Here is a 57671-nt window from a genome sequence, read left to right as displayed (position 1 = left end):
ATGCTGGAAAAATTCTCCCGGCAATGCCTTTTCGGCTTTTCGTTGGGCTTGAATTTTTTCAACCAGTTGCAGCGTGGTGTTCTGCTGTTTGGCGAAATGCGCATAAATGGCATTTCTATCTTTATTTTCAGCGGCAATCACATCTTCCTGAACCCGGGTCTGGGTCACATAACCCAGATACCCGCTGTTATCTTCTCCAATAATGCCTTTTGCCTTCAAATCTGCAATTGCCGGAAGCCGATCCCGCATTCTCTCTTTAATTCCGTCGGCAAGGGCAGCGTGGGCCGTCACCATCAAACAGACGATCAATAAAAGCGTTATTTTGAATAATGTACGAATATTCATGTGTTCTCCTATTATTTTTTTATTTTGTTTTCAGCAGCTTCAAGATCATCAAAAAAGTCATCAAGGGCTTTTTCAACTTTAACATTCACATCAATGGTAATGTGGATGGGCTTTATTTCAACAGGTTTCAGTTCAACTTGATGGCTTGACTGACATCCTGCGACCATAAAAAGGGCAAGGAACACTGCCATGAACAACATATTTTTGACCATACACTCTCCTTTTTTACTTTAAAATTGAATTTAACTTACTACCAAATTTCATCACGTCATTAAAGGGAAGTTTTAAATTTACATCCAGTTTAATCCCCTGAAAACGGGATCCAGGACTTGACGCATCCACCCTGACAAACCCCCCCAGGTCTTTTTTATACGCAAAGGGTAGAAGATTCGACGGTTTCCCATCTAATTCCATATTGACCGACAGCGTGTCTTCAAACGTGTTAAAGACGAGTTTTGCCCAGTTATAATCAAAATCCTTCAATGCCTCCTGGGCCAGATCAAGTTGGGTAAACTGCGGACTGTTCATGGGAATACCTGCCGTTATCCTGTCGGTGTTCTGAATCATGACTTTCCCACCACTGCCCGGCGTTGAAAACAAAAACCCGTTGTCAAAGGAGAGATTCCCATCTGAATAAATAACGGGAATACGACCGTTCAATGTGCCGCTGCCCTGGGCATTGAATGCCCCCATCTGTTTTAAAAGCTGGGTTAATTCCAACCGGTCGCAATAAAGGGTTAACGCATACGCGTTATTCTCCTGGGGTATCCGGATGGACTCTGAAGAAACAAGGCCATTACACCATTTGAACCGTATATTTTCAAGGAGAAGAAACCGGGCATCTTCCAGGCTGAATCGAACATTTATATCCGTGATCTTTATTTTATTCACGTCAATTGAATCAATGGTTAACCGCTGACCTGGGACACTCTCCATCACCAGGAGGTCATTCAGATCCACTAGGGTGTTAATACCGGCGGCAGTGAAATCCATATCCGGCATATGCAGGGTCCCATCATTGATGGTCACCTGCAGGGAGGTGTTTAATTGATGCCGGCGATACGTGGCCGACCCTTTGACAGAAGCCGTCATATCGATTTCTGCGGTTGGGATGATTTGTGGGATCACTTTTTCAATATCTGCATCCGTTAGTTTAACCGGTTTTGTGTAAACCGCCAGGGTGGCCAAAAATCCTTTGTCAAATCCGATGGTGGCATTGATGTGGGCGGTTAAATCCGGCAGCGCCTTCAAGGTAATGCCTCCGGTAACCTGAAATGTATTTGAATCTGTTTGAAGAACCCTGCCCGTTGCACCGAAGTGATGCTGGTTGTTGTAAGAAATGATCGGGATGGAATAGGTGCCATATGTCTTTTTCCCCGTGCTGGGATATTGGATCGGGACTTCAATTTGAATCCCGGAAGCACTGGTCTTAAATTCAGTTGATGTGACAGTCCCGTTGGAAGCCGTTACTAAGATATTGCCGGAAGGCGTATGGGTTTTGTCAAGCGAGACTCCCCCCGATACCCCGACAAAAGGAAAGAAGGATGTCACTGAATCGGATGTGATCTTGACCTTGTTTGCCCTCAGCATCAAATTTGCGGTTACCCCATTGCCATCATCGGAAAAATCCAACCCGATATCCGACGATAGTGTTGTCTCTTCAAAAAAGAATTGCGCTTGTGGGTGTTGAACCTGTCCCGCTTTCAAGCGAACGGTTATTTCTCCTTTCCCCTTGATAGCGGACCCATTGTAATGGGCCGTGAATTGAGACGTTGTGATATTAACAAGGGGGGATGCAGTGGCCATTTGATAGGCATCTATTTTTCTGCTGTTAAGGGTCAGGTCAATCACATGATCATTTTTCAAATCAAGGATCATGTCATACGCCATCGGGGTTGCCGGCAGAACGGAACAGGAGATGTCAAAGGTGCCGGCGGCACTTATTTTCCGGGGATCAATTAAAACAGTGGTCACCACATGTTTAACAACCGCCTCAACCGGTTGAACAAAACCGATTTGAGAGATATACAAGGTCCATTTCTGAAGGGGTGAGGCAGATTCCAAATTAAAATCAACAGGACCTTTTAAGTATAAATTTTTTATTTTTTTCGATACAAATGGCTCAATATGCCCTAAATCAAAGTCTTTGCCGTCAACCTTTAAAAACTCAACCCCTTTATTCATATCATAGGTGAGAACCGTGTTGAGTTTCTCTCCAAATGGATACCATTGGGCCTGAACGTTTATTTTTTCCCCCTTGGGACGAATAAAGCACACCCCATCAAAAGGAATGAAAATGTCTTCATTCTCTGCATGCAAAATTATTTTAGCATTCTGCACGACAATTTTTTCCGGTAAAAACGGTAAAAACGACCGGTCCGTTTGGCTGGTGTGATCTTTTGATGGGGGGGGGAGGGTCACGCCCTGAAGGGCAATGCCATGGGTGGCATCAAGGCTGGCATGCAGGGTTAAGCCGGATACGGTAACCTGGCGGAAATGAACGGTTGACAGGCCTTTTATGTGATAGTCCAGGCGGACTGAATCCATAAAGATGCCCTTGCCCACACCAATGCCGGAAATAAAGGCCGTGGAAACCCCTAACCGCTGTATATCAAACCCAACATCATTGGCACTTAAAACTGGCGGCAGTCTTTTTTTAATCTGTAACGCCACAATCTGGGGAAGATTGATGAACACAAAAAGACAGGCAATGATAAGCCCCAGGCAAATCCAGACACTGATGGGTATGATTCGTTTAAATCGCATTTTTGATATTCACCGCCAGATACATGTCTCCTTTGACACCCCCGGCAATGGATTTCCCCATATTTGAAAGCCGTAACCGGGTTCCCTGTTTCACCCCGGGAGGAATTCTGACCTTGTAAAGGGGCTTATAAAATCCCCAGGGAATGGTCACCATTTTATTGGCACCGGTAATGGCTTCAAGGGAGGTAATGTCAATATTCCCGTAAAGATCCAGGCTATCCGGGCTGCCGGATGTCACAATCATCTGAAGTCTCGGGGTATGCTTTTTCATGGTAAACGGACGGATCTTCTTCCGGATGCCGGTTTCCGGCAATTTTTCGTTCACCTTGACCAATAGGAGGCCGGCCACAAATCCACCGATATGGGCCCACCAGGCAATACCCGATCCCGCACTGCTGCCGGCTGCATTTAAAAACTGGATTAAGAACCAGATGCCCAGAAAAATAAATGCGGGAATTTCAACAAACCAGGGGATGATGATGATGGGGATAACCGTTAAAATCCGCGATTTTGGAAACAGCAGAAAATAAGCCCCCATCACACCGGCAATGGCGCCACTGGCGCCAATGGTGGGGACCATGGATACAGGGTTCAATAAAAAATGACACCCGCCGGAAATAATCCCGCACATCAGATAAAACCCGAGAAATCTTAACGCACCAAAATGTTCTTCAACATTATCCCCGAAAACATACAGGAACCACATATTTCCTAAAAAATGGAAAAACCCGCCATGTAAAAACATATACGACAAAAGGGAAAACACCTGGTTAATGACTGTAAAATGCCTGGATACCTCGGGAACGGTATATTTCGCCGGAACCAATCCGTAAAGATAAAAAAAGACGTTATCCGTTAATCCGACTTGAAGCTGCAGCAAAAACACCAGCAAATGGATGCCCATGAGAGAATACGTCACCACCGGCACAGTATTGGATGGCTGGGTATCTCGAATGGGAATCATTTCATCACCCGCAACAAATGATCTGTTTCAAGATCTTGTTTAAACCGTTTTAAAATTTCCATCACAGCATCTTCAATGTCACAGGTGTCCACCTGCATCCGGTCAGAACACGCGTGTAAAAGTGCTTTGTTTTCAGTATCAAATCCCACGCGATGTCTAACATATTCCATCAGGGTAAAATAAAGCATGGGGATCTGCCGGGGGCTGGATTTTGCAATAAAAATCCGGGTCTTAAGCGGCAGGCTGTCCCTCAGCAGATCAAAAGCCGCTTCCAGTGTTTGAGGAAAATCCGCTTTAACCGGTCCGTCGGGAATGTGGTCACGGATAACCATGTCCTGCCGGGTATCCAAAAAAAGTTGATAAAGTGTGACCTCAAGAACCGTTTTTACATCCGTGTAGATCCAGGGATGGTGGCTCAGCCGGGGGCCTGCCACATTCAAAATTTGAATCCCGTTTTCCAGGATAAACGATTTTAAAATAATGGAGGCCTCAAATTCCTCTGTTTTTAACAGGTCAATAAAACAATTTGGTCTGCCAAGTACTTTTGCAAACGTCTGGGTCAATTTTGATCCACCGGAAAGATTTCCCCGGGAGAGAATGACAGTACCATTAGAATCAATAATATTCTGTTTTGTACGATCCCTGTAATCGGTTGATTCCATTTCCCTTAATTGATATTTCATGGGTAATGGCCCTTCTTCAGTTCTCCGCCCCTTTGAAATCCATCCACCATGATCTAAATTAAATTTAAGGGCAACATCAAGGGCTGCCCTGTCCGCTCCGGTTTGTCCGCCTGAAATAATTTTTTTCAACATCATAAATTGTATCACCACCTTTAAAAAAATCCTTTTCTATCATATCAGTAAGGGGTATAACTTCAATATAATTTTATTATTTTGAACAATTAAGCGATTGATTGATGAATATACCCTCTGAAAAAAAATGTTTTGAGCTGATAGAAAAAATGGGAATGATGGATCATATTATCGACCACTCGATCATGGTTTCCAATGTAGCACGATTTTTATGTCAAAACCTTAAAGACGCAAACGCCGATCTTGATATCCGCCTGGCAAGGTCTTCGGCACTGCTTCATGACATAACAAAAACCAGAAGTTTTGAAACAAAAGAGAACCATGCCGAAACCGGCGGCCAGATACTGACCCAGTTGGGCTATCCTGAAGTCGGGGATATCATCCGCCAGCATGTCATTTTGGATTCTTATGAACTTGATTCTCCAGTTACCATACCGGAAATTGTTAACTATTCCGACAAACGGGTGTTGCACGACAAAGTCGTCTCATTGACCCAAAGACTCGAATATATCAAAATAAAATATGGCACAAAAAAAAAGTTTAGGGACCGGATACAGATCATGTGGGGGAACACCGTGAACCTGGAAAATAAAATTTTTATCCACCTCACTATCGGACCCAGCCAATTATCAGGCTGTGTCACCCAGGACATTCAAAAAAGAACAGGCTTGAACGAATCATTCACAACAAACAGGATAAAAAATAACCCATGCTGCTGAAAATCAATCCGTACAATCCCCAGGAAAGGGCCATCGAAAGGGTGGTGGATATTATTCAAAAAGGCGGAATTATCGCCTATCCCACCGATACCGTCTATGGCATTGGGTGCGATATTATGAACAAACGAGCCATTGAAAAAATTTATTCGATTAAACAACGGGATAAAAACAAACCGTTTAGTTTTATCTGCCCTGATTTAAAGGATATTTCCAAATATGCCAAAGTGTCAAATTTCGCTTACCGAAACATGAAACGGCTATTGCCGGGTCCCTATACCTTTGTTCTAACCGGCTCTAAACTGGTTCCGAAAATGATGCTGACCAAACGGAAAACAGCCGGGATAAGGGTGCCGAACAATGCCATTGCCCTGGCACTGGCCAGTACCCTCGGCCACCCCATCATTTCCACCAGTGCCACCCATCCGGACGGCAAGGTTTTTGAAGACCCGTCCCTGCTGCATGATTATTTTATCAACATCATTGATGTGGTCATTGATGGTGGCCCGGTTCCCGGGGCACCATCCAGTGTCGTTTCTTTAATTGATGATATACCGGAGATTATCCGTCACGGTGCCGGAGATATTGATATATTCGAATAGTACTCGAAAAAAAAATTCCTGACCGTTTTCGGTTGTATAATCATACCCCAATGGGAAGGGGGTGCTTTTTTTTAAAAGCACCCCCTTTTTTTATCTATAGAACGGGTCCGTTTAACATATCGGGTTAAGGTGTTCTTGTGACCGACCAGTTTCCATTATTATCAGACCAGCCAGGCTCATCAAACGCAATGACATAGGTCCCAGAAGCCGTTGTGCCGGAACTGAGACGTCCTTTCACCGTCAATGTGTATGCGGCTGTCCCTGAAACGGTTCCCGACAGGGTGGCTGTTCCTGCTGTTGTGAAATTTATCCGATTGTTGGGATAGGTATAATTACCGCCAACGGCCAGTGAAACAGCCACGCCATTTCCCGGGTTAAACGTCCAGTTCCCGCTCATGGATAGATCCTGTTTGAACTCCCAGTTTTCAATGGTACCGGATCCGCCAATGGAACTGTTTGAAATGGTTCCGTTCCAGATACCGACAGGATTAGACCCCGGCTGCACCATGCCGGCTTTTTGCAAGATATCCGAGGACTCTGCAATTCCAATTTTCCCATCGCCATTAGACTCTGCAATGAGAGACAGGTTGTCCTGGTTTATGCCAGTCATCACTTTTAAGGATATGATAGCATCAGCCAGTGTCACATTCCCATCATAATTAATATCTCCATTAAACGGTTTAATTATAAAAGGTACGGTTATCATAGAAAAATTTTCATCATTGTCTCGAACCTGAAGAAAGTAGGAATAAGATCCGGGCACAAGTGGCTGGCCGGTATATGCAACCGATGTCGCAGTAATGTCATGGATATCAAAGAGCCTTACGCCGTTAGAATCATTGAGTTCAACCCCGTACCTGAAACCGCTGCCAACCCCTGTCCATGAAAAAGACTGGAGGTCTGATATGGCCTGTCCGATTGCTGGATACGACGGCACAGCAAACACATTCACAAAATTATTCACCGTGGCAGTGGCAGTAGTACTCGCCTGGTTTTCCACAATGGTCAGTGTGTACGTCAGCGGCAGCGCCGGCTGACTGGTTCCGAATTCCGGTCCGAAATTGGTATAAGGCGCGGTTGTCGGCCATGAAACCCAGGAATGGTGGGTTTCATCGTAGTTGAGGGTGATGGAACCGGTGATCCCGGGGCCGGTCACACTGACGGATGTAATCGTGCTATCAGGGTCCTCGACAATGATTTCCACCCAGTTGTCGGTCTGGGTATGACCGGAAAATGCCATGATTTCATACTTGTGCTGATTGCCATAAACCATCCAATTTGCGCCTTCTTTTCGGAAATAAAGCGTATCAGACTCCACTCCGTTCCAGACAAGTGTCATCACCGCCTGATCCGGTTGGACTGAAACCGACTGGATGACATAGGCCAGGGTTTCACCGGCCTGGATCATCTGGCTGATCTCTGCCTCAAATTGAGTGCGAGTCATGCCGTCATCCAGATAATCGGTTGAAACAAAAGCCATAAACCCTGAAAGACTATTATTTGCGTAAGCAGCCATGGCAGATTCAAAGGTACTCCGAATGGCGGGTTCATCCACTGATGTACCAAAAAAAGAGGTCTCGCAAAGGGCATCGGATCGAACTTTGACCCAGGATGACGGTTTATCAAAGCCCCACCCTGTTTTGGTCACCGTCAGCTTCACGGTGACGTCGGCCGGGACATTGAGAACAGCAAAGATGCCGTTACCATAGGTTGCCGAGCCGCCAAAAGTACCGGACATATCCTGGTAGGTCGTAGGAAACGTCTGATTGGTATCAGCGGCATTAACAGCGGTCACAATAGCACCGTCCAGGTAATCCGCGGGAGTATTCAATCGGCTTACCCGGCCCCGTATTATGCCGTTACCGGTGGTATTCCCCCAGGTAGAAAGCGTTCCTGCAGGGAAAAGGCTGTATGGCAAAAGGGTCTGAATATTTTCATTAGCGTTGAATATTGCGCTGTAGACCGGTGTAAATCCGCTTTTGGTGATGGTCAATTCAAAATTTTGATCCGCTCTGATCCCGGAAAGCTGAAAATCACCATCCGCAGAAGTTTGTGCATAGACAGTGTAATTTTCAACCACCTGCACGGTGGCATCGCTGATTCCTACTGACGGATAAGTATTGCCCCCGGTTTTTACCGAGCTTGCAAAGGAAATTGAGGGATATCCTGTATTAAAAAAATAAATATTGTCGGTAAGGCCCGGTGTAAGGGTTACCGGTAGCGCATTGGAAAAAGAATCTGCATTGGGATACCACTGGGGCATCAATGCATCCCCTCCATCCAGGAGTCGCAATTTGTATGTCCCCGGTGTAATTCCGCCCACATCAAAATTCTTATCGCCATGCATGAGAAACAGTTGCCGGGTAAAAGCAGGGGTGGTTCCGTTGGACAGGTCGTAAAATTCAAGGGTGAACATCTCAGCAAATGCATCATCCAAAGGTCGGACACCACCCTTGAGTTCTGAAAGAGACGGATCATTCACAAGATAAAGGGGAAGAACCCGCTTGCTTGATCCAGTTGACGTATTGAACAGCACCATACCTAAATCTGATGGCGTATTGATCAAATTAAAGGTTGATGAAGATGATAAATAATCTAATGCATAATTGATTTTATCAAGAAAATCCGCATCAAATCCCATCATGCCGGACGAATCAAAGCCGGTCCAGCTCAACGGTCCATCCGCCTGAGCCTGGAAAACAATAGGGTCTTTTCTGGTGTTGTACACAGACTGGGGACTCAGAGAAATCAATGTTACGGATGGAGAAGGGATTGACACGGTTATGACAAAAGTTTCCTGGTAGCCATCTGTGGTGGTGGCGGTGATGGTAGATGATCCTGACTGCAAGGCATAGAATTCAGGCCCGAATGCCCGGTTATAGACGCCGACCACACCAGGGTTGCCTGACTGTAAGCTTAAGGGGCCGTTTCCCCACGTGCTCCAGATCGTTCCATCCGTGTCGACAGCTTCGACGGTCAAAGTAATCTGGCCTTGGGTTGAGATTGTTTTGTCGGTCAGATACGTGATAATGTTTGTTCCGCTGCCAGAGTCCCAGGTGGTTTCAGAAAACCGGATGTCCTTAATGGCTGCCACTTTAAGACTGCAGGATGCCTGACGGGTTGCGACAACGCCATCCGTGGCCTGGATGGTAAATGGATACTCACCAGCCGAAAGCGATGCGGTATTGATTTTCAGCACTACACCGCCCGTGTTCTTTACGGGAATCGGCAGAAAGGTTGCACCCGTTCCCGGGGGAAGGCCCTGTATGGTAAAATTGACACCCGTCTGGGTGGTGAATCCGTTGAGAAAATCAAGACGGTAAACAAACTCGGCGATCTGGCCCTTGACAACCACGAGCTTTTTTTGCAACCCATTCACCGTGTAGTTGGGTGAAGTGACATCAAACAAATGGTTGATGTTACTCTCCACAAAATCTGCAGTGACACTGACCGAGCCGCTCCGGGCAGGGTCCTGGATCATCACCACAATACTGGTGTCAGACGCAGATGTCACGGTTATACCGGCGGCACTTCCGCTGATCTTGACCACGGGAGAGGTTGCGCCAAAGCCGGTCCCCATTATGGTCAGGCTGGACTGGTAATCACCCGTGGAAGAAGACAGGCTTAAAATATGGGGTAAATCGCCAATGGTCACGGCAGCCGCTGTTATAAGCGAGATATCGTCCACAACGAAAGGTCCGTAATTTTCCTTGTCCACTTCAATTTTGACAAGTTTCCGGACATTGGCTGGGACCGTGTAAGATGCTGTAAAAACAGACCCGGGATCACTGGGATCCATGGGGATGGCACTATTATCAGGGGAAAGGATTTTAACCCGGGAAACAGCATTGCCCGTGTCCACAAAGGTCAGGTAAAAAACAATGGTATTGCCGGAAGGAAGGGTGGGTGTTGTGGTGATCAGCCGGGCCTGGAAATTAAGGGTTGCCCCTCCCACCCCCGTGACATTAAGATTCTGGTAAATAACCGTTCCATTGTAACCATAGGTTGGGGGATGAAGGTCAATGGCACCACTGGTCAGGGGTGTCCAGCCGGGTCCGGTTTCAGGGTTAACAATCCACTCGGACAGGTCACTTGAAAAATTTCCGTTTCGGATCAAATCTGTGTCTTGCGCCTGGGCAGGTAAAGAACCCAGAAAAATGGGGATGATCAAAACCAGTAGAAACTTCGCCATCATTTTAACCTGTTTTATTTTTCCCATAAAAAAAATCTCCTTAAAAAAAAGGGTGTAATTTTGCCGTTCAAAACCTGGAATTCATTGCTATCAAAACCCTTAAAGTTTAGCAACTATATTAAAACTTAACTGAACCCATCTTTTCAAAAAAATAGCCGCACCCTGCTATTTTTAACCATATTTTATGGCCCAACAATAAATATATTCTGTTTGGGAGATATGCTTTCGTCCCGGAAAGACGATTAAAGGACCTTTATCGACAATATTCTTGAAAGAATGAAAATAAAGCTGCGATGTTCTTTGGCCTTAACATCAATTGATGATATACCGGAGATTATCCGTCACAGTGCCGGAGATATTGATATCTTTGAATAAGGTGTCCGCCAGTTTTTTAATAAATGTAATCTTGTCTTCCTTGGGATACACCGGCGTTAATTTCCCCTGGATATTGGCCATTTCCCCTGCCAACTGAACGGCATCATCAAGATTCCCCAGGCGGTCAATTAATTTTAAGGTGAGGGCATTCTGACCGGAATACACCCTTCCATCCGCCAGCACTGCCATTGCTTCAACGTCCATACCCCTTGCAGTGGCAGCGTCTGTCACAAATTGGAGATGGAGCTCATCCACAAGGGCTTGAAGCAGTTTTTTTTCAGACTCTTTAAGATCCCTTAAAGGCGACCCGATATCCTTGAACTGACCGCTTTTAATCACAACAGGAGATATGCCGATCTTTTTAGCGATTTCCATGATATTGGCATATTCCATGATCACACCGATGCTGCCGGTAATGGTGCCGGGGTTGGCAACGATCTTGTCACATGCCGATGCAATATAGTATCCACCCGAGGCAGCCACCGATCCCATGGACGTAATGATTTTTTTATCCTTTCGGGTTTTCATGATTTCCCGGTAGATTTCCTGGGAGGGTCCGATTCCCCCCCCCGGAGAATCAATTCGTAAAATAATGGCTTTGATCGCATCATCCTCACGAAAGGTTTTGATGTCCTGAATTGTTTTTTTTGAAGACAGAATCATTCCATTGATTTCCACAACACCAATATTACCGTTGGCAGATGTATAGTGTTGTGAAAATTGGGTGGTCAACAGTTTTGAACTGAAGGACACGAGAACGACAACGCCAATAAACATGATCGTTAAACAAGCTGTCACAATCATTAAAAAAAAGAGGAAGGGATGTCTTCGGGCAAACATATAAACGTCCTAATAATGAGTTTAAAAAAAAGGCCGGATCAACGCTATGGTTATCCGGCCCTTTATACACTATTTATCACTCAAAAACGATGAGTTTTAAAATTTTTCCGTTATTCTTCAGGTTTATCTGTTTCTTCACTGTCCTGTTTTTGCGCTTCCTGAATTTTGTTGGCTTCGATCTGCTCCTGGATATTGCTTCTCAGCATTTCCCCAAAAGAAGAGGTTGCCGGTTTCAAATTTTTAGCAAGATCTTCAAGGTATTTATCATCATCGTCTTCTTTAAGGCGCTTGATGGATAGACCGATCCGTCTTTCATCGCTGTTGATGTTCATTACTTTCGCCGTAATGGTTTCACCAATCTGATAATGTTCTTTCGGGCTTTTCACATTCTCTTTGCTGATTTCAGACACATGGACAAGGCCTTCAATGCCTTCTTCAAGTTCAACAAATACACCAAAGTCTGTCAGGTTTGTGATAACGCCGGAAATTTCCTTACCGACTTTATACCGTTCTCCAACCGATTCCCATGGATCTGCCTGGGTCTGCTTGATCCCCAGAGAAAATCGTTCATTGGATTTGTCAATATCGAGAACAACCGCCTGGATGGTATCATTTTTCTTGTAAATCTCGGACGGATGCTTGATTCGTTTTGTCCATGAAATATCTGAAATATGAACAAGCCCATCAATATCATCATCAATTCCGATAAAAAGACCGAATTCCGTAATATTTTTTATTTTACCCTCAATGATGGTGCCCACGGGATATTTCTGAGAAATCACTTCCCATGGATTATCCACGGTCTGTTTGATGCCCAGGGAAATTCTACGGTTATCCGGTTTCAGGTCAAGAACAACGGCCTCAACGATTTCCCCCACGGTTACCATCTGGGATGGATGACGGATCTTTCGTGTCCAGGACATTTCAGACACATGAATGAGTCCTTCAACCCCTTCTTCAAGTTCAATGAACGCGCCGTAATCTGTCAGGCTGACCACTTTGCCGGATATTTTTGAGCCAACGGGGAATTTATCCACCGCTGTTGTCCATGGATCAGGTGTCAATTGTTTCATACCAAGGGAGACTCTCTCTTTTTCAAGATCAAAAGAAAGAATCTTAACATTGATTTTGTCACCAATGGTAAAGAGTTCCGAGGGATGCTTGACCCTGCCCCATGAAATATCTGTAATATGCAGAAGGCCGTCCACGCCGCCAAGATCGACAAACACACCGTATTCGGTGATATTTTTAACGATGCCTTCCATGACCTTGCCATCTTCAATCGCCTCAAGCGTCGTACTTCTCAGTTCATCCCTTACCGCTTCAAGGAGAACACGCCTTGAAAGAACGATATTGTTTCTCTTTTTGTTATATTTGAGAATTTTGAATGTATAGGTCTGGTTCACCATCTCATCCATATTGCGGATGGGTCTGAGATCCGCCTGTGATCCGGGAAGGAATGCCAGAAGGCCGATATCAACAGAGAACCCGCCTTTAACCCGACTGGTAATTACCCCTTCAATGGTTCCATCGTCATCGTAAATGTCTTTAATTGCGTCCCAAATTTTAACTTTTTTGGCTTTTTCATGGGACAGCAGAACAGTTTCTTCTTCTTCATCCCAGACTTCAATCATTACCTCAAATTCATCATTGACATTGACATTGACATTGCCTTCCTCATCAATGAATTCATGAATAGAGATCTGCCCTTCGGATTTATATCCGACGTCTACAAGAACCGTATCCCTGCCAACAGATATGACCGTTCCGGTTACGACCTGCCCTTCTTCAAATTTTTTAAGGCTGGACTCGTAGATGTCCAAAAGTTCTTCCATTGTTTCGTCACCGGTTATTTCGGGCATGGATGCAGATTCATCCTCTTCAGGCATGGGTGCATCCTCTTCTTCAGACATGGGTGCATCTTGTTCCTCTTCAGGTTCAGTCACCGCTTGTTCTTCTTCAGACACCAGATCATCTTTTTTCTCTAAGGTTTCAGTATTCATTTTTTGATTTTCGTTTTCTTCAGCAATGTTATTCATTAATATTAATCTCCCTAAACGTATTTTGCACTTCTCTAAAAAGAACGAAATATAGACAAGTACAATTCTTTTTTATACCAAATGAAAATAAAAAAATCAATAAAATTATTGCGTCTTACCTGCTTTTTCAATAATCCCAAGCATTTTTTCAACCACCTGGTCAGCGGTCATAAAAGAGGCATCAATTTCTATGGCATCTGCTGCCGGTTTGAGAGGTGCCGTTTCCCGGTGAATATCATTGTTATCCCTCAGCGCCATTTCCTGTTGAACCTGGTGAATATCTTTTGCTTCATCCGGCATTTCATCATAACGCCGTTTCGCGCGAACGCTTAAATCCGCAACAAGAAAAAATTTACAGGCCGCTTCCGGGAAAACCACCGTTCCCATATCTCTGCCTTCAAATACCGCATCGGTTGTCCGGGCAATGTGTCTTTGAATATCCAAAAGCGCTGCCCGAACCTGTGGTTTTCCAGAACAAGCAGATGCCAGAAGGGCGATGTCAGATGTCCGGATAAACGGAGAAATATTTTTTCCTGAGGACATTAAAACAAACGCCTGGTTTTCCATCACAAAATATAGATCCAGTGTCTTTAAAAAATTTTCCAAAACCGCATCATTTTCCCATTCAACTTTCTGTTGTTGAATTTCAAAGGCAACCCCCCTGTAAAGGGCACCGGTGTCAACATAGACACACCCAAGCTTTTGGGACAACAAATGGCTGACAGTGGTTTTACCCGCACCGGCAGGGCCGTCAATGGTGATAATTCTGGTTCCCATGTGTCGTTTTTACCTTTTTAAAACGCGTTTCAATGCCTGAATAAAAATAAGGTTCTCCTGTTTTGTTCCCGTATTCACCCGGATGAACGTATCATACCCATAGGAAGTCATTGATCTTACAATCACCCCCTGTTTCAGCAGTTCTTCAAACACCTGTGTGGCATCTGTTTCAAGATCCAGCATCAAAAAATTAGACTGCGTCGGCAAACAGCGAATCCCCATGGTTTCAAGCGCATCAAACAGGAAATCAAGGCCCTCATGGGTGGCCTGGATACTTTTAGTAAAAAACACCTCATCATCAAGGGCAGCCGCCGCCGCAACCTGGGCAAGACTGTTCACATTAAACGGCTGCCGGATCCGGTTTAAAACTTCAGCAATTTCAGCATCCATTATGCCGTACCCGACCCTGAATCCTGCAAGTCCATAGGCCTTGGAAAATGTTCTAAGGGTCACGATCCTTGGATCCTGTAAGGGGTGTGTTAAAGAATTATAAACCGCATCATCTCTTACAAACTCGATATAGGCTTCATCCACAACCATAATGACATCATCCGGTACGGTTTGTGAAAATTCATTGAATTCATCCCAGGTTATCGTGCTGCCGGTGGGATTAAACGGGTTGGTAATAAAAATCAATCTTGTTTTAGGGGAAATGGCATCAACAAGACCCTCCAGATTTGTGGCATAATCCGCTAAAGGAACCATAACCGGCACCCCTTTGGCGGTCTTAACACTGATTTCGTACATCAAAAAAGACGGCAGGGGCATAACAGCCTCATCCCCGGGATTTAAAAAGCCATGAGCCAAAAGTGAAATAATATCGTCAGACCCATTTCCCAAAACCATATTCTGTGGTTGAACGTGAAATTTTCCGGCAAGTTTATTGCTTAAAATATAGGCGGAAGATTCAGGGTACCGGTTCATATCCTTCATCTGTTGGTTGACGGCATCATGCACCCGGGGGGAGAATCCCAGGGGATTTTCATTGGAAGCAAGCTTGACGGGATTTGAAATATGGTATTCTCTTTCAACTTCCTTGAGCGGTTTGCCCGGCACATACGGTTTAATGGTGGCGATCTGATCGCTGGTTTTAAATTTCATGACCTGATTCTCCTAAAACATAAAAAGAATTATATTTAGTTAGGATTTGAAATTTTGTCAACGATTATGATAGGAAAGACCCTGAACAATTAATGAACTCAACTTTCGACCTTTAGCTTTAATCGACGGGGTCAGGCTTTCTTTATGGTACTTTTTATCACTATTTTATGACCAGACGGGTAAAAAGTGCCATAAAGAAAGCCTGACCCCAGGCATAAATGGCCAACCCTGAAATTTGAGTTAATGAACATAAGGAATTTATGAAAAAACGTATCTTCACCGGCCTTGAAAACCTCATCACAAATCCACCGGATTATTTAAAGGGAAAACGGCTTGGCCTGCTATGCAATCCCGCTTCGGTTGACCATCATTTCACCCATGCATCCAGACTGATTGACCACATTTTTCCGGGGCAGTTAAAAATCCTATTTTCTCCCCAGCATGGATTTCATGGGGAAAAACAGGACAACATGGTTGAATCCGGCCACTTTATGGAACCCGACTTGAATATCCCGGTATTCAGTTTGTATAAGGATACCAGAATCCCCAGCAAAGACATGTTTGACCCAATTGATGTGCTGCTGATTGATATTCAGGATGTTGGCACCCGGGTCTATACCTTTATTTATACCGTATCCTTTTGTCTTGAGATGGCAGCAAAGTTGCATAAGCGGGTAGTCATACTGGACCGACCCAATCCCATTGGCGGCACTCAGGTAGAGGGCAATGTTTTATCCGAAGCGTTTGCCTCTTTTGTGGGTAGATTTCCGATTCCCATGCGGCATGGATTGACCATCGGGGAAATATCCCAGTTGTTCAACCGGGAATTTCATCTGGGATGTGACCTGACCATTATTCCCATGAACGGCTGGAAAAGACAAATGTATTGGCAGGATACCGGTCTTGTCTGGATTCCCCCCTCCCCCAATCTGCCGACACCGCAATCCTGCATGGTTTATCCCGGACAGGTCATCTTTGAAGGCACCAATATCTCAGAGGGACGCGGTACCACACTGCCTTTCGAACAATTCGGGGCCCCTTTTCTGGATCCAAAAAAGATAAAGGCCCAGGCAGATAAGGTGATAAAAGGGGCCTGGCTTCGTCCGGTTCATTTTGAACCCACCTCGGGAAAATGGCAGGGTCGTGTCTGCAAAGGGTTTCACCTTCATGTCACCTCACCCATTGATTTCAAACCATATATTTCCGCTTTGATCTTACTGCAGCTGATGTTCAAATTTCATCCGGATGACGTTAAATTTAAATCCCCCCCGTATGAATATGAATTTGAAAAACTACCCATAGATCTGATTCTTGGCAGTAAAACACTTCGCAAAAACCTGGTGGATTTTAAAAATTTAGCGCTGGTATCAGATCAATGGAAAAAAGAACTGGAACAATTTAACGATTGTTCAAAAAAGTACCGTTTGTATGAATGATTTACAGCAGGAAGATATATGGCACCGGGGGTTAATTACATCCCATCTTATCCCACCCGCTGAAACCCTCATGGGATCACGGGGATGGTCGTGGGCCTTTGCCATCAAAAAAAAGCCCGCGATAAAGCGGGCTTTTTTTTGATGGGTCTATCTGAATGGCTTATTTTGCTTTTTTCAGGTCGTTCAGTTCTTTTTCAAGTTTTTCGATTTTAGCCTTATCATCCTGGGGTGAAGGAGCGTCAACACCCTCATCTTTTTTCCAGGAATCTTTCAGCTCGTCAAACCCCAGATAAAGTGCAAGGCCACCACCCAGGAGAAGAACGATGGGGATACACCCTGCCAGAAGCGCTAAGAATTCACCGAACCAGACAGCCAAACCCACAACACCCAGAAGAACTGCAATCGCTCCACCAATTAACGTTTTCATAAAGAGGTCCTCCTAACATTTTAATTAAAGTACAAAATCATTCATTTACAAAAAAAACAAATGTGGAAATTGTCACCATAGGATGCAGAAAAATAGCACAGGCCTTTGTTTTTTTCAAGGCTATTTTAAGGCTATTTTAAGATTGCCATTCCCATGAACCTTTGGTAATTAACGGGAGGGCATATCATTTATCGAAAAATCCTTTAAAGGAAAAATAATGGCATTATTTCAAAAGCTTAAAGGCCTTCCAGCACTATTGTGGCTTAAGCTTCGCAAGTTGATTGATTACCTGCTGGGCAACACCTATGATTATTTTCTATGTTTTTACCCCGGCAATTCCGGATATTTTATTCAAAAGCTGATGAAACGATGGATCAACAAGCTGAATTTTGATGATCACAACATAGAAAAAATAAAAACCCTGGACAAGGACAATATTGTTGTTTATGCCAGTAAAAATAAGCGGGTCCTGGATTTTTTGTATTATCACACTAAATTAAAATCCCTGGATCTGCCCTATCCCCAGATCGGGTTTGATTTCCGGTTCTTTTTTCTCTTGCCGGTAAAGCGATTGTTTCAAATCTTTCTGTGCCATATGGATTATTTTTTTCACCACTTCCACTTCAAAGATCCCTATACAACAGGATATGCCACAAAAGAGTTATTAAACGGCAAATCCGGCTTTGTCTGCCTGATTGAAGAAGAAGATTTCTATAAACGATTTATCAAATCGACCCCTGATCCCCTTCTTCTTTTGATCGAGCTTCAAAAAACCATTGATAAAACCATCATGATTATCCCGGAAGGCATCATTTATATCACAAAGCCCATGAGAAAAGATCCAACCCTGGCTGATATTTTTTTTGGCACCCATGAGAAACCCGGGCTGATAAAACTCTTTTTTACCATGTTAAAAAAGCCGGAAAAAATAAGGGTTGAACTGGCAAATCCGGTCAATTTAAATCAATTTATCCGCCAGCCTGAAATTGAACAGCTGGATTCGGAATTTCAGGCCCACAGATTAAGAAACCTTCTAGTGGACATCCTGAACCGACAGAGAAAAAGTATTACCGGCCCGGTTTTAAAATCACGGCAGGAAATCACTGAAGATATTTTAACCCGGAAATCTTTACGGGAAGACCTGGCGCAATATGCCTTGGAAAATAACCTTACCTTGAGTAAAACCCATAAAAAAGCGGCCGGATATATCAAAGAAATTGCTGCGAACTACAATCTTCAGGTCATCAATTTCGGCAACTGGCTGTTAACCTGGGTGTTTAAAAATATTTTTGAAGATCTGGTGCTCAACCAGGATGAAATCAGCCGGATGAGAGAAAAATCAACCGAGGCCCCCCTCATCCTGGTGCCTTGCCATAAAAGCCATCTGGACTACCTTTTATTGCCCTATGTCATGCTGAGAAACAATATGCCCTGCCCCCACATTGCCGCCGGCAAAAACCTGTCGTTCTGGCCGTTAGGACCGTTATTCAGGGGAGGGGGGGCTTTTTTTCTCCGACGGACATTTAAAGGCGCCCCGCTGTATGCAAAAATTTTCGCTGCCTACCTGGAAAAACTGCTGTACGAAGGCTTTAATATCAAAATTTTCATCGAAGGCGGCAGAAGCCGGACGGGAAAACTATTAAGTCCGAGACCCGGTGGTCTTGCCATGCTCATTAATGCGTATCTCAATGGTGCCTGTGACAATCTGTATTTTGTACCCGTTTTTATCGGCTATGACCGTGTGCTTGAAGAAGATGTGTATCTAAAGGAGATCGAGGGGGGTAAAAAAACACCGGAAACATTAAAGGGTCTTATCAATGCCCGCAAATTTTTAAAGAAAAAATACGGCAAGGTCTATATGAGATTTGATGACCCCATCTCCATCAAAGAGTATATCCGGGAAAAAAATATTGATCTTTCCAAAACTTCCAGGGAAGACTATATAAAATTTATAAAAAGTTTTGGCTATAAACTGATCAATGCCATCAATGCTAATGCGGTTGTCACCCCCCATGGTATCATTGCCAGTGCGGTCCTGAACTGCTCCAAAAACACGTTTGCAAAAAAACAATTGATGGCCGGGGTCACCACGTATATGAATATATTGACCTTCATGAATGCCGAGCTTTCCGATACACTGTTAATGGATGCGGATAATTCACTGAACTCTGTCATCAACGACTTTATTTCCAGAAATTTTATCGAACTTGCCGATGAAGATGATGATGACATCACAGAAAATACCGTTTTTATTGTAAAAAATAACAAACGGGCAATTCTCGACTATTATAAAAATTCCGTGATCTCCTTTTTTATCAATTATGCGTACACGGCTGTTGCCATACTTGAAGCGGACAGGTTTCAATTTTCCTCTTCAGACCTTGTGCTCAGGTATACCTTCCTGGAAAAAATATTTACAGATGAATTTTTCTTTGACGAAGAGACCACCTATGAAGAAAATATCTCCATGTGCATAAAGGGATTTATAAATGACGGGATCCTTGTGCCGGATTCGCGTTTACCGGATGTGTTTCGCATCACTTCCAAAGGATTAAGGAAGCTCAAATGGTTTGCCGCCTTTCTCCAGCCTTTTTTCGAATCGTACAAAACCACCCTGCTTTACTTTGAAAAATATGCCGTCGATAAACATGGGGAAAAAGAACGCATCAAAAAAATCCATGCCAAGGGAACAAAACTGTATAAAGGCAAACTCATCACGTTCAAAGAATCCTTATCCCTGGTCAATTACCGCAATGCCGTCAATTATTTTACTAAAAACGGGGTTAACGGGTCTGAGGATCATATAAAGATTGACTATTATAAAAACATTCTTGACCGGTTACTTCTTTTGATTGCGTCCTAATCCCATGAAAGCACTTATTCTTTCGGCAGGGTTCGGCACCCGGCTCTTACCCTACACCCAGAAAATCCCAAAGCCCTTGTTTACGGTGATGTCCAAACCCATACTGGAACATGTCATCAACCAACTGGTGGACAATGGCTGTGACCAGATCCTGATCAACACCCATCATTTACATGACCAGATAGACCGCTTTGTCACTGAACTCAACGCGCCTGTACCGATCCGGATACTCCATGAACCGGTTCTCCTTGACACGGGCGGCGCCATTGCCAATGCCAGGCCTTTTTTAAACGATGCGCCTTTTTTTGTAATCAATTCCGATATCATTTCAAATCTTGATCTGAACCGGGTCTATGCGTTTCATACCCAGTCAAAAAGTCTTGCAACCCTTGTCCTTCATGACCATAAGGACTTCAATAAAGTCAGTATTGATGATCAGGGGTATGTCCGCAATTTTCATTCAAAAACAGACGGGCTTGCCTTTACCGGTATTCAGGTGTTGTCGCCCCGGATTTTTGATTATTTTCCCCCTCAAAAATCATTTTCAAGCATCGCGGTATATCAGGGTCTCAGCCATCAACGCCAGGTGACCGCATTTGTAGAAAAAAATCTTTTCTGGTCGGATATCGGGACACCTGCATCCTATTCAATGACCTCCCTTCTCCAATTGGCGGCATCCCAATTCGGGATCAAACAGGACGACATTAAAAATATAGACATTCATCCCCTTGCCGGTGACGGATCAGACCGGCGATGGTACCGGGCAACCTATCACAAGCAGTCAAACATTATCGGTGACCATGGCATCTGCATGCCGGACAGTGACAGACTCCGCCAATTGAACGCTTTTCTTCACATTGGCAATCATCTTTTTTCAAAGGACATCCCCGTACCCCGCATTCTCGGTTATGATGCGCTTTCCGGCATGGTCATTCTTGATGACCTGGGTGATATCCACCTGGAAACCTGGGTCAAACAGCAACCGAGTGCCCCTGCCACGTTAACGATGTACAAACGCGTGATTGACCTTGCCCTAGAGTTTTCCATCAAGGGTCTTCAAGGGTTTAAACCGGAATGGACCTGTCAGACCGAAACATATTCCAGACAAGTGATCATCGAAAAGGAATGCCGGTATTTCATGGAGGCGTTCATTCAGGGGTATTTAAAATTAGACATTTGCTTTCATGAATTTTTAACTGAATTTTATCATGTCTCAGACCATGCCCTGAAACATGGATTTATGGGGCTGATGCACCGGGATATGCAGTCCAGAAATATTATGATCCACAATAATCACCCGTTTTTTATTGATTTTCAATCTGCCAGGCAGGGACCGCTGCAATATGATCTTGCATCTTTATTGATGGACCCGTATGTTAAGTTGAACGATCAAATGCAAACAGATCTGTTACACTATACCATGGAAAAATTACGGTTGACCCCGGGGGAAAGTCACCATTTTTCAGAGGGGTATCATTATTGCTGTTTGACCAGAAACTTACAATTTCTGGGGGCTTTCAGTTTTTTGAGCCAGGTAAAAATGAAACCGCAGTTTGAAGCATATATCCCTGATGCGGTAACCTCTTTAAAAAAAATCATCACAGGGTTGAATACCGATAAACTCCCCAAACTTTCAACCCTGGTTCAAACCCTTTAAAGGAGTCGTTATAAATGGAAAAAACACCGATCATGATCAATGGCCTGCCGGGAAATGTTGCCAGGACCATGGCCCAGTCTGCCATCACCGACAGCAGGTTTAATGTCATCCCCTTTTCCCTTACCGGCCAGGAAATTGAAGATACCACCACTGTCATTGAGTCCCTTGTTTTTGAACTTGTCAAGCCCGATATCAGGGATAAAAAAATCCAGCAGATAAAAACCCGATTTCCCTCTTTTATCACCATTGATTATACCCATCCCAGTGCCGTGAACTCGAATGCACTTTTTTATACCCAGAACCAGATCCCTTTTGTCATGGGCACCACAGGAGGGGACAGGGAACAATTGGAACAGGTGGTAAAAAAGGCTTCAACTCCGGCGGTTATTGCACCGAACATGGCCAAACAAATTGTGGGCTTCCAGGCCATGATGGCATATGCAGCCAGCACATTTCCCGGTCTGTTTAAAGGGTACACCCTGGCGGTGGCGGAAAGCCATCAAAAGGGGAAAGCTGACACGTCAGGGACTGCCAAGGCAATGGTGGGATATTTTAACACCCTGGGAGTCGACTTTGACACAAAGGACATTCAAATGGTCAGGGACCCGGATGTACAGGAAAAGGAGTGGCATATTCCCAAAGAACACCTGGCCGGTCACGGGTGGCATACCTATACCTTAACGGCAACAGATGGTTCCGCCCTGTTTGAATTCAAACACAATATCAACGGCAGGGAGATTTATGTCAATGGTACCTTTGATGCGGTTCTGTTTCTCAAGGAAAAACTGACTGAACCGGATACCCCCCGGAAACTGTATACGATGATTGATGTATTAAACAGGAAATAACCGGTTGAATCTTTACCTCAAAATAGGATTAATCATCTTCGGCGTGGCGTATTTGATCAGCCCCGTGGACATCCTTCCGGATCTATTACTGCCCTATATCGGCTGGTTGGATGATGGCGTGGTTCTGGGCACCCTCGTCTATCTGATCCGGTATGGAAGACTGCCCAATTTCTTTTTTAAAAAACAGTCCCCCTTCAAGCAGACCTCTGATTGGAAAACCACCGATTTTGCATCCAACAAAAAAAGCCGCCGGACAAACCGCACGAACCGCGAAAGCGATGGGAAACGACAAGCGTCTCAAAAGGTGCCAAAAACCCCTTACGACATTCTGGGTATTCACCCCAATGCCTCCAAAAAAGACATTCAGGCCGCCTATAAGGAAGCCATAAAAAAATACCATCCGGATAAACTTTCCCATCTGGGTGAAGAATTTTCTGATCTTGCCAACAAAAAATTCATTGAAATTCAAAAAGCCTATGACACATTAATGGGAAAATAGAGAGGAATGCTGCCTTGACCCCTTCCCAAAAAAACAGGACGACCTTTTTAACCCTGGGTTCCAGAAAGATTGAAATACAATGGCACGGAACTATTGAAAAAAATCTGCCAACCTTGATTTTTTTGCATGAGGGCCTTGGATGTATACGGATGTGGAAAGATTTCCCTGCAAGGGTATCCCAGGCTACGGGCTGCCCTGCCCTGGTTTATTCACGGTTCGGATATGGCAATTCCGATCCCAGCCCCCTGCCATGGAAAATCAATTTCATGCACAAACAAGCCCGGCATATATTACCGGCCATTATAAACCAAGCACACATTAAAGACTATATTCTGATCGGTCATTCCGATGGCGGCTCCATTGCCATTATCTTTGCCGGCAGCCCTGATGCAAAAGGATTAAAGGGATTGATCACTCAATCCGCCCACGTATTCTGCGAACAGATCACCGTGGATTGCATCCTTCAAGCAAAAATAAATTATGAACAGCATCAATTGAGGCAAGGCCTTGAAAAATACCATGGCAAAAATACCGAAAATGCTTTCCGGGGATGGAATGATATCTGGCTGCACCCCAATTTTATCCACTGGAACATTAAAAAATATTTAAGTAGAATCCATGTTCCCATACTCGCCATCCAGGGAACGGACGATCAGTATGGTACCATCAGACAAATTCAATCCATCAAAGACCATGCCCCCTTTGCTGAAACGCGCCTGATTGCAAATTGCAGGCACTCACCCCACATTGAACACCCCGAACACGTGTTAACGATCATGACACAATTTATTCAGGGGATTCTCACACACAAAAAATTATAATGGCCCCTGTGACATTTATTTTATAAAAACTGATTATCAACATTGCACGAAATAATGAAGTAATCATACGATTCATAAAATAATTTAATTTTTACTTAAAAAAACATCAAATTTTCATTTTATTTTAATAAAAAAAGTAAATTTTTTATTAAAATCTGTCTTGTTTAAATATATTTAACATAGTTTAAAGACATTTATCCCTAAAATTTTAGCAAGTTAGCTTAAAAGTTTTCCCAAACCATTTCATCTATTATAAAATTTTATTTTTTTTCAGCGACAAAAAGCAACTTTTTTGTTGACTTACTCTTTAGTTCTTAATAATGCTTAAGTACGACATGATTCGGATTCACTAAATAATTACGATTTTCCCCATCTCCTTTGGTACGTTGCCTGGACTCAATCTGAAGCGTTAAAAAAAACTGCTTTTAGCTATAACTTAATTGTTAAATTTAAAAATATTTTTAAACCTTTTTCATACCATTTTTATTCTAAAAAAAAAGGGAGGTGGTGCCGTCTTTATTGTTTCCTTAAGCCTTTATTAAAATAGCAATTTAACCCGTATAAACCCAAAGGAGATAATCAATGAGCAAAAAAGATGTCGTTGAAACTACAGAGGCCCAGATAGCAGTCCATTGGAAAGAAGAAGAATATTATTATCCATCCACAAAATTCATTGCTCAGGCCAACCTTACAGATCCAGCGGTTTTTGATCGATTCAGCCTGGATAACTTTCCGGATTACTACACAGAATATGCTGAACTGCTGACATGGTACAAGTATTGGGATGAAGTTCTGGATGCCAGCGATGCACCCTGTTACAAATGGTTTAGAGGTGGAAAGATCAATGCCAGTTATAATTGCATAGACCGTCATCTAAAGGACAGTAAAAACAAAACAGCCATCCATTTTGTCCCGGAGCTTGAACAAGAAAAGATCGAGCATATCACCTACCAGGAACTGTATGTCAGGGTAAATGAATTTGCTGCGTTGTTACGGGATCATGCAAAACTTAAAAGAGGGGACAGGGTAACCATCCATATGCCCATGTCGGCAGAGCTTCCCATCACCATGCTTGCCTGTGCAAGACTGGGTGTGATTCATTCCGTTGTTTTTGGTGGATTCTCACCCAGTGCCAGTGCCGACAGAATCGTCGATTCCCAATCCAGGGTGTTGATCGTCTCGGATGCGTATTACAGGGCAGGCAAGCTGCTGAATCATAAAGTCAATGCCGACGAAGCCGTTAAAATTGCAGCAGAGCAGGGACAGACCGTCGATACAGTGCTCGTGTGGCAGAGATACCCGGGCAAATATTCCTCAGACACACCCATGGTCGAAGGAAGAGACGTCTTTGTCAATGAGAAATTGAAAGATTATTATGGCGCCAGGATTGAACCCGAGCAGATGTTGTCTGAAGACCCTCTGTTTTTAATGTACACCAGTGGCACCACGGGTAAACCCAAAGGGTGCCAGCACGGAACGGGCGGTTACCTTGCCTATGTTACCGCCATGTCAAAATATATCCAGGACATCCATCCTGAAGACGTTTACTGGTGCATGGCAGATATTGGATGGATTACCGGCCACTCGTTTATTGTTTATGGCCCCCTGGCCCTGTGTGCGTCTACCGTTATTTATGAAGGCGTCCCAACCTATCCGGATGCCGGTCGCTCCTGGAGAATTGCCCAGGAACTGGACGTCAATATTTTTCATACCGCCCCAACAGCCATAAGGGCCTTAAGAAAACTGGGACCGGATGAACCCGCCAAATACACTTACCATTTCAAACACATGACAACCGTTGGTGAACCCATCGAGCCGGAAGTCTGGAAATGGTATGAATCTGCTGTGGGCAAAGGAGAAGCCATTATTGTGGATACCTACTGGCAGACAGAGACCGGTGGATTCCTTTGCAGTACCGTCCCGGGCATCAAGCCCATGAAACCCGGAAGCGCAGGCCCCGGAGTTCCCGGTATCCACCCGATTATCTTTGATGAGGATGGCCATGAAGTGTCACAGGCCGGTGTTGCCGGAAATATCTGTATCCAGAACCCCTGGCCGGGAATGTTCCAGACCATCTGGGGAGACAGGGACAGATTTGTTGAAACCTATTTTGGAAAATATAATACGAAACCCGACAGTAAAGACTGGAGAGACTGGCCCTACCTGACCGGTGATGCGGCCACCATGTCCGAAGACGGCTATTACAGGGTCCTGGGCAGGATTGATGACGTTATCAATGTGTCGGGTCACCGCCTGGGCACCAAGGAAATCGAATCTGCCGCCCTGGTCGTCGAAGAGGTGGCCGAAGCTGCCGTTGTTCCGGTTGCCCACGACATCAAAGGCAAGGAACCGGATCTGTATGTTGCCCTGAAAACCGGTGTTGTGCCCTCTGAGGAACTGGCCCAGAAAATTTCCAATGCCATTTGTGACCAGATCGGCAAGATTGCCAAACCCAGAAAAGTATGGCTGGTACCGGATATGCCCAAGACCCGGTCCGGAAAAATCATGAGACGGGTTCTGGGCGCCATCTCCAACAGGGGGGATGTGGGCAATGTCATGACACTGGCAAATCCTGAAGTTGTAGAAGAAATCAGGATTATGGTTCAAAAATAATGTATCCGATGTAAGTTCAGGAGGTTATTGTATGGTCAATTTGTATGCCGAAGCGTATGCACAATCTATAAATGACCCGGATAAATTCTGGGGATCGGTTGCGGAAGACTGTCATTGGTATAAACGCTGGGATAAAGTTCTGGATGATTCAAACAAGCCGTTCTATCGATGGTTTACCGGTGGAGAAACCAACACCTGTTACAATGCCGTTGATCTTCATGTGGATAACGGCAGGGGGGATCAGGATGCCATTATCTATGACAGCCCGGTAACCGATACCATTATAAAATACACCTATGCCGAACTTAAGGACCAGGTGGCAACCTTTGCCGGCGTATTAACCGCTAAAGGGGTAGGCAAGGGGGACCGGGTGATTATTTATATGCCCATGATCCCGGAAGCCGTTTTTGCCATGCTGGCCTGCGCCAGGATCGGTGCTGTCCATTCGGTGGTGTTTGGCGGATTTGCTGCCAATGAGCTGGCCACCCGGATCAATGATGCCAAACCCAAAGTCATTGTGTCGACATCCTGCGGTATTGAGGTAAAAAAGGTCATTGAATACAAACCGCTTTTAGATGAGGCAATTGATTTGTCCGATACCAAACCCGAAGCGTGTATCATTTTCCAGAGACCCCAGGCCACTGCGAAAATGACCGTTGGCAGGGATTTTGACTGGAAGGCGGAAATGGCTGTGGCCGTGGCCCAGGCGTGTGTCCCTGTAAAAGCCACAGACCCGCTCTACATCCTTTACACTTCCGGTACCACCGGACAACCCAAAGGGGTGGTAAGGGATAATGGCGGCCATATGGTGGCGTTAAAATGGACCATGAGTGCTATTTATGGCGTTAATACGGGGGATGTCTACTGGGCCGCCTCTGATATCGGATGGGTCGTCGGTCATTCGTATATTGTCTACGGCCCCCTCTTTAAGGGATGTACGACCATCCTTTTTGAAGGAAAACCCGTGGGAACACCGGATGCTGCCGTCTTCTGGAGAGTGATCTCCCAGCATAAGGTCAAAACCCTTTTTACGGCGCCCACAGCCTTCCGGGCCATCAAACGGGAAGATCCAAGCGCCCTGTTGATAAAAAACTTTGACTTGTCGTGTTTCAATTACCTGTTCCTGGCAGGAGAGCGGCTGGACCCGGATACCTTGTCATGGGCGGAAAATGCCCTCAAGGTACCGGTGATTGATCACTGGTGGCAAACAGAGACCGGTTGGGCCATTGCAGCCAATTGCGTCGGGCTTCACCAATTTGATGTCAAACCGGGATCTCCCACAAAAGCCGCTCCGGGATGGAACATGGCGGTATTGGACCCTGACGGAAACCCCATCGGTGCAGGAGATATCGGTGCCATTGTCGCCAAACTACCCCTGCCGCCGGGTACATTGCCCACCCTGTGGCAGAATGATCAACGATACATCGATTCCTACCTGAGCACGTTCCCAGGATATTATGAAACGGCTGACGCAGGATTTATTGATCAAGATGGATATATCTATGTCATGGCCAGAACAGACGACATTATCAATGTTGCCGGCCACAGGCTGTCCACCGGTGCCATGGAAGAAGTCATTGCCGGGCACCCCGATGTGGCAGAGTGTGCGGTCATGGGTGTTGAAGACAAACTCAAAGGCCAGATCCCTTTGGGGATGATGGTCTTAAATGCCGGTGTGGAACGGGCGTATGATGAGGTGGTCAACGAAGTCATTGCCCTGGTCAGGAACAAAATTGGTCCGGTTGCTGCGTTTAAAACGGCAACCATTGTCAAACGGCTGCCCAAAACACGATCCGGCAAAATTCTTCGGGGCACCATGCGGGCCATTGCAGACAAAAAAGATTATAAGGTCCCTGCGACCATAGATGATTACACGACCCTGGATGAAATTGAAGACTCTTTAGGAAAAATCGGATATGGCAACAGGGCCTGACGGATTTAAAAGTGAAGCAGTATACATATAACAGATTAAGGGATTCACGGGAAAGGAGGTGGTGTGGTATGCCCTGATTATCCTTGTTAAATCGATAATCATGTGAGTGGTCCGATCAACTCAAAAGAACTAAGACATAGGAGGAAAATTACTATGGAATCGAAAGTAATGTGGGTTTGGGGGTTATTGATACTATACATTATTTATTGTTTTTGGTGGGGGTTAAAAGGCTTTTTTAGTGAGAAAACAACGTCAGGTTATGGCATTGCGGGACGTTCCATCCCCTTTATCGCATTTTTGATGGCAGCCACAGCAGCATCTTTTTCCGGGTGGACATTTGTCGGTCATCCCGGTTTGATCTGGAAGGTCGGACTGGTCTATGCATTTGCATCGTTCTATGTCCTGACCATTCCCATTACCGGCGCCTTTTTTGCCAAAAGAAACTGGCTCATGGGGAAACGCTACGGATTTATCACCCCGGGTGATATGTTTGCCTACTACTATAACAATGAACTGGTTCGCTGGTTGACGGTTCTGGCAGCATTGTTATATTCCATTTTTTATTCCGGCATCCAGTTGATTGCCGCATCAAAACTATTCTACTGGGTGGCCGGGGTACCCCCTACCATCGGTCTGATTTTCATGGCCTTTATTGTCTGGTTCTACGTGGTCACCGGTGGACTTAAGGCAAGTACCTGGGTCGGGGTTCTGCAATTCTGCCTTCTGGTGGGCGGTATCGCATTGCTGGGATTTTATGTTGTCACCTCTGACACCATCGGCGGATGGTCCGGCATGTCGGCGTCCCTGAAGACCCTGGACCCGGAATTTACTACGGTCACCAAAGGACTGATCCACTTTGGTATCGGTGGCGGCTGGACAGCGGTGATGGTCTTAACCTATATGTTTGCCCTCATGGGCATTCAGTCCTCACCGGCATTTATCCTGTGGAACTTTGGCATTAAATCCCCGAAACCATTGGCATGGCAGCAGGTTTTCATGTCCACCTTTGTGGTTGGCGTTTGTTTGTTTTTCTTTTCCGCTTTCCAGGGAATGGGCGCGAAAATACTCGAACTGTCTGGTGTAATAACCCTTGCCAGCGATGGTGATGTGGTGCCGAAACTGATGACGCAGTTCTTACCCGGACCTGTCCTGGGGCTTGTTTTCCTGGGCGCTATTGCCGCCATTCACTCTACTGCCGCGCCCTATATCGGCACCGGGGGTACCATCATCCAGAGGGATGTCTGGTGGCGGTATGTCAGAAGACAGGGGGGTTCCCATAGTGAACAGATCTGGACCAACCGGGTGATGGCCACACTTTTAACGGTTGCGGCGGTTATCGTCAGCCTGACATCATCGGATGCCATTGTTATGATTGGCGGGTTTGCCACCACCTTTGGCACCGTTATGTACCTCATGCTCATTGGGGTTCACTGGGGATTTAAATTTCCCAGCACTGGGGCAGCCCTTGGGCTTCTTGCCGGGATTATTGTCAACATGCTGACCTATTTTGTCTGGAAATACCCCTTATCCATGCACACGGCATTCTGGGGAATTTTTACCGGATTAGTTGTGGCATACGGCTGCCGCGCCCTGGGATTTAAAAATACCGAAGAAACCGATGCCCGGCAAAAAGAAGTCAGGCAATGGCTTGACAGCATTGACGGACCGTCTGAAAGTGGCAAGGTATGGCGTGCCAGGATGAAAGTGGTTGTCCCGTTATGGTATTTCTTTGCGCTGGGTCCTGGTATTCTCCTGGGCAATACCGCCTTTACGTTCTGTGGGTTCCCGGCCATCTGGGCATGGCAGATTGTCTGGTGGATCGTGGGGATTGTGATGATGTGGGCGCTTTGCTTTAAGGCTGAAATGTCTACCACGTCTGAAGAACAGATCAGGCGCGCCGATGTTGAGCTCATGGATGTAACAAAAGAAGCGGATGATATGGCGTAAGTTTTTTTCAAACAATTCAAGGAGGACATGTTATGGCCTTAGAAGACAAATATCTAATTGTAACCATTGCCTTTTGCATCATTCTGGTTGCCAGTTTTGGCTGGGGATGGTGGGGATAATCTTAACGAATAACCGATAACCTTTAATAAAAGAAGAATTCCAAATGAACCGTTTCATTTGGAATTCTTCTTGTCTTTTGATGGCATGATACAAACCAACCGATTCTGGAAATTCGTCTTTTTTACCTTGATTGCAGCACTGATTGTGAGTTGTGGTGTTTTATTCTTTTTCTGGCAGACATTGAGTGAACAGGAAAAAGTGACGGTTATTATGATTGCCAAAGATCATTCTTTGATCCTTATCAGTTTTGTTTTCATATGCATTGCCGTGGCATTTACCGGACTTGAAATCATCTTTCTTACGTATATCAAACCGTTGAAAAAGATATCTGCTGAAGCCGCCATGATTTATTCATCCAATCCTTCCCATAGATTAGCCATTACCGGAAATAAGGATATTAAAAATTTATCTTCTGTTATCAATGACTTTGCGGAAATGTTTGAAAACTTGAACAAAAATATTACCGAGCAGATATTGATTGCCAGAAAAGAGACGGAAAAAGAAAGAAATCTATTGGCCTCAATTATGACGGAACTTCCCCAGGGGGTTATTATCTGCAATCGGAGCGGGCGGATTTTATTGTTTAATTCCCTTGCAAAAGAGTTATTTACACAAAAAGCCCATTCCAAAAGAGCTGAATATTTTATCGGGCTGGGCAGATCCATTTTTCACATCATTGACAAAGATCTCATCGTCCATGCCGTAAAAGAAATCGAAGAGCGATTAAGCCATGACAAACAGACAATGGCCTCTTATTTTATCACCCCGATTTACACCGGGCGACTCATCAGTATTGAAACCATACCCGTTCTGGATCATCATCATCTGATGACGGGTTTTATCCTTACATTTCAGGATGTTTCAGACGATATTGACCGGTATGAGAATATTGATCAAACCCTGTTGTCCTATAAAAAAAGTCTGGACACCCTTCTTTTACAGAAAGAAACGGTTATCCACGATCTGATCAACCACACCAATAATAATGACAGTTGCACCCATCAGTTATGCACAGAAATACTGTCTGAAGAGTCGAAACGCATAAACGAAAAATACCTTCAGATGTCCCGATTTATTCTGGATTCAACACTGAACAAACTGCCGTTAACAACACTGACGTTAGACCACTTTCTCACGACCATACAAAACCGCGTAAAGGTTGAAAATGGCTTAGATATAAAGGTGTTGAATGACGACACAGACATACAAATCCTGGCAGACACCTACTCTTTCACCATAGCCTTTGTTTTCCTCATCGTCAATTTATCAGAACTCACGGCCCAAAAAAAATTTGACCTGGAAATTTCACAATCAAATGGTGAAATCCTGTTTGATATCAAATGGGATAACATTTCCATAAGCAAACACCAGATTGAAAACATGATAACAAAGAAAATAAGGGCGCTGCCATCCTTTGGATATGTTCTAAAGCAAAACCGGTCTGAATTTGAGATTATTTCCGACAACCATCAAACCTGCTCCCAGGTCAGGATTAAGGCAAAAGCCCAATTAAAATCTGCCTTTATCAAGAAAAAGCGACCCGCTGTCATCACTGCCAGCAGACCTGAATTTTATGATTTTAATCTTTTTGATATTAAAGATGAAAACCTTGATTTGCTGGAAGTAAATTTAAAAGACCTTATCTATACGGCATTTGATACGGAAACCACCGGGCTTAACCCTGAGGGCGGTGATGAAATCATTTCCATCGGAGCGGTTCGAATCGTTCATAACCGGATCGTATACCAGGATATTTTTGAAGAACTCATTGATCCTAAACGGGATATTCCCATTGAATCCTATAGAATTCACGGCATAAACTATGAAATGCTCCGGGGTAAGCCGGACATCAACAATATGCTGCCGATATTTAAAAATTATACCTATGACACGGTATTGCTAGGGCATAATATTGCCTTTGATATGAAGATGTTGAAAGTCAAGGAACGGACCACGCATATTAAATTTTCAAATCCTGTCCTTGATACCCTTTTGTTATCCGCAATCCTGCATCCCATTCATGAGCAGCATGATATGGAAAACATTGCCAAACGGCTGGGCGTTAACATTATCGGCAGGCATACCGCCCTTGGAGATGCCATTGCCACGGCGGAAATCTTTATGAAACTGCTCCCCATTTTAAACAGCAATGGCATTTTGACCCTTAACGATGCCATTAAAGCATCCAAAAAAACCTATTATGCCCGGCTGAAATATTAGTTTGGATTGTCGTAAGAATAGTATTGAACACCTTGCCATATAAGTGATACTTGATTGAATATCAACCTTTAACCCTGAAAAGGAGTTCCTTATGCCGCCTCAATTGTCTTTGTGGAAATTTTTTGGATTCTGTGCCGTTTTTATGGGAATTGTTTTGTTTTGTGTTGCTGCCGGTGGGTACACCAGTTTTTACAGATCCCAAAATCGAATTGACGGGACAAAAGCATATTTGACAGATACCTGCAAAGAGCGATTGGATCTGATACCCGGGCTTATCGAGATAACAAAAAAAAGTCTGCCGCAATACCCTACCCAGGAGATAAGCCAAACCACTGAACGGGCCACCCATATTTTGCAATATGTCATTTCCGAAGGAAAACTCGTTGACAAAGATCTGGTCAAAGACTTTGAAGATTCTCAAATGAAATTGACGGCCCAGTTAAAAAATCTGCTTACTCAATCAGATGTCCACCTTGATAAAACCTATTCCCGACAATTTGCAGACATGAAAAACCAATTGATTACTGCCCAGAACAACCTGTTTGTGACAAAAAAACGCTACAATGATGAAGTGGCCTATTATAATACAAGGAAAACCGCAGTCCTGACCTCATTTTTCGCAAAATTATTTGGATTTGATCAAGTCCATTACATAGAACTTTCCAATGAACCGTTTTTGCCTGCCCATCAGGTCTTTGCACCCAAAACACCCTGAAAGATAGAAAGGAGGACGTCTTTTGAAAAATGAATCACAGATTTATCCGTTTTCATTGCTTTCAAAGTTAGAGCAGGAAGCACTCACCACTGCATTCTCCTTTGAAAAAATCAACAAAGATACCGTACTCCTTGAACAGGAAATCACACAGGTTGAAAAATTGTATATCCTTTCCAAAGGTCATGCACACTATTATTATGAACTGAACAACACAAAAATTCTGACCGGAGGATTACGGGCTGGAGACAATTTTGGCGGCCTTTCCCTTCTATTGAATGATGCCATGTCCATCCGGTCTTTAAAGATTATAGAAGACTCGGTATTTGCAACCCTTAAAGCAGATTTTTTTTTAACCCTGTGCACGGCCAATGTAAAATTTCAAGATTATTTTACCAATGAATTTGGCAGGTGCATGCTCAACAAATCCTTTGCCAAAATCATTTCAAGACAGATAATAGACAAAGAATTTAATCTGCCGTTTTTCAATCGGCCCATCCGGGCCATTTTCAAACCCAATATTTCCACCTGTTCCGGGGAATCCAGCATTGAAACAGCTGCCCTTAAAATGAGCCGGAGCCATACCCCTGCCATTCTGATAAAAAAGGGCAAGCAAACCATTCAAGGCATTGTCACCGATGCTGATTTAAAAACAAAAGCCATTGCAAACCATATGGATCTGTCTCAACCCGTGTCACGGATCATGTCATCCCCCGTTATTTCCATTTCAGCTGACTGCCAGGTGTTTGAAGCGTTTTTGGCCATGGTAAAAAATGATACACAGCATCTGGCCGTTTATAGCCAATCCGGTGATATTACCGGGATTATCAGTGGGAAGGACCTTATCCTTGCCCAGGCTGAATCAACCTATCTCCTGATAAAAACCGTAAAATCCGCCCAAACCATTCAAGAAATTGAAGGGATTCATTCAAAACTTGAAAAAATGCTTCTCGACCCCATAAAAAATGGGAGTAATCCTGAGTACATCACGCGTCTGATTGCCACTTTTTCAGATGCCATCATTGAAAAAATCATTGGTTTCTCCCTTGATAAAATGGCACCTCCCCCGTGCAAATTTGTCTTTTTAACCATGGGATCAGAAGGCCGTGAAGAACAGACCCTGATTTCAGACCAGGATAATGCCATTGTCTATGCGGACACCCCACATCCAAAAGTGGCAAAAAAATATTTTGATACGCTGGCAACCCTCATCTGCGACCAGCTCGATCTGGCAGGATACCGGTTTTGTGACGGGAATAATATGGCCAAAAATCCCCAGTGGTGCCAACCCTTATCCCAATGGAAAGCCTATTTCAATGCCTGGATTCGAACCTCAAACCCCGAGAATCTGCTTCATTCCAGTATTTTTTTTGATTTCAGGGGGACATGGGGGGATATGGGTCTGGCAGATGAATTGAAACAGTATCTGTTGAGTTCCATTAAAGGCTGGTCGGGTTTCTTACGGCACCTCACGGAGAATACCCTGTATTTCCGCCCCCCCATCAGTCGTTTCGGCAAACTATTAGTGGAAACTGACGGCAGACAAAAAGGGTCTTTAGATATAAAACTGGCCATGTTGCCACTCATTGATTTTACCCGGGTGTATGCCCTTAATAACGGCATTTCACAAACCAATACCCTGACACGGCTCTTCAGGCTATATACCCGGAATGCCTTAACCAACAAGGAGTACACGGATATTGTCAGGGCCTATAATTATATGATGCGATTACGATTTACAAGACAGATCACCACCATTATGGATGAAGAACAACAACCGGATAATTATATCAACCCCCACAATCTATCTGCCCTTGATCAGAAAATGCTAAAAGAAATTTTCAAAATGACGGAAAACCTTCAGCAGAAACTGAGTGTTGAATTTACCGGGGTGGGTTAGGGACTCGGAAATATCTTACGCCATATTTTGTGTAATTATTTATTTCCGAGTCCCTTAGAGCCGGAACTCAGCCTTGCAATGGTCACAAAAAGAAGTGGCCAGCATTTGTTTACAATGGACACACTTATCCGACAGATAGCGTTCCTTGCCCTGCATCTGGTTACAATGCGGACAATGCCAGTTTTTTCGGGTCGAAACAATTCGATGGCAACTGGGGCATTTGAATGGAAATTTCCTAAAAATCAGGTAAAAAATGCCTGACCCAATAAAAAAAGGCCCCAGCAATTTAAATTGAACGGTTGTTGAGAATTGATCAAATGACATTGAACTGGAAAGAATGACCCATAGCAGAAAAAAGATAGCTGTGATTGCCAGAAATTTAAACCGAAAATGAAAATAAACACTCTGTAATGGTTTTTCCTCCATACCTTGTAAGCTCCTTTGTTTTATTGTTTTAACACCCTCATTTTGTTCTTTCCGGCACTGGGGTGTCAATTTGGGCCGACGTCAGCAGATAACTGCACTCTTTTTTCAAAAAAGTTTCCCCCGACTAAATAGTGCCTGACCGAAAACTCGTGTTTGGGTGCAAACACTAAATGATGCCAAAAAGCGGCCCGCCTTTTTTCCCCAACGCCTTAACCTTTTCCATGACCTTTGGATCAGACACCAATGGATCTGCATGAAAGGGTTTTATCCTGGCATCGATAATTAAGGGGGGCACACATTCCCAATGTTTAAAACGAATCTTTTCACTCACTCCGTAAATATCATGGGAAGGATTTGACCTTAAAAACGTCACCCATAAAAAATTTGAAAAAGATCTTGCAGCAAAGTCGGCGTCATCCACCACCACAAACAAGGGAAGGGACTCCAGACCGGGTTGCGTCTGCAAATGCTTTTTCAACCGGTTGATGTGTGTTTTTGCTCCAGGATATGTTTTAAATGCAGGTCCTTGCACCACAACCATCCCCGGTGCAACAATTTTTGGATGGAAAAAGGTTTCCGGCAACGAAAAAGTCTGGGGAAAATCCTGTGTCAAGACCCGTTTTCGTTCGCCGGCTGCCGCCATCACCACTTTTGACCCCTGATGGATATCCTGTGTGGAATAATCAAGGGTGTCCATGGTGGTTCGTGCAAAAAAATGGACATCCGCTGCAAAATCGATCCGTTCCAAAAGGTGGATGAAAAAAGCGCGTTCATCGGTCACATCCAATCCCGGATTGTCCTCATGGGCACAGATCAACAGGTATTTTGCCAGGGACAACTGACCCGTCCCCAGCACTCTGGCGGCATGGGTTAACAATTCCCTTGGCATCCTTTTGTCGCAGGGAAGGTACCGCTCATGGGCCTTTACCAGCAGCAAGGGGTGCACCCCTGCATCATCCACGGCATTCACGGCCGTAACCCCGGGAATACTTTCCCGAATCGCGGACCGGGTGATCTCATGGATCAACCGGCCGAAATGGGTATCTTCCTGGGGCGGACGTCCCACCACGGTAAACGGAAAAATCGCATCTTTTCTGTGGTAGACAGACTCTACCTTTAAATAGGGATAGGCATGGGCAAGGGAATAATACCCCAGGTGGTCACCAAAGGGTCCTTCCTGTTTTGTTTCGCCCGGTACAAGGATCCCGGTGATACAGAAATCTGCATCACTGGAAATAAAATGGTGATCTTGGGTGGCATATCGAAAATTTCTCCCGGCCAGGGCCCCGGCAAAGGCAATCTCGGGAAGGCCTTCCGGGAGCGGCATAACAGCGGCCAGGGTATGGGCCGGCGGCCCGCCAATAAAGATGCTGACCCGTAAGGCCTGGTGTTTCTCCAGGGCGCGTTTATGATGGTTGCCGATCCCCCGGTGCAATTGGTAATGAAGACCGATCTCTTTGCCGGGATCATAGTCATTTCCTGAAATCTGAATCCGGTACATGCCCAGGTTTGAACTGAAAACAGAGTCGTTTTCAGGATCTTTGGAAAAAACCTGGGGCAGCAGGATAAAGGCACCGCCATCCTTGGGCCAGCATTTAATCATGGGAAGATCCCGGATATCGCATGTGTTTTCCAGGACTTTGGGCCGGGATACAGGTAACGGCAGCGCATGTAACGCTGCCGGCAGGGCCCGGAATATCTTCCCCGGAGATGCCACCAGCCCCCCGGGATCTGATTTCATCTCCACAAGGGCTTTTACCGATGCCAGTTGGGGCTCAAATATTTTTTGGGTTCTTTCCCAGGTGCCGAACAGATTCGAGACAGCAGAAAATTTAGTGTTCTTCACATGGGTAAACCACAGGGCCGGACCTTTGGCATTAAACACCTGTCTGGTAATTTCAGCCATGTCAAGGTTCGGATCAACCGGCTGTGGGATCGTTACAAGTTCCCCCTGTTTTTCCAGGACGTTGATACACTGCCGGAGGCTTGAAAATTTCATACGTTATCGTCTTCCCGAGATTGATTGGCTATTTGGCATAGCCCCATACTTTCAGTCGATTATAAGCATGCTTGGAATATGGGTTGGGTTGATAATCGATCATTTTTAAATAGGTCATATAATGATTGGCTGCCACGGCCTTATCCCCTTTTTTATCAAGGCAATATCCCTTATAGAAATTTATTTGCGGGTTACCCGGCAAGACCTGATCACACGTGTTAAAATTTTGATAGGCCTCCCCATATTTTTCAAGCTGGACACTGGCCATCCCGGCAAGATAGTAGCCCTGGGCTTCCGAGGGATACAGGGTCTTCGCGGTGTTGGCATAGGGCAAGGCCTGGGATGGTTTTTCCCGTATCATCAGGCATTTGGCCATTAATACATGAGCGGTATAATCCCCTTTTAATTTGTTCAACGATTGTTTAAACGTATTCTCGGCTTCATCGTACTGCTTTTCAGCCAAAAATTTTTCCCCCTGCTGCAGCAATTCTATGCCGTCTTTTTTCTCCCGCAGGGAAGCGGTATGATCCATATATCGTTCTCGTTTCAGCGGATACGATTTTGAAGACTGATACATCCCTTTTTCTCTTTGAACGGCAGCAGTCAGCCGTTCCGAGCTCATGGGATGGGTTGAAAAAAGAATCTGGGCGGAACTGGGTTTTTCCTTGTGCAATGAATCCAACATTTCCATGAGTTCGACAAACCCTTTGGAAGGATAGCCCGCCTTCACCATATACGCATTCCCCAGAAAATCCGCTTCCCTTTCATTATCCCGGCTGTACCTGGATAAGAGCAATCCCTGACCCAGCATACCAAGCTGCTGCGCCAACTCGCCAAGGCCTGAGCCTTGAGTGCCCGCGGCTATGGACACGCCACTCACCAGCAGGGAAGACAACTGCCCTTTGGAAATCTGCTCTGCCGTATGCCTGGCATTGACATGCCCCAGCTCATGGCCGATCAAAGCGGCTAATTGGGCCTCATTGTCAAGTTTCAATAGAATTCCCCTTGTAACGGCAATCGTACCGCCGGGGAAAGCATAGGCATTGATATAGGTGGCATTCACACTATTAAAGGTATAGGGCATCTGGGGCCTGTGAACATTGGGTAACAATGCGTTGCCCACATCAGACACATACTGGTTGATGCCGGTATCCTGGGTAATACCGTAATCGGATGAAAACTGAAAGGGTGACTGCTGCCGGTCAATCCCGATCTCCTGCTGCTGGGACACCATCATCAACTGCTGTTTTCCTGTAACAGGGTCAACAGCACACCCTGTAAACACGCCCATGCCGGCAACAGATGCCGCCATGGCGGTTAAATATTCCAAAAACTGTCTTCTTGAAATGGTACCTCGGCATGGTGACGGATTCATTTGTCGTTTTCCCTTTGTGATCATTTCTTTTGCAGCGGTTAATGGTTCTTCAGAAACAAACCGATCGTTAAAAGAAGAACCCCAAGCCCTAGTAAAAAACAAAAAAATGGTGTCTCATAAATCAAAAAATCCAGCGAATCTTGAACAATGGCAATATTTACCCCCCCGATAATGGATTCGGCGGTATCCTCCCCGATCATTTTTGAGATCGTTAAATCAACCCAGAAATTTTGGGCTGCCATAAACTGAGAGATCCCAGTAAAAACTCCCACAAAAAACCCTGCCAGCAAGGAACAAACGCCCAGTCTAGTTATCATATCTATTTTTCCTTATTCCTGAAGTATACCATCACCATGCCTCACTATATTCTGCAAACTTTGTTCAAGTCAAACTATTTTCCCCCCCAGGACTTTTATTTGCCCATCTGTTATGATAAACCCTGTTCACATGATGAACCAAACCCTTATCCCATGTAAAAATAGCCATGGCTGATGAAACCTTACTAAAAAAAATCGGATGGGCATCTGTTATCATGATGGCATCCGTATTTGCCAGTCGGGTGATCGGTGTCTTCCGGGAAATGGCCATTGCCGGTTTCGGCGGCATAAAAGCCGGGGTTGATGCCTATCAGATTGCGTTTATTCTTCCGGAAATCCTTAATCACATCGTGGCAAGCGGGTTTCTTTCCATCACCTTTATTCCCATATTTGCCCACTATCTTTCCTTGAAAAGAACAGAGGAGGGATACCGGGTTTTTTCAATTATTTTAAATGGGTTCGGGCTTGTCCTGTTATGCTTTATTCTGGTCACCATGATATGGGCCCCCCAATTTGTGCGCCTGTTTGCACCGGGTATCCAGGACCCCGAGACCTTTGGCCTTGCCGTAAAAATGACCCGGATTATCATTCCGGCCCAGTTTTTCTTTTTCGCAGGCGGCCTGCTCATGGCAGTCCAGTTTGCCCATGAAAAATTTTTCATCCCAGCCCTTGCGCCGTTGATATACAATATCTGCATTATTCTGGGCGGACTTCTCCTGGGCCCTTTCATGGGCATGGAAGGCTTTGCCTGGGGCGTACTGGCAGGCGCATTCCTGGGCAATTTTGCCGTCCAGCTGATCGGCACAAAAAAACTGGGGGTCCAATATTTCCCGATTATCAATTTTACCCATCCGGATTTAATCCGGTATATTGGCCTCACGCTTCCGTTAATGATAGGGCTTACCATGACGTTTTCAACGGAAATTCTTTTGAAATTTTTTGGTTCCTATTTAACCCAGGGCAGTATTGCTGCCATGAATTATGCCCTCCGGGTGATGTTTATTCTTGTGGGACTTTTCGGACAGGCCATTGGGATGGCCTCCTATCCGTTTATGGCTAAACTTGCCCAGAAAGGCGATATGGTTGAGTTAAACCGGGTGCTCAACCGAACATTGAAATTTATTTTTCTTGTGATTCCCTTTTCTGTTCTGTTTATTGTTTTAAGTCATGAAATCATACAGATCCTTTTCCAAAGAGGTCAATTTGATGCAGAGGCGACCCGGGTGACAGCAGGGATTTTACCATTTTTCATGGTCGGTGCCTTTGCCTTTTCAGCCCAGAATATCGTCTCAAGAGGATACTATGCCCTTCAAAACACCCTCTTTCCCGCCGTATTTACAAGCCTTTGCGTTGTGCTCACCCTGCCCTTTATTTACCTGTTCATGCGGACAATGGGCCCCAGAGGGGTGGCTTTAGGCTTGTCGTTGTCCGTTACCCTTCAGGCATTTATCCTGTTTGAATGCTGGAATAAAAAAAGTTTAAATACCGAAAAAAAAGAGGTGTATCTCTTTTTTCTTAAAATGATCCTCATCAGCCTGGTTATTGGGAGCATCCTTTTTATTACCGCCATGGCCCTGAGACACCTGATAGATCCCTCAACATTTTTGGGATCCGGGGCCATTGTTGGCCTGATCGGGATTGAATTTTTATCGTTATTTTTCTTCGCCGGGATTCTTTTGAAAATTCAAGAAATTCTTTATCTGTATAAAACCATTTACGAAAGGCTTTTCCCATGGATGAAACCATCGCTCTAGTGGCCCGAAAAATCAAAACATCAAAACGGCTGGTTGTCTTTACCGGCGCCGGTATTTCCACGGAAAGCGGCATCCCTGATTACCGGAGTCAGGGCGGCATATGGGACAAATTCAAACCGGTTTACTTTGATGAATTCATGTCTTCAAAAGACGCACGGATCAGGTATTGGGATCAGCGGCTGGAAATGGAAAAAAGCCTGTCCAAAGCCACGCCCAATGTCGGTCATATGAGCATCGCAGCGTTACATGACCTTGGGCTGCTGGAGGCCCTTATCACCCAGAATATTGATGGATTGCATGAGGCCTCGGGAATCCCCGGGGAAAAAATCATCGAACTTCACGGCAATACCCGGCGGGTCAGGTGTATGCGGTGCAACCGATTGATATCCTGGCAGGCGGCACAGGAAATGATAGATGCAGGACACAGGGCCCCGGAATGTTCCTGCTCCGGATACTTTAAACCGGACACCATTTCGTTTGGCCAGGCCATGCCGGTGGAAGAAACCCAGAGAGCATCCCTGCTGGCATCAAAGAGTGATGTTTTCATGGTCGTGGGCTCCACCCTTCTGGTACAGCCCGCCGCGATGATGCCTGAATATGCCAAAACCGCCGGTGCCTTTCTGGTCATCATTAACCTCTCCAAAACCCCCTATGATACGGTATGTGATGTGCTGATCAGGGGAAAGGCAGGCGACGTCCTGGAAAAAATTGTGGCACAGGTCATGCATTAACGGTCTCACCACTTGACCGGGATTCTGACTTGATGACCCGCCTTGTTTCTAAACACGATAAATTGATGATCTTTTCCATACCGGTATAAATCTCTGGTAACCGCTACATCCTGCTTGCAATAGGCGATGATCTTATCAATTTTGCCCTGCTGCCACCATTTAAGCGCCATCAGGCCATCGGCTGTTTTACGGGACCCAAGGGTCTGCTCTGCCAGATGGTCAAGGGAAAGCCGATACCCTAACCTTTCATGAACCGCTAGCAGGATGTCCAGTGTGGGCAATGAAAAAAAATCAAAGTTTGACAGACCGGACAGCACTTTATAATCAAATTGGACGATGTTAAAGCCGATGACCAGGTCTAATGTTTGAAGATCCGCACACAGCAATTCAATATCATCCTGCAGGTATTCTTTATACCCGTCAATTTTCGAATCATAAAGGATGGCACAACTGACCCCCATTTTTTCCGCCCTGTTCCATCCACCCACTTCCTGGGCCGATCGCCGGGTTTCAATATCAAGGACCCCGTAGCGCAGGTCTTGGTTACAGGACAGGGGTGAAGCAGCATTCGCATAGGGGTGAGACATGGATGGGGGATGATCATCCTCATCGACATCAGGATTGATATCAGGATTAACATAAGGCCGGGCATTGTCTGGTTTACCGTATCCGGAAAAACGGTCCGCCATCCCCTGGCGGATCTCTTTTCTATCCCGGGCAAGGATCAGTTCAAGGATCTTTAAGGCCGACGATTTATCAATGGGCCGGTTTCCGGATCCACATTTAGGCGAATGCACGCAGGCAGGACAGCCCGTTTCACACCGGCATGACCGGATGACCTCCAGGGTTCTTTCAAGGAGGGTTTGGGACTGATAAAACGCCTGTTGGGACAATCCCAGGCCACCGGGAACGCCGTCATAGATAAATACGGCGGCTTTCCCGATCTGGGGATGAAAGGGGATGGAGATGCCCCCAAGATCATTCCTGTCGGTCATCACCATGAGCGGCAGAATGCCAATGGCCGCATGCTCCAGTGCATGGATCCCCCCCATGAAATGCATCCGGTGGGACTCGATGGTATCTTGTACATCTTCGGGAATTTCAATCCACAGGCCCTGGGTCTCAAATTTAAGTTCCGGCAAATCCAGTGGCACGATACCAATGGATTTCTGATTGGCCACAAGCCGCCGGTCATAGCCGGTTACCTGCTCGGTAATTCTCAACGTACCAAAACCGACACGGGTGCCGTTTACCCGGCAGGCGTCAAGCGGTTTAATGATGGCCGTCGCCTTTGAAGACCGTGCCTTTGTAAAATAATGAACCTCTTTTCGCGTGGCTTCAATATGGCCGTTTTCATGGTCAAACCGGGTGATAACATAAGTTTCTCCCCTGTGCAGGTACACCGCGCCTTCATGGGTTTCAAAATAGGACCTGTGGGTATCTATCTCTCCCAGGCGCTGTTTTGTCTTGTCCAGAAAAATGGGAAGGCTTTTCCCGGTGCCCCTCAGGTTGACCGCCCTGTGGGGGGATTTCCGGGCAGCATACCATTGGTCGCCCTGACGGCTTCTCAACAGCTTTCCGGAATATTCCAGGTCTGACAGGGCATGTTGAACGGCAGTATCATCAAGAAAGGACTCAAACCGGTCCAGGCGCAGCTCGGCTGCAGCACATTCCAGGTGCTGTTTCAGGATCACCGGATTATGGGGGTTGATGATGGCTTTTTCCGGTGGCATACTGAAGAACACATCGGGATGATTGATAAAATATTGATCCAGCGCATCTTCATGGGCGATGAGAATCAGGGCTGAATCCTTGCCGTCCCGGCCTACCCGGCCGGCTCTCTGCCAGGTCGACATGATGGTCCCGGGATATCCCACCAACACACAGATATCCAGATCCCCAATATCGATCCCCAATTCCAGGGCACTGGTGGATACCACCGCCAGCAGCTCTCCCGTGGCCAGTTTTCTTTCAATGGATCGTCTTTCCTCGGGTAAAAATCCGGCCCGGTACGCACTGATTTTATCTGAATACGCCACTGCCTGCTGGGAGGCCCAGATGGCAATCAGTTCTGTAATTTTCCGGGATTGGGTATAACAAATGGTTCTCAACTTCCGGTGAACCGCAGAATGAATCAGGGCAATGGCCGTCCGGGCAGCCCCTTCAAGCCCTCGCATCAGGATCACCTCTTTTTTCCCGGCCGGGGAACCGGATTCATCCACGACCTGCACATCCAGACCGGTTAATCGATGGGCCAGGGATGCGGGATTGGCAATGGTGGCGGAACAAAAGACAAACACCGGCTTTGACCCGTAAAGGTGACAGATCCGTTGCAGCCGTCGGAACACCCATGCCATGTTGGAGCCCATGACGCCCCGATAGGTATGGACTTCATCAATGACGATATATTTTAAGCCTTTAAAAAAATCTTCCCACAAATGATGGTGGGCCAGGAGGGCCAGGTGAAGCATTTCCGGATTTGACAATAAAATATGGGGGGGTGCGTGTCGTATCTTGGATTTCCGGTAGGCAGAAATATCCCCGTCATATACGTCAGCGGTTAACTGAAGGGGATGGCGTGTTGTTGTTCCTGCCACACGTAACAGCTGCTGTACCGTATTCAACTGATCCCGGGCCAGGGCTTTTAATGGAAAAAGATAAAGGGCATGGGACGTTGGATCTTCAAGGAACGTATCAATGACCGGCAGGTTATACACCAGGGTTTTGCCACTGGCTGTGGGGGTGGCAATGACCGTGTGAATACCGCTGCAGATCATTTCCATGGCCGCTTTCTGATGCCGGTAAAGCCTTTTGATACCCAGGGATTTCAGTAAGGGGGACAGGTTGTTGTGAAAGTGTGACCCTTGGGAGGCATAGCGTGCCTCTCTGGCCGGGATGATTCTGTGACAGACAATATCCCCGGCAAACCCCTTATAGTTTTTAAGGGATTGAATATACTCATTCAGACTCACAACATACGTTTCCCTAAAAATTACAGCAATTCTCATTATGGCGATAACTAAACCGGGTCAGGCTTGTGAAATTGGAGGCTGAATCTTTTATCAGGCGCCATGCTTTTGGCCATAACCCGTAAAATTTTGCTTGGGGTCCATTAAAGCTGGACACCAAAGGTTGCTTTAAATATTTTTCAACGCTTTTCTTTTTTTTAAATACCCAAAAAAAATCGTTCCTGCCACTGCACCAAAAATATTGAGATAAACATCCAAAAGCCCGCCATAACGGCCTCTGACAAACGATTGATGGACCTCATCAAGACAGCCGTAGCAAATGGTAATCACAAGGCTGTAGACGACCATTTGCCGTGTAAGCGTTCCTGAACCACAAAAAAATCTCAACCATAAGACTGCCAAAGTCCCATATAAGGGGATATGCAGCAAATTTTGAATACCAGGGTCAAGGGTTGTTAAAAAAGCAATATTATCTGGGCCACCGTCCATGGGAATGGAAGATTCAACAAAGATGAGAATCATTAACACCAGGGGAGACCATTTTTGGATGGAATTTTTAACTTTCATACCACCCTATTATCATAAAATAACTGTGAGAACCAATACCTTGTTTGAAATTCATTTACAGATATAGACGTCCCAGCCCCAGTGGGGGTGAGATCAACGCTATTTGATCAGGTGACAGACCAATGAAAAATCATTAAACTGATTTATATGAAAATGCGACAGCAGAGCCCCCGAAGGGCTTGATGTCTCTCGCAAAACTCTTTCAGCATTGCTAAATGGCCGTTTCGGAATATCTCCGGAAATGGCTATAAAATTATCGAAGGCATTTGGCGGAAGTGCTGAAAGTTGGTTGATCCAGCAGGCACAATATGATCTCTGGCAGGCAAACCATAGGTGAAAACAGCATTTCGTTTTTGGCAATGATGCAACAATTGCTTAAAACAGCTATTTTTCTCCAGCATGGCTTCCGAGTCCGGGATAACAGAAAAAAATGCCGGGCTTCCCATGATAACTAATTTGGTTCTTGCCCGGGTCATGGCAACATTCAGGCGGTTGGGGCTGTTTAAAAAGTCACTGAGCAAATGATCCGGATCAGAAGAGGTGATGCCGAAAATAATCACCTCCCGTTCTGCGCCCTGGACCCGTTCAACCGTATCCACGCAGGGAAGCGGCTGATCTCCCGACAGTTTTCCCAGCCTTTTGATAATGGCATTGTTCTGGGCCCTGTGGGGTGAGATCAACGCTATTTTATCCGGTGACATCCCATAAAACGTTATTAACCTGTGGGCCAGGGCGGCCATCAAATCAGCTTCCATATCCGATTTTTGAGAACATCCCTGGTGATCCGTCAATACCAGTACAACCGGCTTTGACGGATCAAGAATCTTGTCATATACCCGAAGTAATCCGGGGTTCTCAGCGACCTGTTCCAGGGGCCTGTTCAGGACAAGCCTGGCATGGGCAGTGACAGGGGCCGGGTGCAGCAGGCGATTATACCAGGTTCTGCCGGGGAATGCGCAAATTTCTCTGTTCATGCGATAGGTAATATCAAGGGTCTCCTGGTGTGACTCAGGATATATGTCCTGGAAATTGGCCAGAATGGATCGGTTCAAAAACGGACCAACCGGTTGTCTGGGATATTCTCCATAATTGCCCCGTACAATGGGCGGCAGTTGATGGACATCTCCCAGGAACAAAAAATTCCCCCGGCCGTAAATCAGGCTCAGCAGGGCCTGGGGTACAAGCACCTGGGAGGCCTCATCAAAAATAATCCAGTCAAAGGCCTGGGGAAATCCTTTGTCTTTGCTGTTAAAAAGAGAGTAAAATCCATACCCTGTGGCTCCCAGGATCAACCAGGGTCGATCCCGGACATCGGTTGCATCATCTGAGACCGTTACCGTCATAGGGTTGCGGTTTTTTTCATCTTCCTTTCCATGGTCATCTGTTTTTACAGACGCTGGTGTCTGCCCCCATTTGATGCAATGGCCTGGAAAATTGCCCGGGAAAAACTGGTTCACAAGCCTGGTCACCTTTTTTAATACCGTATCAATGGCTTGATGGGTCAAGGCACTTACACCAATGCGAAGGGGCCTTTTGGCTTCATACGCCTGGAGGATCAAAGCGATTAAAATCCAGCCCAACAGGTGGGTCTTCCCTGTTCCGGGGGGACCTTGTATCATGCTTGTCCGGTATTGGAACGGCAAGGCCAAAGCGCGTTGCTGGGAAACATTCAGCCCGGTATTATGGCGAACCAGCCATTTTTCCAGCCAGGATAGAGACTCACAAGCCTGCCGCTCAAGGGATTGCCCTGCCAGCAACTGCTGCAAAAAATGGGGAGGGTCTCCTGCAAAAACGGTGGTGGCAGCATGGGTCAGCTTTGCCTGGTTCCAATCGCTGGTATCCTCTTCCAGGGAGTATAAAAGATGTTTACTCAACTGCATTTTACCGGATCTGGAAAGAATGGCGATATCCCCTGCCCCCATATCATATTCAACCAGGATAACCGGAAAACCAGTTTGAATATCTGACATACCATGGGGTGCCAGCCTGAGAAAGTCTCCTTTTCGAAATTTTGATGAACCGGTTTTTCGGGAAATTTTAAGAAGATAAAGGAATCGCCCTTCATGATCCAGACGGGTATGATCCACCCTTAAGTACCCCATGGCCCTAAATCTCAGCATCCTTTCTTCAAGCGGCAGCTCCTGGAGGGTTAAGATATCCTCTTCCTGTAATCGGTGTTCCTCTTTGATGAAGTTCAGACAGGACAAAGCCCTGACGTGCGTATCAGGGTTTATTGCTTGCAGGCAGGGGTCCCATTCCTGCACCCATTGACTCGTCAGATAAGGACTGGCCTTTGCATATAACTCCACCATGATGGAGAGACTGGCAAAGACCCATGATTTAAGGTTGGATAAATTTAACCTGTCTGCCCCATGATGGTGGAACAGGGTTTGGGGGGGATCAATGTCCAGGGTACACCCAAACACATGGCCCAGGGTAAACAAAGACACCATGCCGGGAGCAGGCATATGAAAATGCGTCATAAACATGCGTCGCAGATCGGTCCAGGGGCTGGGCTGGGCCTGCCAAAAAAACCCTGGAAACATTCCTTCTTCCGCCTCCCCCCATTGCAGAAGATCCTGCCGGGACCGGGAACCGAAATGAAACAGGTGGGGGCCTTTTCCATTGCATATGCTTTGTTCCCATGCCGTTGAGATCCGGGCCGAAAATGCCTGCCATGCATCTTTTCGCTCTTGATCGGTTTCCATTATCCAGACATGGGATTCAAGCGGTTTACCGGTTGACGCCGTCACCTGCCATCCCAGGGCCCAGGGCTGTCCAGTCAAAGGGTTATTTTTCACATGGATAAAAAAGGCCCGGGACATATTACGGGGGAAAAGCCGGGTCTTTTTTTTTATCAGAAAAATCTGATTTTTAAAAAAAGCGGCACATTGTCCTGAAATCCGGCGTTTCTGTTCTAAACTAAAGCCGGTTTCCACATCTTGGGGATCTTCCCTGTTGTCCGAAGATATCGTTTCAAATGCGGCATGAATTTGGGCCATGGTGACACATCCCATTTGCCGCAATTTCAACAATTCTCCAGGCGTTAATCCGGGCAAAAATTGGATATCTTCGGATTCAAGGGCAGTGTGATAACAGGATGAAAACCAGTCACAAGAGACACAATGGGACTGGAGCCTGTGATCTGCAGCAGCTGCCGGGCGGGACAAAAAAGAGTGAAAATTTTTAAGCAACATGGGAAATGCTGCCAGGTATGCCGTAAGATCAAACCCATCCTTTTGTATGCTTTTCCCGGAGGAATGGATGATAATAAATCCGGTTTTTGCCACCCTGGCTGATATACCATGGGATGTGATTATTTTTTTCAGAAGCCATGCAGAAAAGGCCACCTGCCATTTATGGTGATACCTGGGAGAAGGGCTGCTTTTGATATCACCGACTTCAATGATGACTCGTTTTTCTCCCTTTGCCTGTTTGACGGATAAGATCAGAAGATCGGGAACGCCAATCCCCTTCATGGTCACTCTGTCCGATTTCAACTTGTCCGAATCCAGCCTGGCCGGATACAAGTCGTTCGTCTTGAGCAGACAGTGTGAAAGAAAAACAGGAGCGGTTCGATCCTTGTCAAGGGAGGGGGGCTTTTCGATCAAAGCGTTCACCTGTTCCAGAAAGGCGTTAAACCGCAAATCATGGGAGCCTGTGGTTTCCATGGGAATAAGGGTTGCGCCCTGTTCTTTTAATCGTTTAAAGATCTGTTGTTCATGGCGGATTCCCCGTTCCCGGGAAAGGGGTCTGAACCTGTCATGGCTTGGCAGATCCCCACTTGAGATATCCTCGTTTAAAATATCGTTGTTTGGGGTAGTTGGGTTTGAAACCGGGGGTTCCAGGCCCAGGAATGTTAAACAAAACCGCCTTTGGCACTGGGCATGGAAAAAATAATCACTGACCATGGTGGCAGTAAGGGTGACCACCCGGTTCGAATTCAAACAGGGGCCCAGGTATTCATCTGTATGAAGAAAATGTTGCAGCGTTTCAGGGCCACCCATCCTGTTTTGTTCCCTCTCCAACAAAGACTCCCCGGCCATGATATCAATGGCACAGGGATATTTCGTCTCCTGAACAGCCGTCTCGAGGACAAGATTGGCCCTTTCACCCGCAACAATGGTGGATGACGTATCCAGATAATGGGCAAAGGTGCGGGCCACCCGATGGTCAAATAAAAAATCCGTCAATTCCTGTATGAGAAGATTCCTTGGCAGGGTTTTGCAGAACAGGTTTAACGGAACCAGGGATCTGAGTACTTTAACATGTCTTTTCACCCAGTCTTGAAACCCCTCTCTATCGACGGGAAGGGGTAACGCCTGAAAATTTATCCAGTGTGAGCATTCCACCCCCATCTCATCCGATGCCACCGCCATTTCTTCGTCAAACAAATTTTCCCGGATACTCCACTCCAGCATCAGGTTGCCCATGGACCCCATGAAGGTACGATAGTAAAACAAGGCCCGTTTACCGGGTACCACCTCAATGCCGTTTTCCAGAACCACCCGTTTTTCACCCTGTTTCATGGCGTCCTGGAACAGCTTTCGGGTCCGGGAAAAGAGGCAGGTGGTATCTTCGATTTCACCGGTCTTAAGGATATGCCCCATGGCCTCTGCCACTTCAAAAGAAACAGGAGGGCCCAGACCGATCCAGGCCAGTTGTTTTTCGTCCCGGCCAGCACAAGGCCTTGCCAGCACTTTTTTTTGTTCTCCTGTATCAATTTTTAGAATCCGCAGCAGCCTTCCGGCAAGAAAGACTTTGTCTCCCACCGTCATCTGGGCGACAATGGATTGAGGGATATCTGCAATGGCTTTGTCTGATACCTCCAGGATATACGCTTCTTCTGCTTCGGGAAAATTTCCCCAGATTTTATATTCAAACAAATGGTTGCGGTATTGCCATCCCCCACCAAACAGGCCGCGCAGTTTAGAGGGTGTCAGCCAGTGTTTGTTTTCCAGGGAGTCAAAAACAGCGGGCAGAAGGTCATGCCGGTCCGGGAAAAGCGATTGCACAGATGCCAGGGAGATCCTTTTTTTTTCATACAGACAGGAGATCACCTGCTGACTCAATACACTGGGCAAGGTTCTGGTGGCAGGAGATTCCATGATTCCCCTGCCGGCCAGATCAAGAAGGGCTAAAAATCTAATCACCTGATCCCCGGACCGCTCCCCGCAGCAAAGCCCCCAGAAATTAATCTCCTGTTCCCGACGATTGGCCCGGCCAATGCGCTGGAGAAAAGCAGCCACAGTTCCCGGAGGTTGATATAACAGGACGGCATCCACATCCCCCACATCAATGCCCAGTTCCAGTGTGGAGGTGGCAATGCACAGGGAATGGGATCTTTTACGAAACCGTTTCTCAGCTCTTTTTCGTTCCAGGGGCTTGAGATTGGAGTAATGCAGTTCTGAAACCCCTTGAAATCTTCCGTTCCTGTTGACAATGCCGAACACCCTGTCGCAGGCCACCCGGCTGTTGACAAAAATCAGTATTTTCCGGTACTGCCAGGTATCATACAGATCGTTGAGCAAGGCTGGAATCTCGGATTCCTCTTGTTTCATGTGCAGCAGGCGTGCCCTTATCTTTCGCTTAACACTTGTGATGACCGGCTGTGCGTTCTCCTGGAATCCAAAAAAATCAATAACTGATGCCACCCGGGCAATGGTGGCGGACATGGCTATTTTCTGGAGAGGCTGACCTTTTTTCCGTTCAAGGCGGTTGAAAAGATAGACCAGATGTCGACCCCGATAGTGGTGAATCAAGGAATGAACCTCATCAATGATCACAATTTTAACCCGGAATAAAAACGCCTTAAGGTCCGCATTGGCACTGCCAAGCATCACATCCAGGGATTCCGGGGTGGTGAACATGATATCCGGGCGCTTTCCGCCGGAACGCTTAGTATCGCCGGTTCGAACGGCAAGATTGAGCCCCAGGCGTTCTGTGATAATAGCGTCAAATCGCCGTTTCAAGTCCATGGCAAGGGCCCGGGTGGGGATGATATACAAAACCGCCGTCTCCCGGCCCGAACGGATCACCCGCTCCAGGCAGGGCGCCAGCACGGCCTCGCTTTTACCGGAACCCGTGGCCGCCTGCAGGATCACATCATGGCCCTGGAGGATGGGCGCAACAGCCGATCGCTGGGCGTTGTGCAAACCGGCAAACCCACCGTAAAAGGCACGAAAGGTATTGGGCAGTTGTAACAGCAGTGAGTCTGACATTAAAAGGACGTCATCAAGCCGGTGCCAGAACCTGGTGTTGCTGCTCAATATCCAGCAAATTCACGAGAAATTTGATTTTCAGACGGGCTTCAATGCCGGATAACCCGGATAGTTTCCGGTTCATCCGGGGTTGTATCGACTCAACAGGGGGCTTCCACTGGTAAGCACTGGCATGGATCTGAATCAGTTTATGGGTCATCACTTCCCATTCCGTTGGTGAAAGATCCTGCAGGGTGTGGATATGGATATTTTTCCAGTCCTTGCTATAGTTTTTCCTAAAATAGGGGATCGATATGGGAGCCGTTCCGTTCACCGCTTTTATCCTGACCCGGTCATAGTCCTCATCGGCAAGATGGGTAAAAAAATCATGGGTAAAGGCAAAAACCGGATAAAATCCCCGGGGGCTTGTTTCAGGATAAAAAATTTCATTGAGTGCCGCATAACTTTTGCTACGGCAGGTGATACGGGTTTGTAAAATGGATTCTCCTTCATCAAACAATACCAGCCATCCTTTGAACCCGATATTTTGGAACAGGTTTGCCAACCCCCGGACCATTGCAATGTACTGGCCTTGTTCATGGCAGGCCAAAGGTTTTTCTTTGTAAAAAGGAACCTGGCGATAATAAAAAATCGACCGCAGCCGCCATGCCGGGATATTTTTCCCCATGAGGGCATTTTTCAAGATCCAGGAAAATTCTCTGGGTTTGAATCTGGCATGTTTTTTCAGGGTTCTTTTTTGGGCGGGAATGGTCATATTTTTCTGGGCCATGGCCGTTAAAATCGCCTTGAACCGATGGGGGATCTCCTCAGGAATAAGATCTGTGCAGGTTTTCGGGTGATTTTCCGGCAACGCCAGCCACTGGGCCACACGGGTTTTCCAGACACGAACAAAGGACGTCTCTGCCTGGGGAAATTCCATGGCCGCCATCAATGCCCGGTAAACGCTCTTAAAATCATGAAACGGCACTTGTCTTGGATCAAGATTCACATAACTGACCACAAAATTCCGGGCCAGGGCCCGCTGCTTAATAAAATTCAGGCTGTGGGATTTGCCCTGCCCATAGGCACCACAAATACACAGATGGGATGGGGTCTCCCGGTCAAGGGCCTCAACACCTCTGTCAAAAGCAGTGTTCAGCTTTGTCTCACCCGTTGTGAGCAATTGCACACCCAAAGGGTCAAAAAGTCCTTCCCGCAATCGCTCCACTGCCCTGCGAAGTCTAAAATTGTCCAGGGAATCCAAGAAAACCTGAAAATCCAAATCATCCATTCTTAAGTGTCCTGTCTTATGCGTCCTGATCTTGTCTGTTCCGTCGGGCTTGGTCCTAACTTCGCCCACTTGTCATATTGATGGTTCGACGGGGTCAGGCTTGTGTTATTGTGCTTTTGACAACAGACTGTAATAACAAAGAAATTCAGCAAAAGCGTCAATAACGCAAGCCTGACCCCTCCTGGGTATTGGTCGAAACGATGATCAAGCCCGTTCCGTCTTATCATGCCCGGCCGTATGATGACCGGCACTAAGTATCCGACTTCTGAGGACTCTGGTTAATCATCCCAGGAGGGCGCCAGTTTTTCAATTTTTTCAGCCTCCATTTCCCGCTGGGTTTCCACCATCTGCCGTCCCATATCCATCTGTTCAGGGGAATGTCCCTGTTCAGCCATATCAAGGATATGGATTAATTGTTTAATAAACAGACGGACCTCGCTGATCACCCCCATTCTCTGCTGGCTGGCGCATATCTTTTCCATGAGCGCATCAGTGACGATTTCCGCTGTATCCCAGCGGTAGGAGAGGCCGTGAATGGTTCGCAAACACCTGCCAAGGGCAACCAGTTCATCTGTTTTAAGAGGGGTTTGATGGATATCCACCAGAACGCCCCGATAGTTGAGTTTTTTAGCGTCTCCAATGGAACGGATACGGCTCCACAACGCATCATAGGACTTAAATCCTTTTTCTGATATCAGCACATCGGGAATGATGGAAAAAAAGATGTGAAGATATTGAGAGGATTCGCTGTTATCAATGAGCAGGCGCACATTTTCATAGGCGGCATTACGAATGGAAGCACTCTGACCCACCACGGTTTCCATCTCATCCATGAGCAGGATTAACCCCTGATGGCCAATGTAACGTAAAAACAGGATCAAAGAGTTCATCAACTGTTTGCTGTTGGTTTTGTTTAGGAACTCATAGATTTGAAACGGTTTGAGTTCCCGTTTAGTCACCCTGCCCCCTTCAAACCAGTGCAGCAGCACTTCATGATCTGCCTCCTGTTTTTCTTTGTCTTCCAGGGCCTCCGGGGCAAACCGGTTATGGATAAGGGCACCCAAAGCATTGGCAAAATTAATATCCATGCCCTGCATATCCCTGAACGTCTCAGCCAGGGCAAGCCGGCCGGCAGTACCCTTTTGCCCTTGGACAGGTGTCAGGGCCAATTTTTCCAGCCATGCCGCCAGCAGATGCCGGATACCCGTTCCGGGGAAATCACCCTGAATCTGCCTTACAATGGTCTGGTAAACGGTTTCAAATTTATGAATGGGTACTTCCCGGGTGAGGACCACAAACGACACCGCAAACCCCTTTTTCATGGCCAAATGGCGGATCACAGACATAAAATGCGTTTTGCCGTCACCATAATCACCACTGATAAACCGAACCTTGGAGCCTCCCTGGCCAATGTAATGTTCCAGATCATCCTCAATAAAGGTGAGCCAGTTTTGTCGTCCCACCGTAAACAAAGGAACATAGTCAATGGGCACACTGCCCTTGCGAAGCTGTTCAATAATGGCCCGGGCCTGAAAGGGTTCTAATTGGGTGATGTCTTCTGGAAATATCATTGTGCTTATGCCTCTTGTTTATGGAAAGAAATAGTGGTGATCTGACGGAGCTCTCCCTGGCTGTCCAGGAGCCACAGGGATTTACCACGACTGGAGCTGAGTTTAAGCTCATACCCCGAGGATGTTCCACCGATACCCGCCTGGAAATACCGCCATATATCAACGGAAAACTGATCCAGACTGTATCCCTTGAATTTGCCTTTGTCCATATTCTGGAAAAACGCTTTGCTCTGCAAAGAAATGACATAGGCCAGATAAAAGTCTTGTATGGGAATAGAATGGGTAACGGTGGATGACTGGACGTCAATCAGTTCCTGGTAAACCCGATAAAGGGAATCAATAAAGTCCCGGGGATCATAGGGTCGATCATACAGCTGATGTTTCAGTTTTGAAACCATCGTTAAAATACGCCGGGGGTCAATGGATTTGAGCATTTTTTTATTGATGGTCGTGCACCGGCCACTAAAATCAATTTCACCGGTTATGCCTTTAAGAACCGTAAACTTGGGAAAATCAATATGGATGTCAAGGTCTGCTTCCCCACACAGCCGGGTCAAGTCTTCGATCAGTTCAATCCTGTACTGTTCCACCTTTTCATTGGCATATCGGCCCAGGGAATCAAAAATCGGCGCACAGTCGCTAACCTCTTCATCTGCTTTGATCTCCCGGGCCAGTTTGCTTTTCAGCAATTCATCCAGTCGGAGGAAGTCGTCCCTGCCAGCACACCGGATGCACAAATTGATAAAATCCGCTTTTTTCTGTTTTACATTAAGTGCTCGCTGATAGGGCTGAACGACCTGTTTTAAATCCGTTTGAATGGTTTCAAGGAAAATGGTATTTTCTGTCATGGGGTACCCTTTTTATTTTCCGGTGTTATATGGTTTTATATGAAAGTCGTGCGTTATGAGTTTTGAGTAGTGAGAAGTTATGCCTCCCTCAATACTCATACCTCACCTCTCATAACTTTCATGTTTTGTTGTGCCTGCCAAGGCATGGCTGTTATGAATGACAAACTATAGAATAGTTTGCAGAAATTTAATTTTTTGTCAATCCTTGGATTTTTTTAAGGGTTATGTTGCCGTGGCCATAAAAATCGCCCGAACCGGTGCAGGATAGCCTTCTACGGTTTTATCCGGATCATGGGGATCCAGAAAATCTTTCAGGCTTTCCGTCTGGATCCACGGGGTTTTCCGTTGCTCTTCCAGGGATGTCCGGGTGACATCCACACATCGGATGTCGGTGAAACCGGCCCGCAAAAGCCAGGATTCCATGACCAGAAGATCGGGGATAAAAAATACATTTCGCATTTTTGCATACCGGTCTCTCGGGAACAGACACATGTTTTGTTTTGTATCCATAATGAGATTTTCCAGCACCAGTTCTCCACCGGGTCTCATGGAATCACAAATATCCTTGAGCATTTGAACCGGTGATTTCCGATGATACAACACCCCCATGCAAAACACGGTATCAAAATAATTGTCCATTCGCGGGAGCTGGTCATGGGGAATGGGCAGGCAGAACACCCGGTCCTGCTTTAAAAATTTTTGCAGGGTAAGGTATTGAAAATAAAAAGTGCTTTGGGGTTCCAGGCCCAACACCATCAAAGGATTGTCTGCCGCCATTTTGAACATGTAATATCCGTTGCTGGAGCCGATATCCAGGATTTTACGTCCCTTAAGGCTGCCGATGTGAGATTTAAGTCTATCCCACTTCATCCAGGATTGCCACTCTGAATCGATCTCAATCCCAAACACACGAAACGGGCCTTTTCGCCAGGGACAAAATTGCTGAAGCCGGTCATGCAAAAAACGGTGTTCCTCCGGTGTCAGATCCCATGTCTCCCCAATGGTGATGGCCGGACTGTCAAGATCGATAGCAGATGGAACAAGGTCGGGGATGGTCTCCAGGATCTGTTGAAATTTTAAAAAATTTCCTTTGGCATGGTCCAGGAATGCTCTTTTTTCGGTTATAAGCGCCTTGAACGTGTTGTAATACCGGTCTATTCTCAGGTGATGCCGGTGAAGAAGAAGCGTTTCCATTTTACGGTCCTAAAGTTTGAAAGCGTTATTTTTTTATCGCAATCATTGAGGCAAAGTTAAACCATTTAAGCCAGATATCAATAGTGGTAAACCCTGCGCTTAATATCCTATTTTCATGAATTTCAAGGGTATCCGGGATGAGAACCTTTTCCAGGGCATCCCTTTTTTGGCTGATCTCAAGTTCGGAATATCCGTTTTCAAGTTTAAATCTCTTGTAAAACTGGGTTTGAAGATCATCCAGTTCTGTTGATGCATGAACAATTTTTTCCGTTAAAAGAAGAATACCGTTGGGATTCATGCCCTGATAAATTTTTTTAATAAGATCATCACGCTTGGCCGTGTCAAGGAATTGCAAGGTCAAGTTGATCAGCACCACTGAGGCATTTTTAATGTGAATATTTTCTAAATACCCGCAGACCAGATCAATGTTATGAGCCGTATCCTGTTTTTCCAGCCGAAGTTTATACTTTTCAATCATGGGTCTGGAACTGTCCACCGCCACCATGGAGAAGGGACGACCTTTTAATTGATCCAGGATCAATATCCCCAGATTTCCATGGGAGCAGCCCAGATCATAAATGCGACTGCCCGCCTGGTAATACTGGGCTGTCAGCTGTGATTGCCGGTCACAGCTTTCCCGGTAGAACGGCACGGATCGATGCAGCATATCATCAAAGACATCCGCCACTTGTTTGTTAAATTCAAAGGGGTTAACCCTGTTTTTTTTTTCTGCAAATACTCTGTCTTTTACCATCGTTGCTACCCGTAAAATAATTAGTGTTTGAACGAAAACTCACCCATCTGCTGCGTTGCTGCAAAACTCTGAAATCCTCATGTACATTAGTACACTCCGGTTTCAGAGTTTCTTACGCCTTGCATATGGGCAACTTTTCGTCCAAAC

Annotated in this window: 38 protein-coding genes and 1 pseudogene (1 of these 39 running past the window's edge); 17 read left to right on the top strand and 22 right to left on the bottom strand. The window is 45.9% G+C overall.

From position 1 onward, the window contains the following. The 5 genes in view from Q1Q15_RS16700 to Q1Q15_RS16680 are tightly spaced (at most 13 nt apart) and all read right to left on the bottom strand, a layout consistent with a single transcriptional unit that may run on beyond the window. Positions 1-345, bottom strand: partial view of a YdbL family protein gene (locus tag Q1Q15_RS16700; RefSeq protein ID WP_300462429.1) — the 5' portion only. It extends 27 nt beyond the left edge of the window; only the first 345 of its 372 coding nucleotides appear in the window; the start codon lies at positions 343-345; its stop codon lies beyond the left edge, outside the window. Between the two features lie 11 nt (positions 346-356). Further along, entirely contained in the window at positions 357-557 is a 201-nt protein-coding gene (locus Q1Q15_RS16695; RefSeq protein ID WP_300462427.1) for a YnbE family lipoprotein, read from the bottom strand. A gap of 13 nt (positions 558-570) precedes the next feature. Then, a complete protein-coding gene (locus Q1Q15_RS16690) occupies positions 571-3111 on the bottom strand; it encodes a YdbH domain-containing protein (protein ID WP_300462424.1) in 2541 nt (846 codons plus the stop codon). Then, complete coding sequence (locus Q1Q15_RS16685) at positions 3101-4075, bottom strand: rhomboid family intramembrane serine protease (RefSeq protein WP_300462422.1); 975 nt, start codon at positions 4073-4075, stop codon at positions 3101-3103. Before Q1Q15_RS16685 ends, Q1Q15_RS16690 begins: the two co-directional genes overlap by 11 nt. Further along, entirely contained in the window at positions 4072-4893 is an 822-nt protein-coding gene (locus tag Q1Q15_RS16680) for a putative molybdenum carrier protein (protein WP_300462420.1), read from the bottom strand. The genes Q1Q15_RS16685 and Q1Q15_RS16680 overlap by 4 nt, the downstream gene beginning before the upstream one ends. A 101-nt stretch (positions 4894-4994) precedes the next feature. Here Q1Q15_RS16680 and Q1Q15_RS16675 point away from each other — a divergent pair, with 101 nt between their 5' ends. Both Q1Q15_RS16675 and Q1Q15_RS16670 read left to right on the top strand, forming a co-directional pair. Next, positions 4995-5609, top strand: a complete 615-nt coding sequence (locus Q1Q15_RS16675) for an HDIG domain-containing metalloprotein (RefSeq protein WP_300462417.1) — start codon at positions 4995-4997, stop codon at positions 5607-5609. Then, positions 5600-6208 carry an L-threonylcarbamoyladenylate synthase gene (locus Q1Q15_RS16670; RefSeq protein WP_300462415.1) on the top strand — a complete coding sequence of 203 codons (609 nt, stop codon included), beginning with the start codon at positions 5600-5602 and terminating at the stop codon, positions 6206-6208. Before Q1Q15_RS16675 ends, Q1Q15_RS16670 begins: the two co-directional genes overlap by 10 nt. 124 nt (positions 6209-6332) lie before the next feature. Here Q1Q15_RS16670 and Q1Q15_RS16665 read toward each other — a convergent pair whose 3' ends face one another. From Q1Q15_RS16665 to hisC, 5 genes are all read right to left on the bottom strand, one after another. Continuing rightward, a complete protein-coding gene (locus tag Q1Q15_RS16665; protein WP_300462412.1) occupies positions 6333-10427 on the bottom strand; it encodes an IPT/TIG domain-containing protein in 4095 nt (1364 codons plus the stop codon). Positions 10428-10712: 285 nt separating this feature from the next. After that, the gene (gene sppA / locus Q1Q15_RS16660) at positions 10713-11615 is read right to left on the bottom strand and encodes a signal peptide peptidase SppA (protein ID WP_300462409.1); all 903 of its coding nucleotides are present in this window, start codon (positions 11613-11615) and stop codon (positions 10713-10715) included. 110 nt (positions 11616-11725) lie between these two features. Further along, on the bottom strand, positions 11726-13654 hold the full coding sequence (locus Q1Q15_RS16655; protein ID WP_300462408.1) for a 30S ribosomal protein S1: 1929 nt from the start codon (positions 13652-13654) through the stop codon (positions 11726-11728). 105 nt (positions 13655-13759) lie between these two features. Then, the gene (cmk, locus tag Q1Q15_RS16650) at positions 13760-14431 is read right to left on the bottom strand and encodes a (d)CMP kinase (RefSeq protein ID WP_300462405.1); all 672 of its coding nucleotides are present in this window, start codon (positions 14429-14431) and stop codon (positions 13760-13762) included. A 9-nt stretch (positions 14432-14440) separates the two neighbouring features. Then, complete coding sequence (gene hisC / locus Q1Q15_RS16645) at positions 14441-15532, bottom strand: histidinol-phosphate transaminase (RefSeq protein WP_300462402.1); 1092 nt, start codon at positions 15530-15532, stop codon at positions 14441-14443. Positions 15533-15792: 260 nt separating this feature from the next. Between hisC and Q1Q15_RS16640 the strand changes: the two genes are divergently transcribed. Next, on the top strand, positions 15793-16968 hold the full coding sequence (locus Q1Q15_RS16640; protein ID WP_300462400.1) for a DUF1343 domain-containing protein: 1176 nt from the start codon (positions 15793-15795) through the stop codon (positions 16966-16968). Between the two features lie 160 nt (positions 16969-17128). Here Q1Q15_RS16640 and Q1Q15_RS16635 read toward each other — a convergent pair whose 3' ends face one another. Next, complete coding sequence (locus tag Q1Q15_RS16635) at positions 17129-17395, bottom strand: hypothetical protein (protein ID WP_300462398.1); 267 nt, start codon at positions 17393-17395, stop codon at positions 17129-17131. 217 nt (positions 17396-17612) lie between these two features. On the opposite strand from Q1Q15_RS16635, the gene Q1Q15_RS16630 reads away from it, so the two are divergent. From Q1Q15_RS16630 to Q1Q15_RS16580, 11 genes are all read left to right on the top strand, one after another. Then, a complete protein-coding gene (locus tag Q1Q15_RS16630; RefSeq protein WP_300462395.1) occupies positions 17613-20258 on the top strand; it encodes a 1-acyl-sn-glycerol-3-phosphate acyltransferase in 2646 nt (881 codons plus the stop codon). A gap of 4 nt (positions 20259-20262) precedes the next feature. Then, positions 20263-21915 (top strand): sugar phosphate nucleotidyltransferase, encoded by a 1653-nt coding sequence (locus tag Q1Q15_RS16625; RefSeq protein ID WP_300462391.1) that lies wholly within the window; start codon positions 20263-20265, stop codon positions 21913-21915. Positions 21916-21929: 14 nt separating this feature from the next. Further along, a complete protein-coding gene (gene dapB, locus Q1Q15_RS16620; protein WP_300462388.1) occupies positions 21930-22763 on the top strand; it encodes a dihydrodipicolinate reductase in 834 nt (277 codons plus the stop codon). A gap of 4 nt (positions 22764-22767) precedes the next feature. Continuing rightward, positions 22768-23262 carry a DnaJ domain-containing protein gene (locus Q1Q15_RS16615; RefSeq protein ID WP_300462386.1) on the top strand — a complete coding sequence of 165 codons (495 nt, stop codon included), beginning with the start codon at positions 22768-22770 and terminating at the stop codon, positions 23260-23262. A 14-nt stretch (positions 23263-23276) separates the two neighbouring features. Beyond that, positions 23277-24083: an alpha/beta hydrolase gene (locus Q1Q15_RS16610; RefSeq protein ID WP_300462383.1), complete on the top strand. Its 807-nt coding sequence runs from the start codon at positions 23277-23279 to the stop codon at positions 24081-24083. A gap of 582 nt (positions 24084-24665) precedes the next feature. After that, positions 24666-26696 carry an acetate--CoA ligase gene (acs, locus tag Q1Q15_RS16605; RefSeq protein ID WP_300462380.1) on the top strand — a complete coding sequence of 677 codons (2031 nt, stop codon included), beginning with the start codon at positions 24666-24668 and terminating at the stop codon, positions 26694-26696. A 31-nt stretch (positions 26697-26727) separates the two neighbouring features. Then, the gene (locus tag Q1Q15_RS16600) at positions 26728-28629 is read left to right on the top strand and encodes a propionyl-CoA synthetase (RefSeq protein WP_300462378.1); all 1902 of its coding nucleotides are present in this window, start codon (positions 26728-26730) and stop codon (positions 28627-28629) included. A 153-nt stretch (positions 28630-28782) separates the two neighbouring features. Then, positions 28783-30576, top strand: a complete 1794-nt coding sequence (locus Q1Q15_RS16595) for a sodium:solute symporter family protein (protein WP_300462375.1) — start codon at positions 28783-28785, stop codon at positions 30574-30576. Positions 30577-30765: 189 nt separating this feature from the next. Continuing rightward, the gene (locus Q1Q15_RS16590; RefSeq protein WP_300462372.1) at positions 30766-32916 is read left to right on the top strand and encodes an exonuclease domain-containing protein; all 2151 of its coding nucleotides are present in this window, start codon (positions 30766-30768) and stop codon (positions 32914-32916) included. A gap of 91 nt (positions 32917-33007) precedes the next feature. Next, the gene (locus Q1Q15_RS16585; RefSeq protein WP_300462369.1) at positions 33008-33631 is read left to right on the top strand and encodes a LemA family protein; all 624 of its coding nucleotides are present in this window, start codon (positions 33008-33010) and stop codon (positions 33629-33631) included. Positions 33632-33653: 22 nt separating this feature from the next. Further along, entirely contained in the window at positions 33654-35528 is a 1875-nt protein-coding gene (locus tag Q1Q15_RS16580) for a DUF294 nucleotidyltransferase-like domain-containing protein (protein WP_300462367.1), read from the top strand. Positions 35529-36120: 592 nt separating this feature from the next. Here Q1Q15_RS16580 and Q1Q15_RS16575 read toward each other — a convergent pair. Genes Q1Q15_RS16575 through Q1Q15_RS16565 form a run of 3 tightly spaced genes read right to left on the bottom strand, consistent with a single transcriptional unit; the run spans position 36121 to position 39645 of the window. Next, on the bottom strand, positions 36121-37953 hold the full coding sequence (locus Q1Q15_RS16575; RefSeq protein ID WP_300462365.1) for a UbiD family decarboxylase: 1833 nt from the start codon (positions 37951-37953) through the stop codon (positions 36121-36123). A 28-nt stretch (positions 37954-37981) separates the two neighbouring features. Further along, positions 37982-39328: a M48 family metalloprotease gene (locus tag Q1Q15_RS16570; RefSeq protein ID WP_300462363.1), complete on the bottom strand. Its 1347-nt coding sequence runs from the start codon at positions 39326-39328 to the stop codon at positions 37982-37984. A 38-nt stretch (positions 39329-39366) separates the two neighbouring features. Next, positions 39367-39645 (bottom strand): hypothetical protein, encoded by a 279-nt coding sequence (locus Q1Q15_RS16565; protein WP_300462361.1) that lies wholly within the window; start codon positions 39643-39645, stop codon positions 39367-39369. 167 nt (positions 39646-39812) lie between these two features. Between Q1Q15_RS16565 and murJ the strand changes: the two genes are divergently transcribed. Further along, positions 39813-41399 (top strand): murein biosynthesis integral membrane protein MurJ, encoded by a 1587-nt coding sequence (gene murJ, locus Q1Q15_RS16560; RefSeq protein ID WP_300462359.1) that lies wholly within the window; start codon positions 39813-39815, stop codon positions 41397-41399. Beyond that, positions 41378-42130, top strand: a complete 753-nt coding sequence (locus Q1Q15_RS16555) for a Sir2 family NAD-dependent protein deacetylase (protein WP_300462358.1) — start codon at positions 41378-41380, stop codon at positions 42128-42130. The genes murJ and Q1Q15_RS16555 overlap by 22 nt, the downstream gene beginning before the upstream one ends. Before the next feature lie 5 nt (positions 42131-42135). On the opposite strand, the gene Q1Q15_RS16550 is transcribed toward Q1Q15_RS16555, so the two are convergent. Next, positions 42136-45102: a DEAD/DEAH box helicase gene (locus Q1Q15_RS16550; protein WP_300462356.1), complete on the bottom strand. Its 2967-nt coding sequence runs from the start codon at positions 45100-45102 to the stop codon at positions 42136-42138. A 165-nt stretch (positions 45103-45267) separates the two neighbouring features. Next, positions 45268-45666: a VanZ family protein gene (locus Q1Q15_RS16545; protein ID WP_300462354.1), complete on the bottom strand. Its 399-nt coding sequence runs from the start codon at positions 45664-45666 to the stop codon at positions 45268-45270. A gap of 208 nt (positions 45667-45874) precedes the next feature. Between Q1Q15_RS16545 and Q1Q15_RS16540 the strand changes: the two are divergent. Continuing rightward, positions 45875-45937, top strand: a pseudogene (locus Q1Q15_RS16540) (addiction module antidote protein, HigA family); the annotation flags it as partial. Here Q1Q15_RS16540 and Q1Q15_RS16535 read toward each other — a convergent pair. The 6 genes from Q1Q15_RS16535 to cmoA all read right to left on the bottom strand — a co-directional run bounded on the left by Q1Q15_RS16535 (position 45912) and on the right by cmoA (position 57524). Next, positions 45912-51887 (bottom strand): DEAD/DEAH box helicase, encoded by a 5976-nt coding sequence (locus tag Q1Q15_RS16535; RefSeq protein WP_300462353.1) that lies wholly within the window; start codon positions 51885-51887, stop codon positions 45912-45914. The pseudogene Q1Q15_RS16540 and the gene Q1Q15_RS16535 overlap by 26 nt on opposite strands. A gap of 13 nt (positions 51888-51900) precedes the next feature. Further along, complete coding sequence (locus tag Q1Q15_RS16530; RefSeq protein WP_300462351.1) at positions 51901-53157, bottom strand: BREX system ATP-binding domain-containing protein; 1257 nt, start codon at positions 53155-53157, stop codon at positions 51901-51903. A 278-nt stretch (positions 53158-53435) separates the two neighbouring features. Continuing rightward, positions 53436-54728, bottom strand: coding sequence for a BREX system ATP-binding domain-containing protein (locus tag Q1Q15_RS16525; RefSeq protein ID WP_300462349.1), 1293 nt, complete (start codon positions 54726-54728; stop codon positions 53436-53438). Positions 54729-54733: 5 nt separating this feature from the next. Beyond that, positions 54734-55576, bottom strand: a complete 843-nt coding sequence (locus Q1Q15_RS16520; RefSeq protein ID WP_300462347.1) for a hypothetical protein — start codon at positions 55574-55576, stop codon at positions 54734-54736. 222 nt (positions 55577-55798) lie between these two features. Continuing rightward, positions 55799-56770 (bottom strand): tRNA 5-methoxyuridine(34)/uridine 5-oxyacetic acid(34) synthase CmoB, encoded by a 972-nt coding sequence (gene cmoB / locus Q1Q15_RS16515; RefSeq protein ID WP_300462345.1) that lies wholly within the window; start codon positions 56768-56770, stop codon positions 55799-55801. Positions 56771-56795: 25 nt separating this feature from the next. After that, positions 56796-57524 carry a carboxy-S-adenosyl-L-methionine synthase CmoA gene (cmoA, locus tag Q1Q15_RS16510; protein ID WP_300462343.1) on the bottom strand — a complete coding sequence of 243 codons (729 nt, stop codon included), beginning with the start codon at positions 57522-57524 and terminating at the stop codon, positions 56796-56798. Positions 57525-57671: the final 147 nt, after the last annotated feature.

This window comes from Desulfobacula sp. (assembly GCF_030145145.1).
In the GTDB taxonomy this organism is placed as follows: domain Bacteria; phylum Desulfobacterota; class Desulfobacteria; order Desulfobacterales; family Desulfobacteraceae; genus Desulfobacula.
This window is presented reverse-complemented; position numbering and strand designations above follow the sequence as displayed.

Excerpts from the sequence above, each read along its gene's own strand:
- Q1Q15_RS16655 (WP_300462408.1), bottom strand. The coding sequence starts at position 13,654 with ATGAATAACATTGCTGAAGAAAACGAAAATCAAAAAATGAATACTGAA.
- sppA (WP_300462409.1), bottom strand. The coding sequence starts at position 11,615 with ATGTTTGCCCGAAGACATCCCTTCCTCTTTTTTTTAATGATTGTGACA.
- Q1Q15_RS16600 (WP_300462378.1), top strand. The coding sequence starts at position 26,728 with ATGGTCAATTTGTATGCCGAAGCGTATGCACAATCTATAAATGACCCG.
- acs (WP_300462380.1), top strand. The coding sequence starts at position 24,666 with ATGAGCAAAAAAGATGTCGTTGAAACTACAGAGGCCCAGATAGCAGTC.
- Q1Q15_RS16680 (WP_300462420.1), bottom strand. The coding sequence starts at position 4,893 with ATGATGTTGAAAAAAATTATTTCAGGCGGACAAACCGGAGCGGACAGG.
- cmoB (WP_300462345.1), bottom strand. The coding sequence starts at position 56,770 with ATGGAAACGCTTCTTCTTCACCGGCATCACCTGAGAATAGACCGGTAT.
- Q1Q15_RS16625 (WP_300462391.1), top strand. The coding sequence starts at position 20,263 with ATGAAAGCACTTATTCTTTCGGCAGGGTTCGGCACCCGGCTCTTACCC.
- Q1Q15_RS16525 (WP_300462349.1), bottom strand. The coding sequence starts at position 54,728 with ATGATATTTCCAGAAGACATCACCCAATTAGAACCCTTTCAGGCCCGG.
- Q1Q15_RS16595 (WP_300462375.1), top strand. The coding sequence starts at position 28,783 with ATGGAATCGAAAGTAATGTGGGTTTGGGGGTTATTGATACTATACATT.
- Q1Q15_RS16665 (WP_300462412.1), bottom strand. The coding sequence starts at position 10,427 with ATGGGAAAAATAAAACAGGTTAAAATGATGGCGAAGTTTCTACTGGTT.
- Q1Q15_RS16530 (WP_300462351.1), bottom strand. The coding sequence starts at position 53,157 with ATGGATGATTTGGATTTTCAGGTTTTCTTGGATTCCCTGGACAATTTT.
- cmoA (WP_300462343.1), bottom strand. The coding sequence starts at position 57,524 with ATGGTAAAAGACAGAGTATTTGCAGAAAAAAAAAACAGGGTTAACCCC.
- Q1Q15_RS16570 (WP_300462363.1), bottom strand. The coding sequence starts at position 39,328 with ATGAATCCGTCACCATGCCGAGGTACCATTTCAAGAAGACAGTTTTTG.
- murJ (WP_300462359.1), top strand. The coding sequence starts at position 39,813 with ATGGCTGATGAAACCTTACTAAAAAAAATCGGATGGGCATCTGTTATC.
- Q1Q15_RS16585 (WP_300462369.1), top strand. The coding sequence starts at position 33,008 with ATGCCGCCTCAATTGTCTTTGTGGAAATTTTTTGGATTCTGTGCCGTT.
- Q1Q15_RS16545 (WP_300462354.1), bottom strand. The coding sequence starts at position 45,666 with ATGAAAGTTAAAAATTCCATCCAAAAATGGTCTCCCCTGGTGTTAATG.
- Q1Q15_RS16695 (WP_300462427.1), bottom strand. The coding sequence starts at position 557 with ATGGTCAAAAATATGTTGTTCATGGCAGTGTTCCTTGCCCTTTTTATG.
- Q1Q15_RS16520 (WP_300462347.1), bottom strand. The coding sequence starts at position 55,576 with ATGACAGAAAATACCATTTTCCTTGAAACCATTCAAACGGATTTAAAA.
- Q1Q15_RS16535 (WP_300462353.1), bottom strand. The coding sequence starts at position 51,887 with ATGTCAGACTCACTGCTGTTACAACTGCCCAATACCTTTCGTGCCTTT.
- Q1Q15_RS16670 (WP_300462415.1), top strand. The coding sequence starts at position 5,600 with ATGCTGCTGAAAATCAATCCGTACAATCCCCAGGAAAGGGCCATCGAA.
- cmk (WP_300462405.1), bottom strand. The coding sequence starts at position 14,431 with ATGGGAACCAGAATTATCACCATTGACGGCCCTGCCGGTGCGGGTAAA.
- Q1Q15_RS16635 (WP_300462398.1), bottom strand. The coding sequence starts at position 17,395 with ATGAAAACGTTAATTGGTGGAGCGATTGCAGTTCTTCTGGGTGTTGTG.
- Q1Q15_RS16640 (WP_300462400.1), top strand. The coding sequence starts at position 15,793 with ATGAAAAAACGTATCTTCACCGGCCTTGAAAACCTCATCACAAATCCA.
- Q1Q15_RS16685 (WP_300462422.1), bottom strand. The coding sequence starts at position 4,075 with ATGATTCCCATTCGAGATACCCAGCCATCCAATACTGTGCCGGTGGTG.
- dapB (WP_300462388.1), top strand. The coding sequence starts at position 21,930 with ATGGAAAAAACACCGATCATGATCAATGGCCTGCCGGGAAATGTTGCC.
- Q1Q15_RS16630 (WP_300462395.1), top strand. The coding sequence starts at position 17,613 with ATGGCATTATTTCAAAAGCTTAAAGGCCTTCCAGCACTATTGTGGCTT.
- Q1Q15_RS16555 (WP_300462358.1), top strand. The coding sequence starts at position 41,378 with ATGGATGAAACCATCGCTCTAGTGGCCCGAAAAATCAAAACATCAAAA.
- hisC (WP_300462402.1), bottom strand. The coding sequence starts at position 15,532 with ATGAAATTTAAAACCAGCGATCAGATCGCCACCATTAAACCGTATGTG.
- Q1Q15_RS16575 (WP_300462365.1), bottom strand. The coding sequence starts at position 37,953 with ATGAAATTTTCAAGCCTCCGGCAGTGTATCAACGTCCTGGAAAAACAG.
- Q1Q15_RS16675 (WP_300462417.1), top strand. The coding sequence starts at position 4,995 with ATGAATATACCCTCTGAAAAAAAATGTTTTGAGCTGATAGAAAAAATG.
- Q1Q15_RS16690 (WP_300462424.1), bottom strand. The coding sequence starts at position 3,111 with ATGCGATTTAAACGAATCATACCCATCAGTGTCTGGATTTGCCTGGGG.
- Q1Q15_RS16565 (WP_300462361.1), bottom strand. The coding sequence starts at position 39,645 with ATGATAACTAGACTGGGCGTTTGTTCCTTGCTGGCAGGGTTTTTTGTG.